49 protein-coding genes and 1 tRNA gene are annotated in these 40,735 nt (G+C 52.3%); 49 read left to right on the top strand and 1 reads right to left on the bottom strand.

What is annotated here, in order from left to right; all coding sequences use genetic code 11:
- Position 1: 1 nt before the first annotated feature.
- The 49 genes from tuf (KOO63_04695) (at position 2) to KOO63_04455 (ending at position 38,274) form a co-directional block, all read left to right on the top strand.
- Complete coding sequence (tuf, locus tag KOO63_04695) at positions 2–1,195, top strand: elongation factor Tu (GenBank protein ID MBU8921101.1); 1,194 nt, start codon at positions 2–4, stop codon at positions 1,193–1,195.
- 13 nt (positions 1,196–1,208) lie between these two features.
- Positions 1,209–1,358, top strand: coding sequence for a 50S ribosomal protein L33 (gene rpmG, locus KOO63_04690; protein ID MBU8921100.1), 150 nt, complete (start codon positions 1,209–1,211; stop codon positions 1,356–1,358).
- A 96-nt stretch (positions 1,359–1,454) separates the two neighbouring features.
- Positions 1,455–1,643, top strand: coding sequence for a preprotein translocase subunit SecE (gene secE, locus KOO63_04685; protein ID MBU8921099.1), 189 nt, complete (start codon positions 1,455–1,457; stop codon positions 1,641–1,643).
- A gap of 35 nt (positions 1,644–1,678) precedes the next feature.
- Positions 1,679–2,533 (top strand): transcription termination/antitermination protein NusG, encoded by an 855-nt coding sequence (gene nusG, locus KOO63_04680; protein ID MBU8921098.1) that lies wholly within the window; start codon positions 1,679–1,681, stop codon positions 2,531–2,533.
- A gap of 51 nt (positions 2,534–2,584) precedes the next feature.
- Complete coding sequence (gene rplK, locus KOO63_04675) at positions 2,585–3,034, top strand: 50S ribosomal protein L11 (protein MBU8921097.1); 450 nt, start codon at positions 2,585–2,587, stop codon at positions 3,032–3,034.
- Positions 3,035–3,060: 26 nt separating this feature from the next.
- On the top strand, positions 3,061–3,762 hold the full coding sequence (rplA, locus tag KOO63_04670; GenBank protein MBU8921096.1) for a 50S ribosomal protein L1: 702 nt from the start codon (positions 3,061–3,063) through the stop codon (positions 3,760–3,762).
- Between the two features lie 20 nt (positions 3,763–3,782).
- Entirely contained in the window at positions 3,783–4,307 is a 525-nt protein-coding gene (rplJ, locus tag KOO63_04665) for a 50S ribosomal protein L10 (GenBank protein ID MBU8921095.1), read from the top strand.
- 61 nt (positions 4,308–4,368) lie between these two features.
- Positions 4,369–4,926: a 50S ribosomal protein L7/L12 gene (gene rplL / locus KOO63_04660; protein MBU8921094.1), complete on the top strand. Its 558-nt coding sequence runs from the start codon at positions 4,369–4,371 to the stop codon at positions 4,924–4,926.
- 53 nt (positions 4,927–4,979) lie between these two features.
- A complete protein-coding gene (rpoB, locus tag KOO63_04655; GenBank protein MBU8921093.1) occupies positions 4,980–8,765 on the top strand; it encodes a DNA-directed RNA polymerase subunit beta in 3,786 nt (1,261 codons plus the stop codon).
- A 17-nt stretch (positions 8,766–8,782) separates the two neighbouring features.
- On the top strand, positions 8,783–12,889 hold the full coding sequence (rpoC, locus tag KOO63_04650; GenBank protein ID MBU8921092.1) for a DNA-directed RNA polymerase subunit beta': 4,107 nt from the start codon (positions 8,783–8,785) through the stop codon (positions 12,887–12,889).
- 194 nt (positions 12,890–13,083) lie between these two features.
- Positions 13,084–13,467, top strand: a complete 384-nt coding sequence (gene rpsL / locus KOO63_04645; GenBank protein MBU8921091.1) for a 30S ribosomal protein S12 — start codon at positions 13,084–13,086, stop codon at positions 13,465–13,467.
- A gap of 14 nt (positions 13,468–13,481) precedes the next feature.
- Entirely contained in the window at positions 13,482–13,952 is a 471-nt protein-coding gene (rpsG, locus tag KOO63_04640) for a 30S ribosomal protein S7 (GenBank protein ID MBU8921090.1), read from the top strand.
- A 250-nt stretch (positions 13,953–14,202) separates the two neighbouring features.
- Positions 14,203–16,284 carry an elongation factor G gene (gene fusA / locus KOO63_04635; protein MBU8921089.1) on the top strand — a complete coding sequence of 694 codons (2,082 nt, stop codon included), beginning with the start codon at positions 14,203–14,205 and terminating at the stop codon, positions 16,282–16,284.
- 15 nt (positions 16,285–16,299) lie between these two features.
- Positions 16,300–17,493 (top strand): elongation factor Tu, encoded by a 1,194-nt coding sequence (gene tuf / locus KOO63_04630; GenBank protein ID MBU8921088.1) that lies wholly within the window; start codon positions 16,300–16,302, stop codon positions 17,491–17,493.
- Positions 17,494–17,519: 26 nt separating this feature from the next.
- Entirely contained in the window at positions 17,520–17,828 is a 309-nt protein-coding gene (gene rpsJ / locus KOO63_04625; protein MBU8921087.1) for a 30S ribosomal protein S10, read from the top strand.
- Positions 17,829–17,841: 13 nt separating this feature from the next.
- Positions 17,842–18,465 (top strand): 50S ribosomal protein L3, encoded by a 624-nt coding sequence (gene rplC, locus KOO63_04620; protein ID MBU8921086.1) that lies wholly within the window; start codon positions 17,842–17,844, stop codon positions 18,463–18,465.
- Between the two features lie 28 nt (positions 18,466–18,493).
- A complete protein-coding gene (gene rplD / locus KOO63_04615; protein MBU8921085.1) occupies positions 18,494–19,117 on the top strand; it encodes a 50S ribosomal protein L4 in 624 nt (207 codons plus the stop codon).
- Positions 19,117–19,419 carry a 50S ribosomal protein L23 gene (rplW, locus tag KOO63_04610; protein MBU8921084.1) on the top strand — a complete coding sequence of 101 codons (303 nt, stop codon included), beginning with the start codon at positions 19,117–19,119 and terminating at the stop codon, positions 19,417–19,419. The genes rplD and rplW overlap by 1 nt, the downstream gene beginning before the upstream one ends.
- A 94-nt stretch (positions 19,420–19,513) precedes the next feature.
- Positions 19,514–20,344, top strand: coding sequence for a 50S ribosomal protein L2 (rplB, locus tag KOO63_04605; GenBank protein MBU8921083.1), 831 nt, complete (start codon positions 19,514–19,516; stop codon positions 20,342–20,344).
- Between the two features lie 91 nt (positions 20,345–20,435).
- Positions 20,436–20,705, top strand: coding sequence for a 30S ribosomal protein S19 (gene rpsS, locus KOO63_04600; protein MBU8921082.1), 270 nt, complete (start codon positions 20,436–20,438; stop codon positions 20,703–20,705).
- A gap of 23 nt (positions 20,706–20,728) precedes the next feature.
- A complete protein-coding gene (gene rplV / locus KOO63_04595) occupies positions 20,729–21,088 on the top strand; it encodes a 50S ribosomal protein L22 (protein MBU8921081.1) in 360 nt (119 codons plus the stop codon).
- An 11-nt stretch (positions 21,089–21,099) separates the two neighbouring features.
- The gene (rpsC, locus tag KOO63_04590; protein MBU8921080.1) at positions 21,100–21,792 is read left to right on the top strand and encodes a 30S ribosomal protein S3; all 693 of its coding nucleotides are present in this window, start codon (positions 21,100–21,102) and stop codon (positions 21,790–21,792) included.
- 25 nt (positions 21,793–21,817) lie between these two features.
- Positions 21,818–22,246 carry a 50S ribosomal protein L16 gene (gene rplP / locus KOO63_04585; GenBank protein MBU8921079.1) on the top strand — a complete coding sequence of 143 codons (429 nt, stop codon included), beginning with the start codon at positions 21,818–21,820 and terminating at the stop codon, positions 22,244–22,246.
- A 44-nt stretch (positions 22,247–22,290) separates the two neighbouring features.
- A complete protein-coding gene (gene rpmC, locus KOO63_04580) occupies positions 22,291–22,503 on the top strand; it encodes a 50S ribosomal protein L29 (protein MBU8921078.1) in 213 nt (70 codons plus the stop codon).
- Positions 22,504–22,591: 88 nt separating this feature from the next.
- Positions 22,592–22,849: a 30S ribosomal protein S17 gene (rpsQ, locus tag KOO63_04575; protein ID MBU8921077.1), complete on the top strand. Its 258-nt coding sequence runs from the start codon at positions 22,592–22,594 to the stop codon at positions 22,847–22,849.
- A gap of 10 nt (positions 22,850–22,859) precedes the next feature.
- Positions 22,860–23,228, top strand: a complete 369-nt coding sequence (gene rplN, locus KOO63_04570; GenBank protein ID MBU8921076.1) for a 50S ribosomal protein L14 — start codon at positions 22,860–22,862, stop codon at positions 23,226–23,228.
- Between the two features lie 19 nt (positions 23,229–23,247).
- A complete protein-coding gene (gene rplX / locus KOO63_04565) occupies positions 23,248–23,568 on the top strand; it encodes a 50S ribosomal protein L24 (GenBank protein ID MBU8921075.1) in 321 nt (106 codons plus the stop codon).
- A gap of 79 nt (positions 23,569–23,647) precedes the next feature.
- A complete protein-coding gene (gene rplE, locus KOO63_04560; protein ID MBU8921074.1) occupies positions 23,648–24,193 on the top strand; it encodes a 50S ribosomal protein L5 in 546 nt (181 codons plus the stop codon).
- 18 nt (positions 24,194–24,211) lie between these two features.
- Positions 24,212–24,397, top strand: a complete 186-nt coding sequence (locus KOO63_04555) for a type Z 30S ribosomal protein S14 (protein MBU8921073.1) — start codon at positions 24,212–24,214, stop codon at positions 24,395–24,397.
- Between the two features lie 34 nt (positions 24,398–24,431).
- Positions 24,432–24,824, top strand: a complete 393-nt coding sequence (gene rpsH, locus KOO63_04550) for a 30S ribosomal protein S8 (protein ID MBU8921072.1) — start codon at positions 24,432–24,434, stop codon at positions 24,822–24,824.
- Positions 24,825–24,891: 67 nt separating this feature from the next.
- On the top strand, positions 24,892–25,440 hold the full coding sequence (gene rplF, locus KOO63_04545; protein MBU8921071.1) for a 50S ribosomal protein L6: 549 nt from the start codon (positions 24,892–24,894) through the stop codon (positions 25,438–25,440).
- Between the two features lie 70 nt (positions 25,441–25,510).
- Entirely contained in the window at positions 25,511–25,942 is a 432-nt protein-coding gene (rplR, locus tag KOO63_04540; protein MBU8921070.1) for a 50S ribosomal protein L18, read from the top strand.
- 49 nt (positions 25,943–25,991) lie between these two features.
- Positions 25,992–26,651: a 30S ribosomal protein S5 gene (gene rpsE / locus KOO63_04535; GenBank protein MBU8921069.1), complete on the top strand. Its 660-nt coding sequence runs from the start codon at positions 25,992–25,994 to the stop codon at positions 26,649–26,651.
- Positions 26,652–26,748: 97 nt separating this feature from the next.
- Complete coding sequence (rpmD, locus tag KOO63_04530; protein MBU8921068.1) at positions 26,749–27,048, top strand: 50S ribosomal protein L30; 300 nt, start codon at positions 26,749–26,751, stop codon at positions 27,046–27,048.
- A gap of 61 nt (positions 27,049–27,109) precedes the next feature.
- Positions 27,110–27,592, top strand: coding sequence for a 50S ribosomal protein L15 (gene rplO / locus KOO63_04525; GenBank protein MBU8921067.1), 483 nt, complete (start codon positions 27,110–27,112; stop codon positions 27,590–27,592).
- Positions 27,592–28,896 (top strand): preprotein translocase subunit SecY, encoded by a 1,305-nt coding sequence (secY, locus tag KOO63_04520; protein MBU8921066.1) that lies wholly within the window; start codon positions 27,592–27,594, stop codon positions 28,894–28,896. The genes rplO and secY overlap by 1 nt, the downstream gene beginning before the upstream one ends.
- A 51-nt stretch (positions 28,897–28,947) precedes the next feature.
- Positions 28,948–29,595: an adenylate kinase gene (locus KOO63_04515; GenBank protein ID MBU8921065.1), complete on the top strand. Its 648-nt coding sequence runs from the start codon at positions 28,948–28,950 to the stop codon at positions 29,593–29,595.
- Positions 29,592–30,335: a type I methionyl aminopeptidase gene (map, locus tag KOO63_04510; protein ID MBU8921064.1), complete on the top strand. Its 744-nt coding sequence runs from the start codon at positions 29,592–29,594 to the stop codon at positions 30,333–30,335. The genes KOO63_04515 and map overlap by 4 nt, the downstream gene beginning before the upstream one ends.
- Before the next feature lie 111 nt (positions 30,336–30,446).
- Positions 30,447–30,665: a translation initiation factor IF-1 gene (infA, locus tag KOO63_04505; protein ID MBU8921063.1), complete on the top strand. Its 219-nt coding sequence runs from the start codon at positions 30,447–30,449 to the stop codon at positions 30,663–30,665.
- A 132-nt stretch (positions 30,666–30,797) separates the two neighbouring features.
- Positions 30,798–30,911 carry a 50S ribosomal protein L36 gene (rpmJ, locus tag KOO63_04500; GenBank protein MBU8921062.1) on the top strand — a complete coding sequence of 38 codons (114 nt, stop codon included), beginning with the start codon at positions 30,798–30,800 and terminating at the stop codon, positions 30,909–30,911.
- Between the two features lie 37 nt (positions 30,912–30,948).
- Positions 30,949–31,320, top strand: a complete 372-nt coding sequence (rpsM, locus tag KOO63_04495) for a 30S ribosomal protein S13 (protein ID MBU8921061.1) — start codon at positions 30,949–30,951, stop codon at positions 31,318–31,320.
- A 69-nt stretch (positions 31,321–31,389) separates the two neighbouring features.
- Positions 31,390–31,779, top strand: a complete 390-nt coding sequence (rpsK, locus tag KOO63_04490; GenBank protein MBU8921060.1) for a 30S ribosomal protein S11 — start codon at positions 31,390–31,392, stop codon at positions 31,777–31,779.
- 42 nt (positions 31,780–31,821) lie between these two features.
- Positions 31,822–32,451: a 30S ribosomal protein S4 gene (gene rpsD, locus KOO63_04485; GenBank protein MBU8921059.1), complete on the top strand. Its 630-nt coding sequence runs from the start codon at positions 31,822–31,824 to the stop codon at positions 32,449–32,451.
- 70 nt (positions 32,452–32,521) lie between these two features.
- Complete coding sequence (locus KOO63_04480; GenBank protein MBU8921058.1) at positions 32,522–33,523, top strand: DNA-directed RNA polymerase subunit alpha; 1,002 nt, start codon at positions 32,522–32,524, stop codon at positions 33,521–33,523.
- Complete coding sequence (gene rplQ / locus KOO63_04475; protein ID MBU8921057.1) at positions 33,523–34,158, top strand: 50S ribosomal protein L17; 636 nt, start codon at positions 33,523–33,525, stop codon at positions 34,156–34,158. Before KOO63_04480 ends, rplQ begins: the two co-directional genes overlap by 1 nt.
- 350 nt (positions 34,159–34,508) lie before the next feature.
- Entirely contained in the window at positions 34,509–35,498 is a 990-nt protein-coding gene (locus tag KOO63_04470; protein MBU8921056.1) for an AEC family transporter, read from the top strand.
- Between the two features lie 18 nt (positions 35,499–35,516).
- Complete coding sequence (locus tag KOO63_04465) at positions 35,517–36,542, top strand: FAD-binding oxidoreductase (protein MBU8921055.1); 1,026 nt, start codon at positions 35,517–35,519, stop codon at positions 36,540–36,542.
- Positions 36,520–38,061, top strand: coding sequence for a (Fe-S)-binding protein (locus tag KOO63_04460; GenBank protein MBU8921054.1), 1,542 nt, complete (start codon positions 36,520–36,522; stop codon positions 38,059–38,061). Before KOO63_04465 ends, KOO63_04460 begins: the two co-directional genes overlap by 23 nt.
- A 137-nt stretch (positions 38,062–38,198) precedes the next feature.
- Positions 38,199–38,274: transfer RNA gene (locus KOO63_04455), tRNA-Asn, on the top strand.
- Here the strand turns inward: KOO63_04455 and KOO63_04450 are convergent.
- Complete coding sequence (locus KOO63_04450) at positions 38,260–39,753, bottom strand: recombinase family protein (GenBank protein MBU8921053.1); 1,494 nt, start codon at positions 39,751–39,753, stop codon at positions 38,260–38,262. The genes KOO63_04455 and KOO63_04450 overlap by 15 nt on opposite strands.
- Positions 39,754–40,735: the final 982 nt, after the last annotated feature.

Below are 40,735 nucleotides of genomic sequence, written 5' to 3'. Positions count from 1 at the left end.
CATGGCAAAGAAGAAGTTTGAACGCACGAAGCCACATGTGAACGTAGGGACGATCGGTCATGTGGATCACGGGAAGACGACGTTGACAGCGGCGATGACCAAGCATATGGCGTCGAGAGGACTGGCGGACTATGTGCCGTTCGATTCGATTGACAAGGCACCCGAAGAGCGGGAACGCGGGATCACGATCGCTACGGCGCACGTAGAGTACGAGAGTGAGGCACGTCATTACGCTCATGTGGATTGTCCGGGGCATGCTGATTATATCAAGAACATGATCACCGGAGCGGCGCAGATGGACGGAGCTATCGTTGTGGTGAGCGCGGCGGACGGTCCGATGCCCCAGACGAGGGAGCATATTCTTCTGGCCCGCCAGGTGAACGTACCGTACCTGATCGTATACATGAACAAGGTCGATATGGTGGATGATCCGGAGCTTCTGGAGCTGGTGGAGATGGAGATCAGAGACCTTTTGAGTGAGTACGATTTTCCAGGCGACGACATACCGATAATCCAGGGCAGCGCGTTGAAGGCACTTGAGAGCGACGATGCTGACGGCGAAGACGCGAAGAGTATCTGGGAGCTTATGGATGCGGTCGACAGTTATATACCGACGCCTGAGCGAGATACGGACAAGCCATTCCTGATGCCTGTGGAGGATGTATTTTCGATTACGGGACGCGGGACGGTCGGGACGGGACGTATCGAGCGAGGGATAGTGAATGTAGGAGACGCGGTGGAGGTCATAGGGATACGCGATACGCAGAAGACGGTGTGCACGGGAGTGGAGATGTTCCGCAAGCTACTCGACCAGGGGATGGCCGGGGACAATGTGGGTCTGCTTCTCAGGGGCATGAACAAGGATGACCTGGAGCGCGGCATGGTAGTAGCGAAGCCGGGTTCGGTGACACCACACACGAAGTTCAAGGCGAGGGTCTATATCCTGAAGAAAGAAGAGGGCGGACGACATACGCCATTCTTTGATGGATACAGGCCACAGTTCTACTTCAGGACGACGGATGTAACGGGAGTGGGAACGCTTCCCGAGGGGACCGAGATGGTAATGCCTGGTGACGATGTCGATCTGGCGATCGAATTGATCACCCCGATAGCGATGGAAATGGAACTCAGGTTTGCGATCCGTGAAGGCGGCAGGACCGTCGGCGCGGGAGTCGTGACTGAGATCATAGAGTAGAGAGCTGAGAAAGATGAGAGATCTGGTTATACTGGCTTGCCAGGAGTGCAAGAGAAGAAATTATACGACTGACAAAAACAAGAGACAGCATCCGGACAGGCTGGAGCACAAGAAGTACTGCCGTTTCTGCGGCAAGCATACTTTGCACAAGGAAACGCGCTAAAAGGTGTTTTCAGGGTCTGAAGAATATGCGACTCAATCAGTGGATGTACGATAGACAGCCGTTACAATGCGGTTGTGCAATCGATCGGAGATCGGAATGATAAAGAAAATCGGTAAATTCTTCGGTGAGATGAAGGGTGAGATGAAGAAAGTCACATGGCCCACCCGTGACGAACTGAAGGAATCCACAAAGTTGGTCATAATCGCCACTTTCGTTGTGACCGTGTTCATAGGAACGATCGACCAGATACTGACCCTGGTAATCCGTCGCCTGCTTGGGTGGTAGACTCCATAGAAAGTGGCAGTCAGGAAAGTTAAATAATGAACGAAGATCTTTCAAAAGAGAAGGGTCCTGAAGAGGATCTTACAGAGGATTCACACGGCGAGGCAAACGCTGAGGAGATTGCTTCCAACTCCGAAGGCACCGCCGACCCGTTTGAAGGAGAAGGGGGAGAAGCGGCCGGAGACGGCGCCATCGAGGATGGCGGCGACGAAGGCGAGGGCGACATCACGTCCGGCAAGGACGGAGACCCGGTCGCCAGCGCTGAAGACCTTTCCGTAGAAGAACCCGCAGAGCAGCAGGCTCCTGAAGGAGTAAGCGCAACCGCGGAGAAGCCCCGCGCTATTGTGGAAAGTGCGGACAGCGGACCAAAGATGCGCTGGTATGTTGTACATACCTACTCAGGCAGGGAAGCCAGGGTGCGGGATACAGTCGAACGCCTGGTTCAGGCGTCCGATTTCAGCGAGAGTTTCGGGAAGATCCTTGTCGCTACCGAAGAGGTGGCGGAGATGAAGAAGGGTAAGAAGACCGTGTCGAAGAGGAAGCTCTTCCCGAGCTACATTCTGATCGAGATGGAAATGACCAACGAGACCTGGAGCCTCATTGAGAATGTTCCCGGTGTGACCCATTTTGTCGGTGGGGGGACGAAGCCTTTCCCCATTCCAAAGAAGGAAGTCGACAGGATACTGGGCAGGATGGAGAAGAAGGAAGGTATTATTCCTGAAGTTCCGTTCACCATCGGAGAGCATGTTAACGTCATAGACGGTCCCTTCTCGGAGTTTACGGGTATTGTCGATGAGATAAACCCGGAGAGGGGCAAACTCAAGGTCCTCGTAAGCATTTTCGGCCGAGAGACGCCGGTGGAGCTTGATTTCCTTCAGGTTAAACCTCTATAACGGCTGTCTTTCGGATGTGATTTCTGAAGAGATCAAGGAGCTGTAAATAAAATGGCCAAGAAGTCGAAGAAAAAAGTCCTGAAAATAGTCAAGCTGCAGATTCCCGGTGGCGGTGCGACACCAGCACCCCCGGTAGGGCCCGCACTTGGACAGCTTCAGGTGAGTTCGATGGACTTCTGCAAGCAGTTCAACGCTGTAACCCAGAGCATGCAGGGGACTATCGTCCCAGTGGAGATCACGGTTTACGTTGACAAGAGTTTTACTTTTGTCACGAAATCTCCTCCAGCTTCCGAGCTGCTCAGGAAGGCGGCGGGTATTGCCAAGGGTTCAGGCGAACCCAATAAGGAAAAAGTAGCCAAGATATCCATGAGCCAGGTCGAAGAGATCGCGAAAGCGAAGATGAAAGACCTGAATGCCTACAATATTGAAGGAGCCGTTCGCATGGTCGAGGGCACCGCCAGAAGTATGGGCATCATCGTGGATGACGGGGCTGAGGAATAGTTTACCAGAGAAAGCGGTGAGGAGAGATGAAGCGCGGCAAAAAATATGTCGACAGCATTGCTAGGATCGACCGCACTCGGGAATATCCTCTTGATGAAGCGGTAGAAGTGATCCAGAACCTGCCGAAGGCGAAATTCGATGAGACCTTCGAGTTCTCGGCGAGGCTGGGCGTCAACCCCAAGCACGCCGATCAGCAGGTTCGTGGTACGGTGCTTCTTCCTCACGGAACGGGTAAGGACGTCAGGGTCCTTGTCCTGACCAGGGGAGAAAAGGAAGTAGAGGCGAAGGAAGCCGGAGCTGATTTTGTCGGATCGAACGAGTTCATCGAGAAGATAACCGGTGGATGGTTCGATTTCGATGTGGCGATCGCCACTCCCGACATGATGGGCGAGGTCGGCAAACTGGGAAGGATCCTCGGGCCAAGGGGCCTGATGCCCAACCCAAAGGTCGGCACCGTCACTTTCGACGTCGGAAAAGCCGTCAAGGATTCGAAGGCTGGCAAGATAGAGTATCGCGTGGACAAGGGATCAAACATCCATGTCCCGGTAGGCAGGGTCTCCTTTGAGAAGATCAAGCTTGTCGAGAACATCAAGGCTCTCATGCTGGAGCTGCTTCGCGCGAAACCGGCTTCAGCCAAGGGGAAATATATCCTGAGCGTATACATCTCAACGACGATGGGGCCAGCTATCAGGCTGGATTCCCAGTGGTTGATGAATGAATTGCGTTAGGGCGGAAAGGAGATCATTGAATGGTACAGCATGCCAAAATCGAAAAAGTCAATGAGCTGGCCGATCTCCTTCGAGATGCCAAAAGCGTTATTTTGAATGACTTTACAGGTCTTAACGTTGAGGATATCTCGCGGCTTCGCAACCTGTGTCGTGAGGGTGATGTCTATTACACCGTCGTGAAGAACACGTTGGCGAAGAGGAGTTTCAGTGAGTTGGGTATCGACGGACTCGATCCGTTGCTTGAGGGGCCTACTGCCGTTGCGATAAGCGCGGTCGACGAGGTCGCTCCCGCACAGATACTTAAGAAGTTTGCAGATGAATATGAACTCCCCCGTTTCAAGGGGGGCTACGTGGCTGGCCGCGTTATCGACGAGAATGAAGTCGTGCGGCTGGCGGCTCTCCCGAGCAGGGAAGTGTTGCTCGCGCAGGTCGTTAGAACGTTCCAGGCTCCCATTCAGGGATTCGTCGGAGTTCTCAGCGCCAGCATGCGCGACCTGGTCGGCGTATTGAACGCCGTTTCCGAGAAAAAGGGAGAAGCATCATAGAGAGCGGCCTTAGGGCCCCGTGGATCTTAATCGAATCGAGTTCTGAAAGAGAGGGTCAGCAATGACTGCCAAGAAAGATGATGAAAAGAAAAGCGTGGAAGCTGTAGAGGAAAAAACCAAGAAGGCCGCACCAAAAGAGAAGGCAGAAAAAAAGGTAGAGGAAAAAGTGGAAGAAAAAGTAGAAGAGAAGGCTCCTGAAGCCACAGAAGAGAAGAAAGAGAAAAAAGACGTGAAAGACAGTTCCAAAACGGTACAGAAGATAGTAGAGATGGTCGAGAAAATGACCGTTCTCGAACTCTCCGAACTCGTAAAGGTCCTCGAGGATCATTTTGGTGTTTCGGCTGCCGCTCCCATGATGATGGGCGGAATGATGCCGGGTGCCGATCCTGCCGCTGAAGCCGAAGAGCAGACCGAGTTCGATGTAGTCCTCAAGGATTTCGGAAGCCAGAAGATCCAGGTCATCAAGGTCGTCCGTAGTATTACCGGACTGGGCCTGATCGAAGCCAAGAAGATGGTCGAGGATATTCCTTCGACGATCAAGGAAGGCATTGGCAAAGACGAGGCTGAAGAGATCAAGAAGCAGATCGAAGAAGTCGGCGCCGTTATCGAGGTCAAGTAATTCTTTTTTCATAAGTTCGGCGTAGCAGTCGAAGCAAGGAGGGATCGGTCCCTATGATTCAAAAACCTGAACGGATCAACTATGGAAAGATTCCGCAGGTTAAGGAGATCCCTCATCTCCTGGAAGTACAGCTCGCATCCTTCGAGAGGTTCCTCCAGAGAAACACCGCGATTGACAAGCGGGATGACATCGGCCTGGAATCGGTTTTCAGGTCGGTGTTTCCTGTTGTGTCTACACGCGGTGATTTCACCCTGGAGTATATCGGCTACACTATCGGTGAGCCCAAGTACACTGTCGAAGAGTGTAAAGAGCGGGATCTGACATACGCGGTGCCACTGAAGGCTGCCCTTCGTCTCGTTGTGCGCGAGTCGGCAGATGGCGAATCCGTGATCAAGGACATCATCCAGAGCGAAGTATACCTGGGTGAAGTTCCCCTGATAACAAGCAAGGGGACCTTTATCATAAACGGTGCCGAGAGGGTCATCGTGAGTCAGCTCCACCGTTCACCCGGTGTCGTATTCAACGACGACTACCACGCGAACGGGAAGAGACTCTTTAACTCGAGGATAATTCCCTACAGGGGTTCCTGGGTCGAGTTTGTCATCGATGTGAACGATATCATGTATGTCTACATCGATCGGCGTCGAAAGATACCGGTGACTGTACTACTCAAGGCGATGGGATTCGAGCCTAACAGCGCTATCATAAAACTCTTCCATAAGACGAAAGTCTATACGCTTTCGCAGAGGGTTGCCAAGAAGGATACCGCCCTTGTCGACCGCATGGTGGCTGAGGATGTCGTGAACCGGGAGACTGGTGAGATCCTCATAGAAGCAGGTAAGCCACTGACGGAGACTGCGCTGGATCTTATGAAATCTCAGAAAAATCTCAAGGTAGTTATGATCGAGAAGGATGGGAATATCGAAGACGATGTGATTCTCAAGACTCTCGAAAAGGATCCGACGGTTGGAAGGGACGATGCCCTGAAGAAGATCTACAACCTGATGCGTCCGGGTGACCCCCCGAACGTGGAAACGGCCAAGGCTCTTCTCGACAGGCTTTTCTTCAACCCAAAGAGATATAATCTTGCCAACGTCGGACGTTACAAGATAAACAGCCGCCTCGGTATAGATGTTCCCATCGAAACGACGACTTTGACCGAGAAGGATTTTCTCGCCGTAGTGGCGAACCTGATCTATATCAAGGAGACGGATGGCCCCGTCGATGATATCGACCATCTCGGCAACCGCCGCGTGCGCTCGGTAGGCGAACTTCTCGCAAACCAGTTCTCCGTCGGCCTTGCCCGGATGGCAAGGATCATCCGCGAGAGGATGACGATCCAGGACTCGGACAACCCGACGCCGTACGACCTCGTCAACGCCAGGACGATCAGCGCCGTTATCCAGTCATTCTTCGGGTCGAGTCAGCTCTCGCAGTTCATGGATCAGACCAACCCCCTTTCAGAACTGACGCACAAGAGACGTCTATCGGCTCTCGGCCCCGGCGGTCTTACCAGAGAAAGGGCGGGATTCGAGGTCAGGGATGTGCATTTTACTCATTATGGGCGTATGTGTCCTATCGAGACCCCTGAAGGTCCTAATATCGGACTGATCACTTCGCTGGCTACATACGCCAGGGTCAACGAGTTCGGTTTCCTCGAGACACCCTACCGTAAGGTAAAGAAGGGTATAGTGACAGACGAGACAGAGATGCTTTCGGCCGATCTTGAGGATAGAGCTACTATAGCTCACGCAAACGCTCCCATAGACGAGAAGGGCAGGTTCATCAATTCGACGGTCATGGCGAGGCACAGGGACGATTATGTAGTTGTCGATCCAAAGGAAATCGATTACATGGACGTCTCGCCCAACCAGCTGATCAGTGCGGCTGCTGCTCTTATCCCATTCCTTGAGCATGATGACGCCAACAGGGCTCTCATGGGTTGCAATATGCAGCGCCAGGCGGTGCCTCTTCTCAAAGCGGAAGCTCCTCTCGTGGGCACCGGTCTCGAAAAGAAGGTGGCATACGATTCCGGTGTGCTTGAAATAGCACGGAGAAGCGGAAAAGTCGAGAGTGTGGAGGCGGACAGGGTCCTCATCAGCTATCAGTCGAAGAAAGACGAAGATAGCTTTGAAGATTTCTCCGGGTTCGGAGGAGTCGATGAATACAAACTGATCAAGTACCAGAGATCGAACCAGGATACATGTGTAAACCAGAAGCCTCTTGTAGAGGTCGGGCAGAAGATCAGGAAGGGCGATATCATAGCGGACGGCTCAGCAACGGAGGATGGCGAACTGGCCCTGGGCAGAAACATCCTCGTAGCCTTCATGCCGTGGCGCGGATACAACTTTGAGGATGCGATTATTCTCAGTGAACGCCTGGTGAAGGACGATGTCTATACTTCTGTCCATATCGAAGAGTTCGAGACCCAGGTCCGCGACACCAAGGCGGGCATGGAAGAGATCACCAGAGAGATCCCGAATGTAAGCGAAGAGATGCTTACCGATCTGGACACTGATGGTATCGTGAGGGTCGGGGCTCATATCAAGGCCGGCGATATCCTGGTGGGGAAAGTCACGCCGAAGGGCGAGACCGAACTGACCCCGGAGGAGAGACTCTTAAAGGCGATCTTCGGCGAGAAGGCCGGAGATGTCAGGGACGCTTCACTCAAGGCTCCTCCAGGCATGGACGGGATCGTCGTCGATATCAAGCTTTTCTCGCGCAAGGAACACGACGACAGGGCAAAGAGCCATGAAAAGAAGAAGGTTCAGGATCACCTGCGCAAGCGCGACCAGGAGATCGAGCACGTCAAGGAAAAGCGCCGCGAACGACTCGCGGAGCTTATGCTGGGCCAGACCACGGAGAAGCTCATTCACTCAGAGACCGGCGAACTCCAGGCGAAGGCAGGCAGAAAGATCACAGAGAAGCTGCTCGATTCGATCGACGTAGACTTCCTGCACTGGGGCCTTCCGATCGTGAAGGATCAGAATATCGATTCGAGGATACAGTCGCTGATGGAAGCGGCAGCCCGCGCGATCGAAGGGATCGAAAGCCAGTATGAGAAGGAAATGGAACGCATGATGCGTGGCGATGAGCTTCCTCCCGGCGTGAGCAAGCTGGTTAAGGTATATGTCGCCCGTAAGCGTAAGGTCTCGGTCGGTGACAAGATGGCGGGAAGGCACGGGAACAAGGGTGTAGTGTCGAGGATCGTCCCCGAGGAGGACCTGCCGATGCTCGAAGACGGCACGCCGGTCGACATCATCCTCAATCCGCTGGGTGTTCCAAGTCGTATGAACGTCGGGCAGATACTGGAGACGCATCTTGGGTGGGCGGCTCAGAAACTGGGATTCAAGGCGACCACGCCCGTCTTCCACGGTGCCACGATCAAGGAGATCAAGAGTGAGCTGAAGAAGGCGGGGCTTCCTGAATCCGGCAAGGCGACCCTTTATGACGGGATCACAGGAGATGCATTTGACAACGAGATCACCGTCGGCTACATCTATATGCTCAAGCTTTCACATCTGGTCGATGACAAGATACACGCAAGGTCTATAGGCCCCTATTCTCTCGTCTCACAGCAGCCTCTCGGCGGAAAGGCCCAGTTTGGCGGCCAGAGGTTCGGAGAAATGGAAGTATGGGCTCTCGAGGCTTACGGTGCCGCTTACTGTCTGCAGGAGCTACTTACCGTGAAGTCCGATGATGTCACCGGTCGGAGTAAGATATATGAGGCGATCGTCAAGGGCGACAACGCGCCCGACCCCGGTCTGCCTGAATCGTTTAACGTGCTGATCAAGGAACTGCAAAGCCTGTGCCTTGACGTACATCTCGATAAGAATTAAAGAGCTGGAGGTCATATTTGTATAATTCCTATGTGGATAAGGATCGCAAAAAGCCCACCGATATTCAGGCGATGCGGATACAGCTGGCTTCCCCGGACGTCATCCGTTCATGGAGTTTCGGTGAGGTCGCGAAGCCGGAGACGATAAACTACCGCTCTTTCAAGCCCGAAAAAGAGGGGCTCTTCTGCGAGAGGATATTCGGTCCGGTCAAGGACTGGGAGTGTGCCTGCGGAAAGTACAAGAGGATCAGGTATCGTGGAGTGATCTGCGATCGCTGTGGTGTCGAAGTCACACACTCGCGCGTCAGGCGTGAGCGGCTGGGCCATATCGATCTCGCAGTTCCCGTATCGCATATCTGGTTTCTCAAGGGAGTTCCGAGCCGGATCGGGTATGTGCTCGACATGTCGGTAAGGAACCTCGAGAGGATCCTGTACTACGAATCACATGTCGTCATCGATCCGGGCAACACCGAACTGAGTGTGAAGGAACTGATCGACGAGGAGAAGTATAACGACCTGGTCGACCAGGGGTTTGAGTTCAGCGCGAAGATGGGTGGAGAGGCTATCAGGGACCTTCTTTCTCAGCTGAATGTCGAGGAGGAATCGGTAAACCTGAGGGTTCAGGCAAAGGTAGAGACTTCGGTACAGCGTAAAAAAGACGCACTGAAGAGACTGAGAGTGATCGAGGCATTCCGGCAGTCGACCAATAAGCCGGAATGGATGATCCTGGACGTCATCCCGGTGCTTCCTCCGGATCTCAGGCCGCTCGTTCCGCTGGAAGGTGGAAGGTTTGCCACATCCGACCTCAACGACCTCTACAGAAGGGTCATCAACAGAAACAACAGGCTGAAGAAGCTTATAGAGATAAGGGCTCCGGAAGTCATCCTGAGAAACGAGAAGAGGATGCTTCAGGAGGCCGTCGATGCCCTTTTCGACAACAGTCGCAGGGCGCGTGCGGTACGCGGACAGGGAAACAGGCCTCTCAAGTCCCTCAGCGACATGCTCAAGGGCAAGCAGGGCCGTTTCCGGCAGAACCTTCTTGGAAAGAGAGTCGACTATTCGGGACGTTCCGTCATCGTCGTGGGGCCTGAGCTGGAGATCTACCAGTGCGGCCTTCCCAAATCGATGGCCCTAGAGCTCTTCAAGCCTTTTATTATCAGGAAGCTCGAAGAGAAGGGATATGTCCAGACGGTAAAAAGCGCAAAGAAACTCGTCGAGAAAGAAAGACCCGAGGTCTGGGATATTCTCGAGGAGATCATTGAGGATCACCCCGTGTTCCTTAACCGTGCTCCGACCCTTCACAGGCTCGGCATCCAGGCTTTCCAGCCCCTACTGATCGAGGGTAAGGCCATACAGATCCATCCTCTCGTATGTTCGGCCTTCAACGCCGACTTCGATGGTGACCAGATGGCGGTCCATGTACCGCTGTCGTATGAGGCCCAGCTGGAAGCCAGGACCCTGATGCTCTCGGCGAACAATATCCTTTCGCCAGCAAGCGGAGCGCCGCTCGCGTCTCCGTCGCAGGATATGGTCCTGGGGCATTATTATCTTTCCATGGTAAAGAATGGCGCGAAAGGCGAGGGCAAGGCATTCTTCAGTGTCGACGAAGCACTCGCCGCACTTGATTCGGACACGATCCATATCCACGCGAGGATAAAGGTCAGAATAGACGGCGAGCTTGTAAATACAACTGCCGGCAGGGTCATCTTCAACAGCATGGTCCCGGACGAGCTTGGGTTCGTCAACGACCTTCTGGACAAGAAGGCTCTGGGGAATCTCGTGGGGAGCTGCTACAAGAAACTTGGAAACTACAGGACCGTGAAGTTTCTCGAGAGACTCAAGCAGTTCGGGTTCGGTTACGCCACGAAGGCTGGCGTGACGATCGGGATCGACGATATCGTCGTACCTCCCGAGAAGGGCAAGCTTATAGCAAAAGCGAACAAGGTGGTAGACAAGATCCAGAAGCAGTACAAGGATGGTGTGATCACCGACGGAGAACGTTATAACAAGATCATCGATACATGGACCCATACATCGAACGATGTCGCCGACGCGATGAGCGAGAATCTCAGTCACGATCGAGACGGAGCCAACCCCATCTTCATGATGGCGAACTCCGGATCGAGAGGCTCGAGGGACCAGATCAGGCAGCTGGCCGGTATGCGAGGCCTGATGGCCAAGCCTCAGAAGAGGATCACGGGTGGGGTCGGCGAGATCATCGAGATGCCCATCACGGCAAACTTCAAGGAAGGCCTGACCGTGCTCCAGTACTTTATCTCGACTCATGGAGCGAGAAAGGGTCTGGCGGATACGGCGCTCAAGACGGCAGACGCCGGGTACCTCACAAGAAGGCTGGTCGATGTCGCGCAGGATGTGATCATCACTGAGGATGATTGTGGCACCATCATGGGTGTGGATACAACAGCGTTGAAAGAGGGAGAAGAGGTCATCGAGGCTCTCAGTGACCGTATTCTCGGCCGCGTAACTGTAGACGATGTCATCGACCCTCATTCGGGAGAGGTGATCGTCGAGGCGAACTCTCTGGTCAACGAAGAATTTGCGATGGAGATCGAGGAGCGGGGAGTGGAGCGTGTAAAGATCCGCTCGGTGCTCACCTGTGAATCCAGGCGAGGCGTTTGTGTCAACTGTTACGGCAGGAATCTTGCCAACGGTAGGCTCGTCGACCACGGAGAGGCTGTGGGGGTAGTGGCCGCTCAGAGTATCGGTGAACCCGGTACCCAGCTTACACTCAGGACCTTCCATGTCGGGGGTACCGCGAGCAGGATCGCTGAGCACACCCAGAAGACGACGAACCATGCCGGTGTCGTGGAGATGAAGAAGATCAGGTCCGTCACCAATCGTGACGGTAATGAGATCGCTATCAGCCGTAAGGGCGAGGTCCTGATCCGCGACAAGAAGGATGATCGAGTAAGGGCCAGGCTTGGAGTGCCTTACGGTGCTGTCTTGTCCGTGCAGCCAGGTCAGGAGATCGCGAAGGACGGGATCATATACGAATGGGACCCCTACAGCGACTTCATCATCGCCGACAAGGGTGGAAAGATGAAATTCCGCGATATCAAGGAGGGCGTCACCGTCAAGGAGAGAGTCGACGACAAGACGGGTCTCAGACAGAGGGTCATCATTGACGATCGTGACAAGAAGCTGCATCCTCACATCGAGATGATCGACAGCAAAAAGAAGGTGCTCAGTAACTTCATTATTCCGACAGGTTCCAATATCACCGTGCATGACGGGGCGAATGTGCGTCCCGGTGATATAATCTGCAGGATCCCGAAGGAGATCACAAAGACTCGTGATATCACGGGTGGTCTGCCGAGGGTGGCGGAGCTCTTCGAGGTCCGCAAGCCGAAGGAATCGGCCGTCGTTTCCGAGATCGACGGACAGGTCGAATTCGGGCCGGTAGCCAAGGGTATGCGTAAGATCATCGTGAACAACGAGAGTGGCGATTCCAGGGCCTACCAGGTCCCGCAGGGCAAGCATCTCAGCGTCTACGAGGGTGACATGATCGATGCTGGTGACAATCTTACCGAGGGGCCGGTCAATCCCTTCGATATTCTCAGTATCAAGGGTGTCAATGCCGCGCAGAACTACCTGGTGAACGAGATACAGGAAGTCTACAGGCTGCAGGGAGTCCATATTAACGACAAGCATATCGAAGTGATCGTTCGGCAGATGTTGCAGAAGGTGATCGTCGAGGATGGTGGCGACTCGAAATTCCTCGAGGGCGATATCGTTAATAAGATCGAGTTCCGTGAGGAGAACGAGAGAGTCCTTCAGAAGAAGGGTATCCCGGCAACGTTCAAGCCTCTTCTACTCGGAATCACAAAAGCGTCCCTGACGACCGAAAGCTTCATATCGGCGGCCTCCTTCCAGGAGACGACGAGAGTCCTTACAGAGGCGGCGGTCCAGGGCAAGACGGATTACCTTAGAGGCTTGAAGGAGAATGTCGTTATGGGGCATCTCATTCCGGCCGGTACCGGTCTGCACAAGTACAACAGGTTACAGATAGAGGAAGAGCTCAGCGAAGCTGACCTTATCGAAAGAGATTTCGACGATGAGGAGATCGCCGATCTCGTCAATGACATGAGGGAGGGAGCTTCCTGATAAGTTTCCGCCGCGGCCATTTTCCCCCTCTTGGGGAGAGGTGTCTGATCGGCGGGTTATCGACGGAAAAAGATGTAAATTAATTACTTGACAGGACAATAGGGGGATGTTAAATTGCTTATCTGCATCCTGACTTTTTGTCAAGGGTGCATGATTTTATAACATCTGGTAATAGCAGGAGTTAAGAGGGAAAAGTGCCGACGATCAATCAGCTAGTAAGAAAAGGCCGCAAGGCATCGGCGAAAAAGACAAGTGCGCCGGCTCTACAGGCCTGTCCCCAGAAAAGGGGAGTATGTACGCGAGTCTATACCTCGACACCGAAGAAGCCGAACTCGGCTATCAGGAAGGTTGCGAGGGTCAGGCTTACGAATGGTTTCGAAATAACCGCCTACATCCCGGGTGAAGGTCACAACCTTCAGGAACACTCGATCGTCCTCGTAAGGGGTGGCAGGGTGAAGGATCTGCCGGGAGTGCGGTATCATATAGTCCGGGGTACGCTCGACACAAGCGGCGTTGACGGAAGAACCAAAAGTCGTTCAAAATATGGGGTTAGAAAACCCAAGAAGGCCGCTTCTTAGGAGGATATGACGAGATGCCGCGTAGAAGGGAAGTAGTAAAAAGATCGATCACACCCGACCCGAAGTTCGGTGACGTTCTTCTGGCCAGGTTTATCAATTATATCATGAGAAGAGGCAAAAAGAGTACTGCCGAACGCATCGTTTATGACGCGCTCGACATTATGGAGGAAAGGACCGGCCAGAACGGTCTCGAAGTCATGAAAAAGGGGATCGAGAACGTAAAGCCTGTCCTCGAAGTCACCTCAAGGCGTGTCGGTGGAGCCACGTATCAGGTTCCGATCGAAGTGAGGTCTAACAGAAGACTCGCTCTTGCCATGAGGTGGATCATTAGTTTTGCCCGGAAAAGACCCGAAAAGACGATGGCGGAGAAGCTCGCGGCTGAGCTTATCAGCGCTTTCAAGCGAGAGGGTCCCTCGGTCAAGAAGCGTGAGGATACTCACAAGATGGCTGAGGCCAACAAGGCCTTCGCACACTACCGCTGGTAGTCTGGTATGGAGTTCCGCCGGATTAACTGCTAATCTGGTCGGGTTGAATAGATTTAAGTGTGGTGTTGGGTGGTTCCGTCCCGGTGTCCGAGTTGCAAGTTGGATATCAGAATGGATAACAAGGGATTATACATTGATGAAACAGACGCAACTTTGCTTTGACAGCAATAACTGCTACTGGTTCTACAGCTGATCCGGCCTTTCAGTGTCGGGTCCGCGTTGAAGGGGCCAGGGCACTGGAGAGATCGGGATGGCAAGGCAATTCCCTCTCGACAAGACACGTAACATCGGCATCGCCGCTCATATCGACGCGGGGAAGACGACTGTGACGGAAAGGATCCTGTACTATACAGGCAAGGTCCACCGCATGGGCGAAGTGCATGAGGGCAATGCTGTAATGGACTGGATGGAGCAGGAGAAGGAACGTGGCATCACGATCACTTCTGCTGCCACTACTTGTGTCTGGAAGGACCACCGGGTGAATATCATGGATACGCCTGGCCATGTCGATTTTACCGTGGAAGTCGAGAGAAGTCTACGTGTCCTGGATGGCGCTGTAGCGATCTTCTGTGCCGTTGGCGGGGTCGAGCCCCAGTCGGAGACAGTCTGGAGACAGGCCGATAACTACAATATACCGAGGATAGCGTTTGTCAACAAGATGGACAGGGTCGGATCCGATTTTCAGAATGTTGTGAAAATGATGCGCGGCAGGCTTGGCGCAAACGCCATACCGATCCAGCTTCCTATCGGGTCGGGCGAGATATTCAACGGTATGATCGACCTGGTGAAGATGAGGGCGATCTTTTATAAAAAAGGAAGCCTCGGCGCTGAGTTCTATGAGGACGATATTCCGAGGGACCTGGTTGAAAAGAGTCTCGAAGCGAGGGAAGAACTTCTCGGCGCACTTGCAGATTATGACGAGGAGATCCTCCATCACGTCGTGGACGGTAGCGATGTATCTGAAGAGATAGTTAAGAAAGCGCTCAGGCAGGCAGTCAACGAGGTCGCCGTGATTCCGGTTCTCTGCGGATCTGCTTTCAGGAACAAGGGAGTTCAGAAGCTTCTCGACGCGGTTATCGATTATCTTCCAAACCCTCTGGACGTTCCGGCCGTGGAGGGTATCAACCCCTTCACAAAGAAAGAAGAAGAGAGGCATGCGGACGAATCAGAGCCTTTCTCCGCCCTGGTGTTCAAAGTCGTTACCGATCCTTTTGTCGGGCGGCTGCACTATTTGAGGGTGTACAGCGGAGCGGCCAGGTCGGGCGATCACCTCGTGAATGCTACGAACAAGAAAAAAGAGCGTCTGAACAGGATATTGGTAATGCACGCAAACAAGCGTGAAGAAATAAAAGAAATTTATGCTGGAGATATCATTGCTGTAGTCGGGCTGAAGAATTCGGCAACAGGCGATACTCTCTGCGACACGAAGCATCCGCTTCAGCTTGAGATGATGGATTTTCCGGAGCCGGTCATCTCTGTGGCGATAGAACCGAAGACAAAGGTCGATGAGATGCAGTTGTCCACAGTGCTTGCAAGGCTCAGCGAGGAAGATCCCACTTTCCAGGTCAGAGTGGACCAGGATACAGGGCAGACGCTGATATCCGGGATGGGCGAGCTTCATCTGGAGATCCTGGTAGACAGGATGCTCAGGGAGTTCAAGGTCCACGCTAACGTCGGCAAGCCGCAGGTGGCCTACAGGGAGACGATCACTTCTTCCTGCCGCAGCGAATGCAAGTTTGTCAAGCAGAGTGGAGGAAGGGGACAGTACGGACACGTTATTATAGATCTCGAACCGGCGCCCGGCGAGGGGTTCCATTTCGTGAGCAAGATAACCGGCAATGCTATCCCTAAGCAGTTTATCCCGTACGTAGCTGATGGAGTGAAGGATTCGATGGTCAGCGGGCCTGTCAACGGCAATCCGGTTGTCGATGTGAAGGTGACGCTTGTCGATGGTTCGTTCCACAACGTCGATTCATCTGAGTTGGCTTTCCGGATAGCCGGGAGCAGGGCGTTTTTCGATGGAGTCAGGAAAGCTGGCCCAGTACTCATGGAGCCGGTCATGGAACTTGAGATCGTTCTTCCCATGGAGTATATGGGTGACGTTATCGCAAATTTGAATACGAGAAGAGGAAAAGTAGAGGGAATGTCCTCCAGGGCTGAGGCTCAGGTCATCTCGGCCAGAGCTCCCCTGTCGGACATGTTCGGTTACGCGACCACGCTGCGATCACTGACCCAGGGCAGGGCAGTATACAGTATGCAGTTTTCACATTATGATCAGGTGCCGCAGGCAATGGTCGCCGAGATGCAGGGCCGCTTGAGAGGCCTTGCCTGATAAGGAGGATGCTTCATGGCAAAGAAGAAGTTTGAACGCACGAAGCCACATGTGAACGTAGGGACGATCGGTCATGTGGATCACGGGAAGACGACGTTGACAGCGGCGATGACCAAGCATATGGCGTCGAGAGGACTGGCGGACTATGTGCCGTTCGATTCGATTGACAAGGCACCCGAAGAGCGGGAACGCGGGATCACGATCGCTACGGCGCACGTAGAGTACGAGAGTGAGGCACGTCATTACGCTCATGTGGATTGTCCGGGGCATGCTGATTATATCAAGAACATGATCACCGGAGCGGCGCAGATGGACGGAGCTATCGTTGTGGTGAGCGCGGCGGACGGTCCGATGCCCCAGACGAGGGAGCATATTCTTCTGGCCCGCCAGGTGAACGTACCGTACCTGATCGTATACATGAACAAGGTCGATATGGTGGATGATCCGGAGCTTCTGGAGCTGGTGGAGATGGAGATCAGAGACCTTTTGAGTGAGTACGATTTTCCAGGCGACGACATACCGATAATCCAGGGCAGCGCGTTGAAGGCACTTGAGAGCGACGATGCTGACGGCGAAGACGCGAAGAGTATCTGGGAGCTTATGGATGCGGTCGACAGTTATATACCGACGCCTGAGCGAGATACGGACAAGCCATTCCTGATGCCTGTGGAGGATGTATTTTCGATTACGGGACGCGGGACGGTCGGGACGGGACGTATCGAGCGAGGGATAGTGAATGTAGGAGACGCGGTGGAGGTCATAGGGATACGCGATACGCAGAAGACGGTGTGCACGGGAGTGGAGATGTTCCGCAAGCTACTCGACCAGGGGATGGCCGGGGACAATGTGGGTCTGCTTCTCAGGGGCATGAACAAGGATGACCTGGAGCGCGGCATGGTAGTAGCGAAGCCGGGTTCGGTGACACCACACACGAAGTTCAAGGCGAGGGTCTATATCCTGAAGAAAGAAGAGGGCGGACGACATACGCCATTCTTTGATGGATACAGGCCACAGTTCTACTTCAGGACGACGGATGTAACGGGAGTGGGAACGCTTCCCGAGGGGACCGAGATGGTAATGCCTGGTGACGATGTCGATCTGGCGATCGAATTGATCACCCCGATAGCGATGGAAATGGAACTCAGGTTTGCGATCCGTGAAGGCGGCAGGACCGTCGGCGCGGGAGTCGTGACTGAGATCATAGAGTAGAAAAAGGGATATCTGGAGGTAACCCGGTGGATGGTCAGAACATAAGGATTAAGTTGAAGGCTTACGAACATTCGATGCTGGACCGCAGCGCCGAAGAGATCGTAAAGACAGCGAGAAGGACCGGTTCCGAAGTTTCCGGACCGATTCCGCTTCCCACGAAGCGCACTGTCTATACTGTTCTCCGTTCGCCTCATGTAAACAAGAAATCCCGGGAGCAGTTCGAGATAAGGGTGCACAAGAGGTTGATAGAGATAACGAATGTTACCGCTAAAGCTGTTGATGCATTACAGAAACTCGATCTCCCGGCCGGCGTGGATATTGAGATAAAAGTCTGATTCGGAGGAAGAGATGATAGGGTTGATCGGCAGAAAAATAGGCATGAGCCAGGTCTTTGACGAGAACGGTGTCCTTACGCCAGTTTCGGTCATACAGGCTGGTCCCTGCCCGGTCGTTCAGGTAAAGACGGAAGCGATCGACGGCTATAACGCTGTTCAGGTAGCTTTCGACCTGGTGCGTCCCACGAGGGCGAACCTTCCACGCCTGGGCCATTTCCGCAAGGCAAACCTCCCTCCTTACCGCAACCTGCAGGAATTCAGGGTCGAGAACCCGGATGAATTCGAGACGGGACAGCTCATCGATGTCAGCATCTTCAAGGACTCGGCAAAGCTGGACGTTTCGGGCAGGACGAAAGGTAAGGGTTTCCAGGGAGTAATGAAGAGGCATGGGTTCGGCGGTGGCAGGAAGACTCATGGATCGCATTCGCACAGGATCCCCGGGTCTATCGGTATGGCTGCATATCCTGGAAAGGTCTTCAAGGGAACGAAGCTCCCGGGACAGACCGGATATGATATAAAGCATATCAAGAATCTGAAAATAGTCGAAGTCGATACTGAAAATAACCTGATCCTGGTCAAGGGAGCCGTTCCTGGAGCAAGAAATACGGTTCTCAGGCTGACCGCCACGCACAGATAGGGCGGGGCGCAACAAGGAAGAGAAGAAAGTGAATGCAAATTTGTACGATTTCAAGGGTGACCTGAAGGGTAAGATCGATCTTCCCGAGTCCCTCTTTGGTGGGAAGGTGAATCGCCCGGTCCTCTACGATGCGGTCCGCATGTACCTGGCAAACAGGCGCAGCGGCACGGCCAAGACGAAGCAGCGTAGCGAGGTATCCTATAGTACCGTGAAGCCTTACAGGCAGAAGGGTACTGGCAGGGCGAGAGCCGGAATGCGTTCATCCCCGATCTGGAGAGGCGGAGGCGTTGTGTTCGGCCCCCATCCGAGGGATTATCGTTTTTCGATACCAAGGAAGGTCAAGAGGCTTGCCCTCAAGTCGGCTCTGGCTGACAAGGGACAGGAAGAAAGCGTTTCCGTGGTGGAGGGTGTGTCGGTAGATGCTCCCAGGACCAAGGTATTCGCCGAGTTCTTCAAGGCCTCCGGGCTTTCTGGAAAGAAAGTCCTTTTCGTCACCGACTCGTTCGATGACAACATTCTCAAATCGATGAGAAACATCAAGGGTGTAAGCTTCATGGTCAGTAGAAACATGAATGCGTACGAGATCCTCCATGCGGACGTTCTTCTTTTCACGAAGGAAGCCCTGGCAGGACTCGAGGAGGTGTTCGTGTAATGGCGGATATTCGCAGAATTATCTTCAAGCCCATAATCACCGAACGAAGTGCGATGCTCAAGGAGACGGACAACAAGTTTGTCTTTGAGGTGGATGTAAGGGCGAACAAGAGAGAGATCAAGACCGCCGTTGAGAAGCTTTTCAAGGTGACGGTAAAGGATGTCAGGACAAGCGTGATGCGAGGAAAGACCAAGACGACCTTTATGAAGGGCGGCAGATTCACGGGCAAGCGTCCTGACCGGAAGAAGGCCATTGTCACACTGGCCAGTGGTGAGAACATAGATATCTTTGATCAGGTATAGGCTCACCTGACAAAAGCCCCTGAATAGGGGCCGCAAAGAGTGTTGGGGCCCGCAGTTGGCGGGCGATAAACGAAAAACGACAAGGAAACGACCGATGGCTTTGAAGAAGTACAAACCGACGACACCGACTCTTCGGTTCAAGACATCAACAGATTTTTCCGGGTTGACTAAAAAGGCTCCGGAGAAATCGCTTCTCGAACCTATGAAGAGTAGCGGAGGCCGGAACAACGCTGGCCGCATAACGATGCGCCGGATGGGTGGCGGTCACAAGAGACGTTACCGCAGGATCGATTTCAAGAGGGACAAGTATGGTATTCCCGCGAAGGTTGCTGCCCTCGAGTATGATCCGAACCGTTCAGCGTTCATATCCCTGCTCCATTATGCCGATGGCGAAAAGAGGTATATCCTCGCTCCTAATGGCATAAAAGTAGGGGACATTCTGGATTCGGGCCCCGAGGCCGAGATTCATCCCGGCAACTCGATGCCTCTGGCAAAGATCCCGACTGGCCTTTTCGTTCATAATATCGAGATGGTGGCCGGCAAGGGCGGGCAGATGGTAAGAAGCGCGGGCGCCTACGCCCAGTTGATGGCGAAAGATGGTGACTATGTTCATCTGAGGCTTCCCAGCGGTGAGATCAGGATGGTCCGCAGGGAGTGTTCGGCCACGATCGGGCAGGTCAGCAATATTGACCATGAGAACGTGAAGATCGGCAAGGCCGGCCGTTCACGATGGCTCGGCAGAAGGCCCAAGGTCAGGGGCGTCGCGATGAACCCCGTCGATCACCCCCATGGTGGCGGTGAAGGCCGTACGAGTGGCGGACGCCATCCGGTTTCCCCGTGGGGTATGCCGACGAAGGGATACAAGACCAGAAACAAGAAGAAGTTGTCGAATAAATATATTGTTCACAAGAGGAAGAAGAAGTAATTTCGTCGAACTACAGACCGTTCTGCTGGCGGTATGTAGCAACGCGGCCGTTCCTGATGGAGCGGTGAAGATCAGGATTTCTGGAGGATAGATGACCAGATCACTTAAAAAGGGACCCTTCATCGACGAGAAGCTTTTCGGCAAGATCGAAAAGATGAACGATGTCGGGGACAAGAAGGTTGTGAAGACATGGGCTAGAAGGTCTACGATCTCCCCGGAGTTCGTCGGCCATACGCTTGCGATTCACAATGGCAAGAAATTCGTGCCAGTCTTCATTACCGAGAATATGGTCGGACACAAAGTCGGAGAGTTTGTCCCGACCAGGACGTATAGAGGACATACAAGCAAAAAGAACAAGTAATCTCATTTTGGAGGTAGGCGGAAATGGAAGCACGCGCCAGAGCGCGGCAGATAAGGGTCTCGGCGAGGAAGACACGGATCGTTGCAGATCTGGTCAGGGGCCAGTCGGTGGAAAAAGCCATCGAGATCCTCAGGTTCTCGAATAAGGCAGTCGCGCGCCAGATCGAAAAGACGGTCACGTCAGCAATGCACAATCTCGCCGGACAGTTTGATCATCCGGTGGAGCCGTCTGAAATGGGAATCAAACAAATATTCGTAGACGAAGGCAGGACGATGTACAGGATCAGGCCCCGAGCTCAGGGCCGGGCATTCAGGATCCGCAAGAGAAGCAGCAGCATTACGGTCGTCGTCGAACATACTGGCGAAGAAACAGAAAGTAAGTAGAGGAGGATATCTTGGGTCAGAAGACAAATCCCATTGGGTTGAGGCTCGGTATCAATCGAACCTGGGATTCAAAGTGGTTTACCACGAAGAACTCGGCAGATTGGCTTGAGGAAGACCTTAAGTTGCGCCGCTACGTGAAGAAGCGTCTGGCAAGGGCCGGCGTATCCAAGGTCGAAGTTGAAAGGCGCGGCGACAATGTAAAAGTGCACATACATACAGCCAGACCAGGAATGGTCATAGGGCGGAAGGGTGCCGAAGTCGATTTTCTGAGTGAAGAACTGGCCCACTTGACGACCCGAAAAGTCAATATAGATATCAAGGAAGTGAAGAGGCCCGAACTCAACGCACAGCTCGTCGCCGAGCATATTGCAGGTCAGCTGGAGCAGAGGGTATCATTCCGGCGTGCCATGAAGAAGGCCATCGGTTCAGCTGTCAGAATGGGAGCCGAAGGTATCAAGGTCAAGACCTCGGGAAGGCTTGGCGGAGCGGAGATGTCGAGGACTGAAGGGTACATGGAGGGTCGTGTCCCCCTTCATACGCTCAGGGCTGATATTGATTACGCGAGAGCTACCGCATTTACCACTTACGGAACGGTAGGAGTGAAGGTCTGGATCTATCGCGGTGAGTTGTTCCCGAAAGATTTCAGGCGGAAGATGGGAGAAGCTGTAGCAGAGGAATCGGGACGCAATAATCCGACGCGTTAGCCCGTGCAAGAGAGGTTGATAACAGATGTTAATGCCGAAACGTACAAAGCACAGAAAACAGCAGAGGGGTCGGATGCGCGGCATGGCTCAGCGCGGGTCGAAGATCAGCTTCGGCGAGTACGGCCTTCAGGCTGAGGCACCCGCCTGGATCACCAACAGGCAGATCGAGGCAGCCCGTGTGGCCATTATGCGCCATATAAACAGGCAGGGGAAGCTGTGGATCAGGGTGTTCCCCGACAAACCGGTCACGGTAAAACCGGCAGAGACGAGGATGGGTAAGGGAAAAGGCGCGCCCGAGTACTGGGTGGCCGTTGTAAAACCGGGCCGCATCATGTTCGAGCTCGAGGGAGTGGAACAGGATCTGGCAAAGAGAGCGATGGAGCTTGCTTCGGCGAAGCTTCCCATCAAGACGAAATTTGTCCGCCGTATTGCTAGCGGTAAGGTTGCCGGTTAGGGGACCAGGGCAGAGGATGAACCGGAAAGATCTGGATGGTTGATATGAAGGCTGTAGAAATTAGAGAACTTACACTGGATGAGTTGAGGTTGAAGGAAGAAGATCTGGTCGAGGAGCTTACTACGAGTAAGATCAAGCTTTCGATCAAACGTCTCGACAATCCGCTGCAGGTACGCAGTACGCGGCGCGAACTGGCGCGAGTCAAGACGATCATAAACGAGAAGCTTGCCGCGAATCAGGAGAATGAAGAGGCGTAGCGGGAACGCTCAACATGAAGCGTGATTGATCGCTTCAAGGGGCTGCAAAGACCATCAGGTCGGCACCCCGGATGGACGAGGAGAAACGATGGAGGAAAGAAAACCCAGAAAGACCCTGATCGGGTGGGTTGTCAGTGACAAGATGGAAAAGACCATTACGGTCTCCATCAAACGGACGTTCCAGCATCCGCGTTACAAGAAGATCGTGAAGAAGACATCGAAGATTTGGGTTCACGACGCGGAGAATGATTGCCACATCGGGGATAAGGTAAGAGTGATGTCTACGAGACCGCTAAGCAAGTTTAAACGCTGGCGTGTAATCGAAGTAATCGAGAGGGCGAAGTAGGAGAACGACGATGATCCAAATGCAGACAAATCTGGCTGTCGCTGATAATTCGGGAGCGAAAAGTATCCGCTGTATCAAGGTTCTCGGCGGGTCAAAAAAACGTTACGCGCGTATCGGCGATATCATCAGCGCATCCGTCAGGGTGGCAATGCCCGGCGGCGGCGTGAAGAAGGGCCAGGTCGTGAAGTGTGTCATAGTACGCACAAAGAAGGAAATCAGAAGGAAAGACGGCAGCTATATCAGATTCGATCAGAATGCGGCTGTCATCATAAATGAGCAGAAGGAGCCGGTCGGAACGAGGATTTTCGGGCCGGTCGCGCGAGAACTCAGGGAAAAGCAGTTCATGAAGATCGTGTCCCTGGCTCCTGAGGTCATCTAGATATCGAACGGAAGTCGAGATGAGGATCAAAAAGAACGATACAGTTAAGGTCATCGCCGGTAACTCAAAAGGTCTGGAAGGTAAAGTCCTGAAGGTCTTGCCTGACAACAGCAGAGTTATCGTCGAGAAGGTAAGGCTTATCAAGAGGCACACGCGCCAGACTAGTCAGGGCTCACAGGGCGGGATCGTGGAGAAGGAAGCACCGATAGATATTTCGAATGTTATCCTTGTCTGTCCGAAATGTGGCAAGCCCGCGAAGACCGAGATGGCGAAATTGGCCGACGGCCGCAAGATCCGCAAGTGCAAGAAGTGTAATGAGACGCTGGCGGATGATGATTAAACCTGGTTGAGGTAATTGAACGGGGCCTGTGAGAAAGGCCCGGATCTGAATGGTGAAGGAAATGGCTGAAAAGAAAACAATGACGAATGTAAAACGCCTCTACGAAGAAAAAGTGGTGCCCGGACTCCAGAAGAAGTTCAATTACAAGAACGTCATGGAGATACCACAACTCAAAAAGATCGTGGTCAACATGGGGGTCGGCGAGGGAATAACAGACGCCAAGGTAATCGAGGCGGCCGTAAAGGACCTCACGACTATTACCGGGCAGGCTCCTGTTGTGAACAGGGCCAGAAAGGCAATCGCCGGATTCAAACTCCGCGAAGGAATGCCTGTTGGATGTTCCGTCACGCTGCGCGGCGAGATGATGTACGAGTTTTTCGATCGTCTGGTCAATACTGCGATACCGAGGATCAGGGATTTCCGGGGCCTCAATGCCAGGAGTTTCGATGGTAATGGCAACTATACTTTCGGCGTGAAGGAACAGATCATTTTCCCTGAGATCAATTACGACAAGATTCTCAAGGTAATGGGAATGGATATAACCATAGTGACTTCGGCGAAGACAGACGAGGAAGCAAGGGAATTGATCATGCTTCTCGGGATGCCGCTGAAGAAGGATCAGTAAAAGGAAAGAGGAGGCTCCGTGGCCAAGAAGTGTCTGATCGAGAAGGCGAAAAAGAAGCCCAAGTTCAAGGTCAGGGCCTATAACCGCTGCAGGCGGTGCGGTCGGCCAAGGGCATATTTAAGAAGATACGGGATTTGCCGGATCTGTTTCCGTGAGCTCGCTCTCGACGGGAAGATACCCGGTGTGGTAAAGGCAAGCTGGTAGGACCGGCGAAAAAGAACGAGGTGGATTCAATATGATGACAGATCCCATAGCTGATATGCTTACACGTGTGCGAAACGCGTACAGGGCAAGAAAGACGTATGTCGACATGCCCGCTTCAAAGCTGAAGGCGCATATCGCGAAGATAATGCTTGAGGGCGGATTTATCAAAAACGTCAAGTATATCGATGACGGGCTGCAGGGTAAACTCAGGGTGTATATTCGTTACGATGAAAACAATAACAGTGTCATAGAGGGAATCAAACGCGTCAGTGTTCCCAGCAGAAGGGTCTATGTTGACAGGACCAATATTCCCCGAGTAATGGGTGGTTATGGCACAGCCATCATTTCGACATCAAAAGGTGTATTGACCGACAAAGAGTGCCGTTCCCTGGGAATCGGGGGCGAAGTCATCTGTCATATATGGTAGCCGGAATTAAATCGGCTTCTCGGTGGTCCCGATGGATCCCGGACCATAACGGAGGTAGGAGAAAGAAATGTCACGAGTTGGAAAAAATCCAGTACTGATCCCTTCCGGTGTACAGGTGGATCTGAAAAACAACTATATGAAGATCAAGGGATCGAAAGGTGAATTGGAGAGGACCCTTCATCCCGATATGATCATCGAGGTCGAATCCGACATGGTCACGGTCAAGAGGCCCACCGATTCGAAGCAGCACAAGTCGCTTCACGGCCTGACCAGGACTCTCGTCTTTAACATGATCGAGGGTGTCTCCAAAGGTTTCGAGAAGAAGCTCGAGATCGAGGGCGTTGAGTATAAGGCCGAGATGAAGGGCAAGACCCTCGTTCTCAGCCTGGGATATTCACATCTGGTAAATTACGATCCAAGGGAAGGGATAGAGATCGAGCTCCCCGACCCGAAGAAGATAACCATAAAAGGTATAAGCAAGGAGAAAGTCGGCCAGACAGCCGCCGAGATCAGAGCTTTCCGCCCGCCCGAGCCGTACAAGGGTAAAGGTATTCGTTATCAGGGTGAGCAGATCTTGCGCAAGGCTGGAAAGGCCGCTGTTGGAACAGGATTCTAGCACTGACTGGATGTGCCGCGGCTGTCGTTACGATAGGTGACGGCCCGGCCCCGAAAACAGGAGTTGAAAAGTGAGCAAGGCAACAGGAACAAGAAGATCAGCGAGGCTGAGCAGGCGTACAAGGGTGCGCAAGAAGATTCATGGCACGACAGAGAGACCGCGTCTTTCGGTCTACCGGAGTCTCAGCCATATCTACGCCCAGGTCATCGATGATGTCACCGGGAAGACACTGGCTTCGGCGTCCAGTCTGAAGCTGACGCTTGCGGCAGAGCCAGAGCCGGCGGCAGAGACCCCGGAAGATGGGAAAAAGGGCAAGAAGGGCAAGAAGAAGGCGCCGCTTAGCACTAAGATCCGTCGCTCCGTCGAAGTAGGCAAGGCTATTGCCGAGAAGGCGAAGGAGAATGGGATCGAGACGGTCGTGTTCGACAGGAACGGATTTCTATATCATGGAAGAGTAGCGGCGCTCGCGGATGCGGCCCGCAAGAACGGTCTCAGGTTTTAACCAGGAAAATCCCGCTACGGTGGGACGATCGCCCACGGGGGTACAATAGTTGGAAAATAGAGAACAAGGCAGAGGCCAGGGCAGAGGTAAACAGAGAGACGGCGGTCGCAGAGACGGCCGTGGGGGACGCAGGGACCGAAGAGAAGATACCGGTCCTGAACTTCTCGAGCAGACTGTCCATATTAATCGTGTAGCGAAGGTAGTCAAGGGTGGACGAAGGTTCAGCTTTAACGCTCTCGTTGCGGTAGGCGACGGAATGGGAAAAGTCGGCGTAGGCCTGGGCAAGGCTAACGAGATCAGTGACGCGATCCGCAAGGCCGGAGAAGAGGCCCGCAAATGCATGATCACCATCCCGATGGTCGCAGGGACCATACCTTATAAGGTGGTGGGTGTATTTGGCGCCGCGCGAGTCCTGATGAAACCAGCTTCGCCCGGTACCGGAGTAATCGCCGGTGGAGGCGTTCGTTCGGTGCTGGAAGTCGCCGGTGTAAAGGATGTACTGACCAAGTCGCTCGGATCAAACAATCCGCATAATATGGTAAAAGCAACGATGGTCGGGCTGAAGGCCCTGAAAAGTGCAAAGTCGGTAGCGAAGAAGCGCGGCATGTCGGTCAGCAAACTTTTTGGTCTTAAGGACCAGGTGAAGGAAGCTCCAGCGAAAGTCGAAGAGGCTCCCGCCGGAGAGCAGGCATCAGCCGAACAGGGCTAGAAAGAACAGGTCCGTGCCGGAAGGCAGGGGTTGCCAGGGTAGGGGCGCGGCGTCAGACGGCGAGCGTATCCCGGCCGAACAATAGCGAGGAAGCAAGATGGCGAAGAAATTGAAAATCACACAAGTGCGGAGCATCATCCACTCTCAGGAGAAGAAGCACAAGGTAGTGATGGAGTCTCTGGGGTTCAAGAGGAACTATCGCACGTTGTATAAGAACGACAATCCACAGATCAGGGGAATGCTTGAAAAAGTGCGTCACCTTGTGGCCGTGGTAGAGATCGACGAGAAGGATATTCCTGCCCCCGTGAAGAAGACGGCCGGTTTTACCGTGATTGAAGCGGCCAGGCCTGATGCCGGAGCACCGGCTGAAGCTGCCGGGGCTGACGAAGAGGAATAATAAAGTCCGGTAGTTAACCCGGATAGCTCGAGAAAAACAAGATTCAAGGAGCGCGCAGAAGATGAAGCTTAACGAGATCAGCCCGGCAGCGGGAGCTGTCAAAAAGAGAAAAAGGATCGGTTGCGGTCCCGGGTCGGGGCATGGAAAGACCTCCTGTAAGGGCCATAAGGGCCAGAACTGCCGTAGTGGTGGTGGCGTCCCACCCTGGTTCGAGGGCGGGCAGATGCCACTCCAGAGGAGGCTCCCGAAGAGAGGGTTTCACAATATCTTCAGAACTGCTAACCAGGTTGTCAATGTTGGTAGCCTTTCGCAGTTTGAAAAAGGTACGAAAATCAATCGTGGTGTCCTGGTTGAAGCCGGACTCGTCAAGAAGGCTTCTCTTCCCGTCAAGATTCTTGGGCAGGGAGAGTTGAAAGTCGCTCTGGACGTCGAAGTAGACGGCGTGAGCAGATCCGCGGCGAAGACAATTATCGACGCGGGTGGTAGTGTCAGTCTCGTTTCAGGCAAGAAGATACCCGAGCTTGATAAAGAGGAGCAGAAATAATGCTAAAGAAGTTTCAGGATATATTCAGTATTCCGGAGCTTAAGAAACGGATCCTTTTTACGATCGGATTGCTGATCATCTACAGGATCGGTGGCCATATCACCGCTCCAGGCGTAAATCCGCTTGCCCTGAAAGCGTTTTTTCAGACACAGTCGGGTACGATCTTTGCGCTGTACGATCTTTTCGCCGGCGGTAACCTCAGCCGTGCGACGATCTTTGCGCTTGGTATCATGCCGTACATCAGCGCTTCGATTATTATACAGCTTCTCCAGGCGGTCATCCCTTATTTCGAGAAACTGGCGAAAGAGGGAGAAGAGGGGCGCAAGAAGATCACACAGTACACCCGTTATGGAACGGTGGGACTTGCGATCATTCAGTCGTTCGGTATAGCCATCTTCCTGCAGAATCTTAATGTAGGCGGAGCTCCAGTAGTGACAATGGCGAACCTTCCGTTCAAGCTCCTTACCATGATCACGCTGACAGCCGGTACGATCTTCGTCATGTGGCTGGGAGAGCAGATATCGGAGAGAGGTATCGGAAACGGTATTTCGCTGATTATCATGGTCGGTATCCTCGCTCGCTACCCGACGGATTTCCTCAACACCTGGCGCGCTATAAGCCTTGGCAATATGACACCTTTCAGGATGATATTTTTTGCCGCGATAATGGTGATGGTGGTAGCCTCGGTCATTCTGATAACTCAGGGGCAGAGAAGGATCCCTGTACAATACGCAAAAAGGATAGTCGGCCGCAGGGTTTACGGGGGCCGGTCTCAGTATATCCCGCTCAGGGTCAATACAGCCGGTGTCATCCCGATCATCTTTGCGCAGTCGATCCTTATGTTCCCCACGACGATAGCTTCTTTTTTCAACGTGGGATTTCTTGAGGGCATTCAGCAGTGGCTGGCTCCCTCGTCGTGGCTGTATGTGACAATTTATTCACTGATAATCATATTCTTCACTTACTTCTACACGGCTATCATCCTCAACCCCGTAGATCTTGCTGATAACATGCAGAAGTACGGTGGGTTCATTCCCGGGATAAGACCTGGTAAAAGGACGAGTGACTATATTGACAGGATCCTCACGAGGGTCACTTTGCCGGGAGCTATCTTCCTGGCATTTATCGCGGTACTTCCGGATATCCTGATCTATCGAGGCGGTCTGCCGTTCAGGTTCGGTGGTACGGGACTCCTCATCATCGTCGGGGTCATGCTCGATACGCTCCAGCAGATCGAGACTCACCTGTTGATGAGGCATTATGACGGATTCATGAAGAAGGGCAAGCTGCGCGGAAGGCGCTAGGCTCTTCAGCGCTTTCTCAACAGGAAGTGCTGGAAATAGAAAGGCAGCAGGTTGGCTGGTAAACATATAATCATTCTTGGTCCTCCGGGGTCCGGCAAGGGAACGCAGGCTGTGCGGATAGCGGATCAACTTTCCCTGAGACATCTTTCAACGGGAGACCTCCTGAGGGAAGCTGTGACCGGCGGAAAAGATCTCGGGCTGAAGGCGAAGACATTCATGGACCGCGGGCTTCTCGTTCCGGATGAGCTTATGCTCGGTCTGGTACAGGAACAGCTCGGAGGCGAAGAGGGTGGATGGATACTGGATGGTTTTCCAAGGACGCTGCCGCAGGCGGAGGCTCTCAGCGCGATGCTCGAGGGTAATGGAGTGATCGTCGACCACATCCTGTCGATCGATGTCGATCCACAGGTGGTCGTGAAGCGTGTAAGCGGCAGGCGGGTCTGTGAGGACTGCAAGGCTGTCTACAACATCGAGACCCTGGAGAAGGGTGAAGATACGCTCTGCGAGAAATGTGGCGGAAAGCTGATCAAGAGAGCCGATGACGAGGAAGCGACAATCCTGAGACGCTTCGAGGTCTACAAGGACAAGACTGAGCCGGTCCTGGATTATTATAAAAGCAGGGTCGATGGCATAGTGGCCGTTGATGGATCGAAGAAGATAGACGAGATTACAGCGGAGATAATCCGCGCTTTGCAATGATAGTTATTAAGACCGAGCCGGAACTGGAACTGATGCGCGCGAGCGCCAGGATCTTGAAAGAGACCTTCGATGAGGTCGGGAAGAATGTCCGACCGGGAGTGACGACCGGAGAACTCGATGCGATAGCCGAGGATTATATCCGGTCACACGAAGGGATCCCTGCTTTCAAGGGTTACCAGGGGTTTCCGGGCACGATATGCTCTTCGGTCAATGAGCAGGTGGTTCACGGGATACCGGGACCAAGAGAGCTCGAAGAGGGGGATATCATCGGGGTCGATATGGGAGTGATCCACCGGGAGTTCTACTCCGATGCGACCAGGACATACGCTGTCGGAGAGGTCTCTAACGAGGCCAGGCAGTTGATGAGGGTGACGAAAGAGGCTCTCGACCTGGGTATTGACAAGGTCAGGCCGGGGAACCATCTTTCCGACATATCGCATGCTGTACAGAAGCATGCGGAGAGCCACGGGTACTCGGTTGTAAAGGTACTCGTGGGGCACGGGATCGGCAGAAGGATGCACGAAGAACCGCAGATCCCGAATTTCGGCCCTCCTGGGCAGGGCCCGATCCTCAAGCCGGGGATGGTACTGGCTCTGGAGCCGATGGTGAACGCCGGCGCGAGTAATGTGCTGACGCTCGAGGATAACTGGACCTTTGTTACGGTGGATGGGAAATTATCCTGTCACTTCGAAGATACCGTAGCAGTCACCGATGCGGGACCTGAGATCTTAACGAGGTGACCGCACGACACGCAGGCTGCTTCGGGCGGAATATCGATTCTGCTCACATCGCGGAGATCACCGGCTGAAGTTAGGGCCGGAAAGTGACACGCGAAGAAAGAGAAAGGCTGGATGGCCAAGCAGAAAGGAATACCGGTAGAGGGAACTGTCGTAGAGGCGCTGCCTAATGCTATGTTCAGGGTAGAACTCGAGAACAAGCATATTGTGCTTGCCCATGTCTCTGGAAAGATGCGGATGCATTTCATCCGGATCCTGCCGGGTGACAGGGTGGCACTGGAGCTGAGTCCCTACGATCTGGGAAGAGGACGGATAACTTACCGGTATAAATGAGCTGGTTCAAGGGGCCGTTATCCGGAGACAGTTCCGGGGCCTGACAGCTCGTTGATGTTTCGCTGGTAATGTTCACTGCCGAACGCGGATGATCCCTGTGGTCGGCAGGAAGATCGAAAAGGAAGAAGAAAGATGAAAGTAAGAAGCTCAATAAAGAAAATGTGCCCTGGATGCAAGATAGTAAGGCGCAAGGGAGTTCTTCGCGTTATCTGCAAGAACCCCAAGCACAAGCAGCGTCAGGGTTAGGGCTGTCTGAGATCTGGATAACGAAAGGAGAAAGCCTGTGGCGCGTATAGTCGGAGTCGATATACCCGACAACAAGCATGTCGAGATCGCTTTGACCTATATCTTCGGATTGGGTCGCACGAGTGCTCGAAAGATACTCGAAAAGGCGGAAGTGCCCTGTAATATCAAGACGAGGGACCTGACAGAGGACCAGAAAGTCAAGATCAGGGATATAATCGAAGACGAATATAATACCGAGGGTTCACTTCGCACGGAAATCACGATGAACATCAAACGATTGATGGATATCGGGTCTTATCGTGGTATCAGACACAGACACGGTCTTCCGGTTCACGGGCAGCGTACGCATACTAATGCTCGTACGAGGAAAGGACCGCGCAACCGTCCGGGTTCGAAGAGGAAAAAGTAATATTATTCGCATGATGAACGCCCCGGCGATGACCGGGGGGGTTAGGTAATTCGAGAGGGAGGTTCCCAATTGGCCCGTCCACAGAGGTCGAAGAAGAAAAAGATCAAGAATGTTGATGCGTATGGCGTAGCCCATATTAAATCTACTTTCAATAATACGATCATTTCTATCACCGACCGTGAAGGAGCCGTTATTTCCTGGTGCAGTCCTGGAAAGCTCGGCTACAAGGGCTCTCGCAAGAGCACGCCGTTCGCCGCACAGCAGGCAGCCCAGACCGTTGCTCGCGAAGTGATGGCACTGGGTATGAAAAAGGTAGAAGCATGGATCAAGGGTCCCGGCCCGGGCAGAGAAGCGGCCATCCGTTCACTCCGTGCCGCCGGTCTTGATGTATCAAGCATAAAGGACTGTACACCGATTCCACACAACGGTGTAAGGTTGAAAAAACGCAGAAGAATGTAGTTCAGTGATTCGACCCTGAAAAGGTCGGGGAGGTAGGATTAGATGGCAAGATATACGGGTCCCGTTTGCAAACTATGCAGACGTGAAGGAACAAAACTGTTCCTCAAGGGGGACCGCTGTCATTCTGACCGATGTGCTATAGAGAAGAGGAATTATCCTCCAGGCGAGCACGGAAGGTCAAGGTTCAGCAGAAGAAGCAATTATCGCGTGCAGCTGAGAGAGAAACAGAAGTTGCGTCGTATGTATCAGGTGCTCGAACGCCAGTTCCGCAATTATTTCAAGAGAGCGGCGAAGATGAAGGGCGTAACGGGTGAGAACCTGCTCAGGCTCCTCGAAGGCAGACTGGATAACATGGTCTTCAGGATGGGATTTGCTCCCTCGCGCGCAACGGCGAGACAGCTGATCCTTCATAACCATTTCGAGGTCAATGGCAGAAAAGTGAACATTCCCTCTTTCAAAGTCACTCCGGGAGACCGGGTTAGCCTCAGAGAGAAGAGCAGGAATCTGCTCGTAACAGAAGAAGCTCTCAAGGCCTATGGCAGCAGAGGAACGGTTCCTTATATATCTGTTGATGTAAGTAAGAAGGAAGGCACATATATCGAGGAACCGACGAGGGACGTTATCCCGGTTCCGATCGAAATGAACCTTATTGTGGAGCTTTACTCCAAGTAATGTGGTGCCTGGCCGTAGCGCTCTGAAGCTTCGGCCGGTGCCGGAATACCGCTCAAGGAGGAACGCGTAGATGAAATGGCGTAACCTTTTAATGCCGAAAGAAATCGTGATGGATCAGTCCACCGCGACTCCGAAGTACGCAAGTTTTATGGTGGAACCGCTCGAGCGCGGATTCGGTAATACCATCGGTAACGCGCTCAGGCGCACGCTGCTCTCTTCCATACAGGGTGCGGCTGTTACCGCGGTCAAGGCCGATAAAGTGCTCCATGAGTTCAGTACTATCAAGGGTGTCAAGGAAGACGTTACGGATATCGTGCTCAACCTGAAGCAGCTCATCGTCGTCATGCATTGTGATGATCCGAGATTTCTGACTCTCGAGACTAACAAGAAGGGCGAGATCACTGCCGCCGACATCCAGGAAAACCCGGAGATCGAGATACTGAACAAGGATCTCGTTATCGCGACGTGTACGGAGAAGGCCAAGGTCAGGATGGAGATCCTCATCGGCCATGGACGTGGATACGTAGGTTCGGAGACCCACAATCTCGAAGACTACGATATCGGGCTAATCCCGATGGACTCCAATTTCAGCCCTGTGACCAAGGTCAACTACTCGGTCAAGGACACCAGGGTCGGACAGAAGACGGATTACGATTCGCTGACACTGGAGATCACGACGAATGGAAGCGCTAGCCCCGAGGACGCTCTCGGGTTTGCGTCCAAGATCCTCAAGGATCACATGCTTCTCTTCATACATTTTGAAGAAGAGCCTGAAGAAGAAATAGAAGAAGTCGTCAATGAGGAACAGGAAAAGATGAAGGAACTCCTCGGCAGGAGTGTCGATGAACTCGAGCTTTCCGTACGTTCTTCGAACTGCCTCAAGGCTGCAAATATCAAATCACTTGGCGAGCTGGTACCGAAGTCGGAGAGCGATATGCTCAAATACCGGAACTTCGGCCGCAAGAGTCTCAAGGAGATCGCTGATATTCTCGACGGTATGGGGCTTCACCTGGGCATGGATATGAATGACCTGCTCGGCGGTGAAACAGAGAATTCAGAGGAGAAGAAGTAATGCGGCATAATCATGGATACAGGAAGCTCAACAAGACCGCCTCACACCGAAAGGCTATGCTGCGGAACATGGTTACTTCCCTGTTCGACAAGGAAAGAATAACTACCACAACGGCAAAGGCCAAAGAGGCAAGGCGTGTAGCCGATCGGATGATAACCTTCGCAAAAAAAGGTGATCTTGCTTCGAGACGTCATGTTGCGAAGACAGTTCAGAATCCGAAGATACTAAAGAAGCTCTTCGAAGACATCGGTCCGAGATTCGAAAGCAGGCCGGGCGGATACACAAGAGTAATGAAGCTCGGCGAGCGCAAGGGTGACAATGCCGATACGTCGATTCTCGAACTGGTCGGTGAGAAAGATAAGCCACGCGGCAAGAAAAAGAAGCCGATGAAAACATATCACAAGGTCGATATCCCAGGTGATCCTGTCGAAGCGGCGAATAAGGCTGCAAAGGAAGCTGAGGAGAAAGCCGCGGTAGAGGCGAAAGCTGCCGCTGAAGCGGAAAAGAAGGCTGAAGAGGAAGCCGCCGCTGCCGCAGCTGAAGCAGAGAAGGCTGAAGCCGGGTCAGAAGAAACGGCCGAAGGCGATACCGATGAAGGTAAAGCTGCTGCCGGGGACGAGACGAAGAAGAAGTAGTTCTTCTTCCGGCAAAATGGCTGGTTGAATAAAGATAACGGGAGCTGTCATTATGACGGTTCCCGTTTTGTCTTTATGGCTCACGACCGTAGCATTTATGCTACGGTACAGGGGGTATACCGTAGCGTTGTTGCAACGGTACAAAGGGTTGATCTGCAGCTTTTTAAGCGGAAAAGGTGACTGGTATAGAATAATCGATTGCGGTATGGGTTGGATACACGATGGTTACATGGTATCTTCTGTGAGATCAGAATGGTCGGCCTGGTGTAGATGATCGGGAGACCGGGCGTTACAGAAATTGGGGCTGGTAATGGTCGAGCATGTTATAAGTCGACCTTGAAAGGCGACAAATGGCGGTAATCGCAACTGTCATCCTTCCTGTTTTCTTTGTCGTGACTCTAGGATATCTGGCTCGGAAATACGGGAAGCTGGATGAGCGTGTCCTGTCCCGGGTACAGATGTATATTCTGACCCCTGCCCTGATATTTATGACAATGGCCGGGTCGAATGCCGATAACGGGCTGATCATGAAGGTCTTGCTCCACGTGACACTTCTTTCGATCCTGCTTTATATAGCGGCGCAATTATACGGCGTGCTGAGAAAAGTCGATTCCATAGAACGAAACGCTATCTCCATGTCGGCGCTTTTCACGAACAGCGGGTTTTACGGAATTCCCGTCTGCATGCTTGCCTTCGGCGAGCAGGGGGTGGTCTTCGCATCGATCTACGTAGTCTGTTCTTCGGCTATACAGGCGACGGCGGGCGTCTATATTGCCAGCGCGGGAAACAGGAAACCGCTGGAAGCCCTCGCGACCGTCTTCAAGGTGCCTCTTGTCTACGCGATTATATTCGGCAGGCTTCTCTCTCAGACCGGCATGCTTCCTCCCGAACCGTTCATGAAGATGATCAGGCTTTTGGGTCAGGCTGCGATCCCGCTGGGTCTGCTCCTTCTCGGTATGCAACTGCAGAAGATAATCTCCGGACGGATATCTGGAAGGAAAACCACAAAGGATGTCCCTTCAGGTGAGACAAAGAAATTTGATGAAGTCGATGTTCGAATTACTGGAAGGCCTAACGGCGCGGTACTCAATGGAGTGGCCGCCGGGATGATCAAGATCGTGGGCGGGTTCTTTTTCGGATTGATCCTCTTGAGATTATTCGAGTTTGATCCCATTTTAAGAAATGTGATCCTGATCGAATCGGCAATGCCTACCGCGGTGAACGCCGTTGTATTCGCGACCGAGTTCGACTGCAGACCCAGGCTGGTCACTATCGCGATCCTTACATCGACTCTGGTCAGCATCGTCAGTATATCATTGATATTGAACTGGCTTGGATGACCGTACGGGGATATGAACGTGAACCGCAAGAATATCGACAAGGCAGAAGCCTCCCCGGGCATAGAAACTCCGGCAAGCGCCGCCGAGACTGTCGATCTGTTCAGAAGATTCAATGACAAGAAGAAACACGGACAGGATATCCGTGTCTGCATTCAGGACAGTCCTTTCTGTCCCGCGGATCAAAGTGATCATTTCCTTCTTTCCAGCGGCAGTATGAATGAGATCAGTGAAGTCTCCAGGAAAGATATGCTCGCTGTATGCGGAGGAGGAGTCACTCTCGCAGAGCTGCGAAGATCAGTCGAAGCCGAAGGTCTGTTCTTCCCCTATGATCCTGAGCTTGCTTCGTCTGATCTGACTATTGGCGCTCTCGTGATGGATGGGGGAGTGTCGAGGTATGAAAGGGAGTACGGCCGGTTGAGGGAATCGATCCTTTCTATAGAGATCGTGACTCCTGCTGGAGATCTGATCCATACGGGGTCGCGGAGCATTAAAGATGTTGCAGGATACGAGCTCGCGGGCCTTTTTACTGGAGGGGGAGGTCAGTATGGATTGATCACCTCCGTGACCCTGAGGCTGCTTCCTGTCAATTCCGCTATTTCGGAGATAGTTGTCACGGGCGAAAGATCCAGGCTCGAAGGAATAGAATCGGGGATGTATAAATTCCTGTCTTTTGATCTGAGAGGACCTTTGGCGCTTCCTGGACCACCGGCATTCGGCTGGTCGTCTCTCGCTCCTCACAGAAATATCGTCATATGGCCCGAATCTTCCGGGGCTGGCCCGGGAGAGAGCTGCCGCGACGAGGAAGAGATATTAAGATATGTGAAAGAGAACTTTTCCCCGGGCGCGAGGTTTCGGGGAGGGTATATAGAGGCCTCCGGCGAAGGAATCGCCATTCGGAGAGTTAGACCGGATGACAGCGCGGGAGGGTTGGCCGGGCTTTCAGCAAAACTGGAAAAAGGTGCTGCCATTTCGAAAATATCATGCAGGATCAGGAGACTCTTCGATCCTGAGGGGATAATAGATGACGGGTTCGCAGATGATTGAAAAGGACAGAAAAGATATCACCAGGGATCTTCTGCTGTGTAATCGTTGCGGAGGGTGCAGGTCGGTCTGCCCTGTCTACGATGTGATCCGGGAGGAATGGGGAGGATCCAGGGGGAAGGTAGAAGTGGCGGAGGCTTTCTTCAGGGGAGAGGAGATCGCCGACAGGGAATTATTGAGAGTCTTCGATCTATGCCTTCACTGCATGGCCTGTGAGGAGAGTTGTCCATCGGGGATGAGAGCTGACGAGATCGTACTCGCTGTTCGCACAGAAATGGCGAAGAGAGGGCTAATGCCCTGGGCGAAGAAGGTTGTTCTTAAATTACTCGGTTCAATGGATTCAGTCGCTTTCAGGATAATGAGAGCGTTCGGAATATCAAGAAAGGGAAGGCTGCAAGGGTATGGTACGAGAAGTCCTGTTGGATTCCTCTATCCTCTCCTTGGGTGGTCCTCAAAGAGATCGTTTCCCCTTCCGCGGGCGAAGGCGTTTCTCGGAAACAACCCGGAACTCTTTCCAGCGACGAAGCTCGATGGTATTCTGCCTGAGGAATCAGGAGCGGATGAAATTCTCCTGTCAGCAGTCAGGGCGGCGAGGGCCCGGAACATCGAGAAGAAGACCCGGGTCCTGTATTTCATCGGGGACAGCATAAATCATTTTTTCCCGGAAGAGGCTGAATCGGTCGTATGGGTGCTGAACCTGATCGGGATCGATGTAATTGTTCCTGTCGACCAGGCGTGTTGCGGAGCCCCCTTCTTCTATTCGGGCGATATCGATTCGGCGAGGAAGGCCGCCGTAGATGTGGTCGAGTGTCTTTCGGCTCATGAATACAAGTGGATCATCACTTCCTGTTCGTCAGGGGGAAAGATGCTGAAGAGCGAATACCCCAGGCTTTTCGACCTCAATGATGACGGCTTCTTTAAGGTGGAGTGGGATGAAAAGAGCGAGGTCTTTTACAGGAATGATGACGCTCCGGGTTCGATCAGGCCCCAGGCGGAGAAACTGCGAAGGGCCGGAGAAGGCTATCTGGAAAAAGTCGAGGGAAAAGTCCGTGACATAAACGAACTTCTGGCAATAGAACTTATTGATAAACACAACACGGACAGTGAGGGTCGGGAAAAGGATGCTGGAAAATTGCCTGTGGTCACCTATCATCATCCATGCCATCTCGGGAGGGGGCAGGGAGTCAAACGTCAGCCTGAAGCTCTTCTCGAATTGCTTCCGGGGTATCGGTATGTGGAGATGCCCGACGCGGACAGATGTTGTGGAGGTGGCGGATTCTTTACCTTCGTGCATGATGATATTTCCAGCAAGGTCGGCAGTGTAAAGGCTGATGCGATCGCTGCGGTCCAGCCAGATGTCGTGGCCACCGCCTGCCCGGTCTGCAGGATACAGTTGATGGACATTATCAGCAGGAGGGCAGAAGGGAACGTTGAATCTCAAATGCCACTTAAATCAGGGATCTCGGTGACATCTCCGCCCGAGCTTCTCGCTTCAGAACTCCATAGGATAATAGCCGGTTAAGTCAACCCAGACAGGTAGTTCTAAAGAATCCAGGGCAGTTTACCGAACTCTAAAAGAGCGTTGACAACGGACTTGACTATTACTATTATTGAAGACCTGCGAGGCACAGACCTTGCTGAAATATAGATATTACGTGCTCCTCAGTAGCTCAATTGGTAGAGCATTCGGCTGTTAACCGAAGGGTTGTAGGTTCAAGTCCTACCTGAGGAGCCAATTTTCATTTAGGGCCTTTTCGGGGGCTTTTTCCTTTATCAGGCGTTCTTCCTCTGCCACTCCATCTGCAATTAAATCAAAGGGCTTACGCAGTTCGCCTTTTGCTATTCCACCTTCCAGAGTGCAGTTCCAATATAGCAAATCGAGTAATTTACGCTTTTCGAAAGAATCCTGCATAACATAAAGGGAGTAAGCCTTTTGAGCGAGTTCTAATATCCTGACGCCGTTCTCCAGATAATCCTTCCCAGCAGTCCGGTGTTCCTCGATCAGCTCTGTTATTTTATCCTGCCGGCTTTGATACTCTTTAAATTTACTCTTCCAAAAATTCGGCGGAATGACATCCTCCAGTTTATCTTCATAGAGTTTGTCTATCTTCCAACTCAATCCTTCATACTCTGATTCCAGTTTTCTAATTTCTTCAGCTTTGTATTTCTTTTCTTCCTGATGACTCTCTTTCAATGCCTCAATAATCCACTCAAGGCGCTCATCAGTCATTCTGAGCCGCTTTAAAGGTTCTCCTAGCATCTCAGCCAGCCTTGATTCAGTTATTGGCTTCTCGACGCAATTTCCCCTCATTCTTGTGCAGCGGTAGTAAGTGTATTTCTCTTTCTTGAATTCCCCAGTGATCATACAGCCACAATTGCCACATCTTGCTAATCCCCTAAATGCTAAATCATGTTTTCTTTTTGCCGGTTTGCTTTTGTTCCTAACAGCGATCTGAACTCTATCGAATACCTCTCTCGATACTATGGGATTATGACTTCCCTTGTAATAGACACCCTTCCAGACAAAATCTCCGATGTATATTGGATTGATTAGTATCTTGTAGATATTCGACTGAGAAACAGTATTCCCCTTCTTTGATCTCAGTCCTTTTTCTTTCGCATACTTTGTTGCTGATCTTAGAGACATCTTTCCAGATGAATATTCCTCGAACAATTCTCTGATTATCGGAGCCCTTTTGAAATCAACATCAATTCTCTTTGTTTCTCGATTGTTTAAATATCCCAATGGGGCAACAGAAGGCCAGATATTCTGTCTGGCCTTCTCCAACATGCCCTTGCTAGTTTCTTCCGATAGATTGTCGATGTAGTTTTTTGCCAGGACAACTTTAATGTCGTGCATCAATTTCTCGCCTGATTTTGAGTCAGGCGTTAAGATATTCCCCTCTTTGACAAAATGAATTGTCCTGCCGAGATCATCGATTTTTACAACATCTCTGAAATTTCTTGTAAGCCGGTCTGTTTTTTCAACCAGAATGTGTTCAATGCTTCCGTTTTTTCTTAGAAGCTTTACCATTTCCTCGAACTTTTTTCTTCCCGCTTTTTTTGCGCTTTCCACCTCTTCGAATATTTTCTCTATTTTCAGCTTCTCTTTCTTTGCGTACGAGATCAGCAACTCCCTCTGAGAGGATATCGAGAACCCCTTCTCTGATTGTTCCTTGCTTGATACCCTCACATAAATCACGCATTTCTTCACTGTTTCCTCCTATTCCCCAGCCGGTAACTTTTCCTGATACCATATCTTCGTCCCAAAATTCAAGTCCTACTTCTCCGTCTAGGCTTTCATCTGTGACTATGGCTTTCAGTAAATCATTCTCGTCATATATCTTCTGGCATATATTATCTTCTCCATATTTTTCCAGCATTTCCATGTAAAGTGGAGACATTTTCCATTCAATACCACCTTTTTCAAAAGTGTTCAGCTTTATGTCTCTGGATGTTGATATCCTCCGAAATCTTCTAGGAAGAGCTTCCTTTGTTATTTTCGTTAGATACTTCGCCAAGTATTTCCCGATGTCTCTTATCTCTTTCACTTTTTTAATAAACACAATTTTTCCTCCTCCAACTGAAGACCATGCATTACTTGCCCACTTCTGAGCGATGAATCTATCTATTAGAACGTGGAGATGTGGTAATCCTGATTTGTGAGGCTCAACTACACATATGTAGGATATTGCCTTTTTGTTTTTTCTTCCGAGATACACACGAAATTTACTCCACACCTTCCAAATGTATTTGAATGGATTGATATCCTTTGGGATCTTGCTAGGGTCTAGTGTTAAGGTGAGAAAGCGATCTAGTTGTTTCTCCTCTGCAATCTTCGATATATCCTTACATCGCTGCCAAGCCATAATTGGCCCACATCTCTCGCAATCCCACCGCTTGCAGTTAAGTCGTTTGTAGATGTATTTCCACTGTAATCCTGCCTCTAGTATCTTCGTTCTCAGCGCTTTTGATCCGCAAGGCCTGTTACATTTATCCTTCTTAAGATCAAGTGAAGGGGATCCAATCATCTTTTCCTCCCAAACTTCTTCCGCCCTCATCCGTGGAAACAGAAAAAGCGGTGACGATTCCAGCTTCGTGGGGGCTGGTATCGTACCGCTTTCTTTCTTGCTCTTCTGAATGCGTATTCCGGAGCAACCCGGACACTGATTCCGGACGAAGCCGGACACCATTCC

Source organism: Candidatus Latescibacterota bacterium, from assembly GCA_019038625.1.
GTDB lineage: Bacteria > Krumholzibacteriota > Krumholzibacteriia > Krumholzibacteriales > Krumholzibacteriaceae > JAGLYV01.
The sequence above is the reverse complement of the archived record's forward strand: the minus strand, read 5'-3'. Positions and strand labels throughout refer to the sequence as shown.

Excerpts from the sequence above, each read along its gene's own strand:
- tuf (MBU8921101.1), top strand. The coding sequence starts at position 2 with ATGGCAAAGAAGAAGTTTGAACGCACGAAGCCACATGTGAACGTAGGG.
- rpmG (MBU8921100.1), top strand. The coding sequence starts at position 1,209 with ATGAGAGATCTGGTTATACTGGCTTGCCAGGAGTGCAAGAGAAGAAAT.
- secE (MBU8921099.1), top strand. The coding sequence starts at position 1,455 with ATGATAAAGAAAATCGGTAAATTCTTCGGTGAGATGAAGGGTGAGATG.
- nusG (MBU8921098.1), top strand. The coding sequence starts at position 1,679 with ATGAACGAAGATCTTTCAAAAGAGAAGGGTCCTGAAGAGGATCTTACA.
- rplK (MBU8921097.1), top strand. The coding sequence starts at position 2,585 with ATGGCCAAGAAGTCGAAGAAAAAAGTCCTGAAAATAGTCAAGCTGCAG.
- rplA (MBU8921096.1), top strand. The coding sequence starts at position 3,061 with ATGAAGCGCGGCAAAAAATATGTCGACAGCATTGCTAGGATCGACCGC.
- rplJ (MBU8921095.1), top strand. The coding sequence starts at position 3,783 with ATGGTACAGCATGCCAAAATCGAAAAAGTCAATGAGCTGGCCGATCTC.
- rplL (MBU8921094.1), top strand. The coding sequence starts at position 4,369 with ATGACTGCCAAGAAAGATGATGAAAAGAAAAGCGTGGAAGCTGTAGAG.
- rpoB (MBU8921093.1), top strand. The coding sequence starts at position 4,980 with ATGATTCAAAAACCTGAACGGATCAACTATGGAAAGATTCCGCAGGTT.
- rpsG (MBU8921090.1), top strand. The coding sequence starts at position 13,482 with ATGCCGCGTAGAAGGGAAGTAGTAAAAAGATCGATCACACCCGACCCG.
- fusA (MBU8921089.1), top strand. The coding sequence starts at position 14,203 with ATGGCAAGGCAATTCCCTCTCGACAAGACACGTAACATCGGCATCGCC.
- tuf (MBU8921088.1), top strand. The coding sequence starts at position 16,300 with ATGGCAAAGAAGAAGTTTGAACGCACGAAGCCACATGTGAACGTAGGG.
- rplC (MBU8921086.1), top strand. The coding sequence starts at position 17,842 with ATGATAGGGTTGATCGGCAGAAAAATAGGCATGAGCCAGGTCTTTGAC.
- rplW (MBU8921084.1), top strand. The coding sequence starts at position 19,117 with ATGGCGGATATTCGCAGAATTATCTTCAAGCCCATAATCACCGAACGA.
- rplB (MBU8921083.1), top strand. The coding sequence starts at position 19,514 with ATGGCTTTGAAGAAGTACAAACCGACGACACCGACTCTTCGGTTCAAG.
- rpsS (MBU8921082.1), top strand. The coding sequence starts at position 20,436 with ATGACCAGATCACTTAAAAAGGGACCCTTCATCGACGAGAAGCTTTTC.
- rplV (MBU8921081.1), top strand. The coding sequence starts at position 20,729 with ATGGAAGCACGCGCCAGAGCGCGGCAGATAAGGGTCTCGGCGAGGAAG.
- rplP (MBU8921079.1), top strand. The coding sequence starts at position 21,818 with ATGTTAATGCCGAAACGTACAAAGCACAGAAAACAGCAGAGGGGTCGG.
- rpmC (MBU8921078.1), top strand. The coding sequence starts at position 22,291 with ATGAAGGCTGTAGAAATTAGAGAACTTACACTGGATGAGTTGAGGTTG.
- rpsQ (MBU8921077.1), top strand. The coding sequence starts at position 22,592 with ATGGAGGAAAGAAAACCCAGAAAGACCCTGATCGGGTGGGTTGTCAGT.
- rplN (MBU8921076.1), top strand. The coding sequence starts at position 22,860 with ATGATCCAAATGCAGACAAATCTGGCTGTCGCTGATAATTCGGGAGCG.
- rplX (MBU8921075.1), top strand. The coding sequence starts at position 23,248 with ATGAGGATCAAAAAGAACGATACAGTTAAGGTCATCGCCGGTAACTCA.
- rplE (MBU8921074.1), top strand. The coding sequence starts at position 23,648 with ATGACGAATGTAAAACGCCTCTACGAAGAAAAAGTGGTGCCCGGACTC.
- rpsH (MBU8921072.1), top strand. The coding sequence starts at position 24,432 with ATGACAGATCCCATAGCTGATATGCTTACACGTGTGCGAAACGCGTAC.
- rplF (MBU8921071.1), top strand. The coding sequence starts at position 24,892 with ATGTCACGAGTTGGAAAAAATCCAGTACTGATCCCTTCCGGTGTACAG.
- rpmD (MBU8921068.1), top strand. The coding sequence starts at position 26,749 with ATGGCGAAGAAATTGAAAATCACACAAGTGCGGAGCATCATCCACTCT.
- rplO (MBU8921067.1), top strand. The coding sequence starts at position 27,110 with ATGAAGCTTAACGAGATCAGCCCGGCAGCGGGAGCTGTCAAAAAGAGA.
- secY (MBU8921066.1), top strand. The coding sequence starts at position 27,592 with ATGCTAAAGAAGTTTCAGGATATATTCAGTATTCCGGAGCTTAAGAAA.
- map (MBU8921064.1), top strand. The coding sequence starts at position 29,592 with ATGATAGTTATTAAGACCGAGCCGGAACTGGAACTGATGCGCGCGAGC.
- infA (MBU8921063.1), top strand. The coding sequence starts at position 30,447 with ATGGCCAAGCAGAAAGGAATACCGGTAGAGGGAACTGTCGTAGAGGCG.
- rpmJ (MBU8921062.1), top strand. The coding sequence starts at position 30,798 with ATGAAAGTAAGAAGCTCAATAAAGAAAATGTGCCCTGGATGCAAGATA.
- rpsD (MBU8921059.1), top strand. The coding sequence starts at position 31,822 with ATGGCAAGATATACGGGTCCCGTTTGCAAACTATGCAGACGTGAAGGA.
- KOO63_04480 (MBU8921058.1), top strand. The coding sequence starts at position 32,522 with ATGAAATGGCGTAACCTTTTAATGCCGAAAGAAATCGTGATGGATCAG.
- rplQ (MBU8921057.1), top strand. The coding sequence starts at position 33,523 with ATGCGGCATAATCATGGATACAGGAAGCTCAACAAGACCGCCTCACAC.
- KOO63_04470 (MBU8921056.1), top strand. The coding sequence starts at position 34,509 with ATGGCGGTAATCGCAACTGTCATCCTTCCTGTTTTCTTTGTCGTGACT.
- KOO63_04460 (MBU8921054.1), top strand. The coding sequence starts at position 36,520 with ATGACGGGTTCGCAGATGATTGAAAAGGACAGAAAAGATATCACCAGG.